The following is a 55,240-nucleotide window of genomic DNA, read 5'->3' on the forward strand; positions in this document are numbered from 1 at the left end:
GTGGTTCCGGTACCAAAAAGTTCATGTTTTTCGAGAATATCACGGTTATAATCGGCCCAGTCAATGAGATCGCGCTTGCGATAGTCATGTGCAACCAGACCAATTCGTTTTTTCTCACCCATTGGGGTTGTATGGGATGCTATGCTGGGGTGGGGTTTGGCAACTTCATCTTCTTTACTCATAAAAGATCTGTCATTTTATATTCATGAAAACGTTTTAATCTTTTATAAATATATCATTTGTCAGGCAAGTATGGAGCGTAAACTTCAGGAATCGTCAAAAAGGAAGGCTTAATGACGGCTTTAATTAAACAACAAGCCGGAGAGGGCTTTCTTTGTGCGACATCTGCAGGATTTCAAATGACTCGTTTTCAAATCCTTTAAATGTCACTTCACGGAAGTGTTTTTTGAGTGAATGCTCTCTGGTTTGTACATAATCTTTCAGTTCTCTGCAGCTGTACGCTTCAGATGAAATAACAACCTCAGATCCACCCGCAAAACCGACCAGCCTTGAAGCCACGTTCACGGTATTACCGAAATAGTCAATTCTGTTATTTAAAGTAACAGCCATACAGTCGCCCGTATGAACTCCGCCTTTTAGCTCAATAGGAGGAACGTGATCGGTGTTCTCTTTAAATATCTGATCTGCTTTATAAAAGGCTCTTACGGCATTGGCAGGTTTTGGGAAAATAGCCATCACGGAATCGCCGATGGTTTTTACAACGGCCCCGCGCTCCTCAATAACGGCCTGTTCAAGCACATCAAAATGATTCATTACTACACCGATTGCAGATTCATCCCCGTCTTTTCGGTACAGGTCGGAAGAGTTATAAAGGTCTGTAAACAGGATAGTCAGATTTTCAGCGTTTAATTTCTTTTTATCCCGAATAAGTTCTTCCGGGAAAAGATTTCTGAAAAGCTGCCAGGAGCTCACTTCAGCAGCAGAAACGGTGAATTTCTCTTTGTTTACGTTTTCACACCGTATGATCATCACTTCATCTGTCTGGTTGTGAATAATCAGATTGGGGGCAGTGGAAAGATGGACCTTATCCGTCATCGATCGACCTTTCCTGAAGTGAATAGTGGCGTTACTGAGGCCATTTTCATCAACCTCAGCCTGAATAACTTCTTCACTTTTATCTGAGTAGATTCTGTATCGGCCTTCAATCAGATTGATCTTTACAAACCTTTTTTGGCCCGGGTTGAGGGTTATGTTCAGGTCCAAGTGATATTGCTCTGCCGGATTGCCAAAACAATAAGTTTTATTAGGAATTTTCCGGATTAACGGATGTGGCTGGAACGTTAGCTCCAATCCCTGGTGGAAATCGACGTTGAAATCTTCTTCGCACTGAGAGCAGTAAACCGGGTCGGTAATCTCTTTCAGCTTCTTTATGTTCTTTACATTAGTTCTGCAGTGCTGGCAGAGGATATTCCAACTAAAATTCAGTATGCCCATTTTTGATGCAAAGAGCATGACTCGCAGAACAGAGGAGAGTGGCTTATTCCAAAGGGTGGCTAACTTCTGTGGATTCATCTGCTTAAGATCTGATTCATTACCTGTTTGAATCATTTTAATCAGCAGTGTTGAAATTTCCCGTTCCCTGCTTATTTCACTCAGTTGATCAATAAAATGATCCCATCGCCTCGGTTTTGACAGCGCGAAGCGTTGCTTTTTTCTTGTAGATATAAAATTCTCTGAAATGGATTGATCATATGATTGTACAAGCTTGCGGAGACGGAATTTAAACCGGCTGTTAAATCTCCACTTAATGTACATGTATCCGGTAAGGCGTCGGGTTTCTCCACGAAATCGATAGATAACAACACTTCCCTGCTCAATCGGGCTGATGTCTACCGAGATAAGCAGATCTTTCAAGTAACCCGACTTATAGTTTCGTTTCACGCTCAGGTGATACGGTTTTTCCCATTGGTACGGCTCCTCTTCCCACATATCTGTCCTGTGAAGAGGTTCGTACGTGAGTTCGCGATACCCTTTTCTGTTATTTTGGGTGAGGTTGGTTTGCTCTACAGGTAACTCTCCCAAATCTCTGAACAGCCGATTGGTATCGGATAGAATCGGCCAAAGTTGCTCAGGAGTTGAGCTGCTTTCTACTTGCCAGCTATAAGAGAAATTGTAGTCGATCATTGGTTAGTTAGTACCCTCAGAATTAATCGTGATTTTTATAAGTATCCCGTATCTTTGCGTGTAGTAAAAGGAGAACTAAAACCGACAATTGTTACAAAAAAGATCAAAATAATGGCTGTAGAAAGAACTTTGACAATCCTGAAACCCGATTGTGTACGCAAGAATCTGATAGGCGAAGTTACACGTCGTATTCAGGAAGCAGGATTTAAAATCGTTGCAATGAAAATGACCCGGCTAACTAAAGAGACAGCAGGCGGATTTTATGCGGTTCACAAAGAGCGCCCGTTTTTTGGTGAGCTTGTTGACTTCATGAGCAGCGGTGCTTGTGTACCGATGATTCTTGAAAAAGAGAACGCAATAGAAGATTTCAGAAAATTTATCGGTGCTACAAATCCCGAAGAAGCTGAAGAGGGAACCATCCGTGCAGATTTTGCCGACAGTTTGGGCGAAAACATCGTACACGGCTCAGACTCAGTTGAAAACGGAAAAATTGAAGCAGCTTACTTTTTTGCCGAATCAGAGGTTGTGGCAAATCAGGCCTAATTAGCTATAGACAGTAATAAGAAAGGGTGAAGTGGAAGCTTCGCCCTTTTTTGTTTCGGAAAGAAAATCTGTAAAATAGCGGCAGGATTTTCTTTTTTTACTAAAATCCTAAGTTCGATTTTACATTTGATAATGGAAGCCATCCTTGTATGTGAGTGGGATAGAGGGATGTTCATCAGACTACTGCGAAATTCAGTGGACACCCTCTAAATTTCGTTTCACGTGTCGCTAACGCTCGAAGCCCCTTGTTAGGGGAGACTTTTTCACTAATTAAACTCAGGGTCATAAAATAATCTAATTCTATATAAGTATAATGCTCAGACTGATCTACACACTATTAACAGTTACTCTCTTATTGTCTCTGGTTTCTTTCACTTCTTGTGTTACGGAAGAACCTGTCGAACAAGAAATTGTTCAAACAGGAGCGGAAACGCTGATTGCAAACCATTTGGACGAACTGGATGGAAAACGAGTTGGTTTGGTGATGAATCCAACTGCCAGAATCGGAGAGACCCATATGCTGGATACACTGATGGCAAGAGGAGTGAATGTTCAGGCGCTTTATGCTCCGGAACACGGTTTCAGGGGTGAGGCCGGTGCAGGCGAAATTATCGAAGATGGGATTGATCAGGAAACCGGACTGCCGGTTTTTTCTCTATACGGTTCAACCCGAAAACCTACCGCTGAGATGCTCGAAGCGGTGGATATCCTGATTTTTGATATGCAGGATGTGGGAGCCCGATTTTACACATACATCTCTACACTGGGGTTGGTGATGGAAGCGGCTTCAGAGTCGGAGGTTCCGGTTTGGGTACTCGATCGGCCCAATCCGCTGGGTGGAGAACATGTTAGCGGCTGGATGCTGGAAGAAGAGTTTAAGTCATTTGTAGGACCCTATCCGATACCTATCGTTCACGGTTTAACAATGGGTGAGATGGCCCAAATGATTGCCGGGGAAGAGTGGTTGGAGTTTGTTAATGCTCCTGATCTAAAAATAATAGAAATGGATGGGTGGAGCCGTGATATGTTATGGCCAGATACCGGTCTGAACTGGATCGCACCCTCACCCAATCTGGCTATGTTTGAACAGGCTTATCTCTATCCCGGCACCGTCTTTTTTGAAGGGACGAGTATGAGTGAAGGACGAGGTACCGATCAGCCATTTCTGATTTTGGGAGATCCAGAGACAGAACTGCAAGCCGACTCCATTCGAGCATTAAATGAGATTACGGATCAGCTTCAGATTAATTCGCTGACCTTTACCCCACGATCTATACCCGGGGCAGCTGCTACACCAAAACATATGGATTTAGAAAGTTTTGGCATTCAGGTGAAGGTGAATGGCTACGATTTTGATCCGGTCAGAATCGGCCTTAAGCTATTTACAACCTTGGTTAATGCAACTCCTGATGCAGAGATTAATAACTTTCTGTACAACCTTGCCGGTACACGGGAGATCGACAAGGTGATTTCAGGAGAGCTGGATCCTTTAACTTTGGATTTTAACACAGAAGAGTTTAAAACAAAGAGGCTGCCGTATTTGCTGTATGATTGATGAACATAGACAAATGAGTCTGATATTCTATCAAAATTTAGTATTATCTCTGATAGTGGTATAGCGTTGTTTGATTTACATCTACAGGTAATATAAAACCATTAATAGGGGAGTTATGATTTCAAAAATTAATATTTATGGAATGGCATTTACTTTAGTCATTCTGCTCGTCATATCTGTTCCAATGTCTGTTCAGGCTCAGGAAGATAATCCGAAAAAAGTCAGTTTTACTTTAAATTCAGGAGTTACCTACGGGTCCGGAGGAGATGGAATGATTGGCCAGCTAGCCGGTAATTTTAACGTACCATCTTTTCGCCAGTCGTTTTATGGGGGAAGTTTCCAATACGCATTCAATCCGACTTGGTCCATTGATACAGGTATTCAGTTTGGCCAGTTTTCTAACCAATATGATTTTGACCCGGCTTTTGAAAACGACTTCTTTTACGCAACCGTAAAAGGAGTAACCAACATGAACGGGCTGTTTAATCTGAACTCTCGATTTTTGAATCCATACATCTCTTTTGGTTTAGGAATGATACACAGCCAGATTCAAACTGCTGACCTCGATTCCGACGATCTCTCACTACTGGGTACAGTTGGAGCCGGAATGAACTTTTATCTTTTCCCCGGTGCAGATCTATTTATTCAGTACGACTATAACGCTGCAGGAGGCGATCTGCTGGACGGTTTTTCAGGACAGGGTAGTTCCGATCAGTTTGCAGCAGTTAGTGCTGGACTTAGAATTAATTTTGGACCATCCGGTACCAAGCTGGCATCGTGGCCGCCACCTCGTGATACAAGGTTCGAAATTTCAACCACAGCTGATATGGGTGTAGAGGAAGAACGGGATGTTGAGGAGGAAGTGATTAGGGAAGAGGCACCGGAGCCTGAAAATTTGCAGGAAAAAGAGGAGAGAGAACAGAATCTGCAGCAAATGGTTGATGAGGCATTTCGTGACATGATGCAGAAAAAGGACGAAAACCGGGAATTTGCTGAACAGTGGAGAGCCGAGCAGCGGCAAAAGCAGATGGAGGCCCAGGCAGAAGCAGAACGACAAAGTCTTATCACGGATCAGCCTGATCCGGGGCACTACGTTCAGGTTTTTTCATTTTCAAATCGTGAGACCGCTGAAGAGATGCGAGCCATGCTGGCTGAAGAGCTTAGCGACCGGTTGGAGCGTGAAGACCTTAGAGTAATTATTCACCAATATGATGGTTTAAATCGTGTACTGTTAGGCTCATTTCAAAGCTATCGCAACGCGAATAGTATGCTGCAGAATCTTGATTCGGATTACGGTGCTTTCATTATCACCTATCCGCGATCAGAATAAAGGTAGGATTCGGGAAGCGTTAGAAATTTACTTTTCAGACTCTATTTTCTGGCGCTTCCACTCATAGCAAACCAGTGCGGCGCTTACGGAAGCATTTAAAGATTCAACGTTATTCATCATTGGCAGGGAGAGCAGAAAGTCGCAGTGCTCTCCTGTTTTTTTTCTCATTCCGCGTCCTTCATTTCCGATTACAAACGCCATGGGTACATCGTAAGTTTGATCCCATATCATGGTGTCACTATTCTGATCAAGTCCGGCAATCCAAAACGAATGTTCTTTCAGCGAAAGGATAGCCTGATTTAGGTTTACAGCTCTCACTATGGGAATACGACCGGCAGTTCCGGCGCTTGTTTTAAATACGGCAGCATTTACCGGAGCCTGCCTGTGTTTTGGAACGATGACTGCGGAGATACCCGCTGCTGCGGCCGTTCTTAATATTGCTCCAAAATTGTGCGGGTCTTCAATTTCATCCAGAAGCAGTACAGCTGAATTTACATCCGGGTTGAAATTTTCGAGCCACTCTTCAAATTCCTGATATTCAGCTTGTGAGATCGAAGCTACAATACCTTGATCGTTTACACCTCCCACAAGATCGTAGAGTTTATTACCGGGAACTTCAGCAACAGGAATGCGGTTTTTAGATGCAAGATCACGTATTTTTGCAACCTGAGAATGTTGCATTCCTTTTCTAAGATAAATTTTATCTACATTTTCGGCACTCTGCTGGAGTTGTTCTTCTACAGGGTTTCTTCCGTAAATGAAATGATTAGAATTCTGCACGTATACGGTGAAATATTTTGTTAATTAGTTACAGTTTGTATAATGGTAATGTGTTCTCAATTAAATAGACAATAAAATGATCGACAATTCAAATAAATCAGAAGGGGTAGAAGGTTCTAAATTTGTAACAGATAGCTCAAACAGTTCATTTTCTGATAAATCACAGCTTTTGGTAGGCAGTGTTGAAGCATTTGTATCGTATGTTGCTGCAACGTTACAAATCATAACTGGAGTGACAATTATTGTAATTTCCATTTTGGGTATGATCTCTCCCATGTGGTTTTCTGCAATTTTAAGTATTCTTGGAAGCGTTTCCTGTATGACCGGCGTATTTCTGTTCTACTTTACCTCCGCCAATGAAGGGTCTATCGATGGTCTGATAAATCAGGCAATTCGCAGGGTAATTAATTCTCAAAATTAAGTATTTCTGAATCCGGCTTAGCTAAAATCATAATAAAAGTGGTTAGAATTGTTAGCTAGAAAGGGCAAGCTTTATGTGACAGAAGAGCTTTTTTATACTTTTTCAAAATTTTCGGGTTCTTTTTCCTTTTTTGTTTGAATGGCATGTGGAAGCCTCCTATTTTCTGTTTTCCCACAACAAGCTCCCATCATACATGTCTACAAAATATATTTTCGTAACAGGCGGCGTAACGTCATCTTTAGGTAAAGGTATTATTTGCGCTTCACTTGGCAGGCTTTTGGTTGCCAGGGGATTGCGGGTAACCATTCAAAAGCTGGACCCTTACATTAATGTTGATCCCGGAACAATGAACCCATACGAGCACGGGGAAGTCTATGTTACGGACGACGGAGCTGAAACGGATCTCGACCTGGGACACTACGAACGTTTCCTGGATGTAAAAACCTCACAGGATAATAACGTTACCACCGGTCGTGTTTATTACGATGTAATCACCAAAGAGAGAAAGGGTGAATATCTTGGGAAAACGGTTCAGGTTATTCCGCATATCACAGATGAAATTAAGTCTCACGTTCTTCGGCTTGGCCAGAGTGATAACTACGATGTAGTAATTACAGAGGTAGGTGGCACAGTTGGTGATATTGAAAGTTTGCCCTACATAGAAGCCATGCGCCAATTGAGATACGACGTAGGCAGAAAAAATACTCTCTCCATTCACTTAACTCTGGTGCCATACTTAGCTGCCGCAGGAGAGTTGAAAACAAAACCAACGCAGCATTCCGTAAGGACCTTATCGGAAAGTGGACTGAGTCCCGATATTTTGGTTTGCCGATCTGAATATGATCTGGACAACTCTATTCGGAGCAAAATTGCTCAATTCTGTAATGTAGATAACGAAGATGTTATAGCATCTCTCGATGCTGAGTCTATCTACGAAGTACCGCTTTTGATGCGCGAAGAGGGGTTGGACGAACGAGTGATTGAAAAACTGGGTCTGCCTACAAAAAATCCGGATTTAACGAAGTGGACTGAATTTGTTCAACGAATCAAGCACCCCGAAACGCGAATTCAAATTGCCTTAGTCGGGAAATACGTGGAACATCATGATGCATATAAATCCATCGTTGAAGCTTTGATACACGGTGGGGCGATGAACAATACCGGGGTTGATATTCAATGGGTCCAATCGGATGATTTGACAGAAGAGAATGTTGAAAAAGAGCTTGACGATGCATCTGCTATTTTAGTTGCACCTGGATTTGGGGGACGTGGTATTGAAGGTAAACTTGCAGCTGTAAAACATGCCCGGGAAAATGGGATACCAATGCTGGGGATCTGTTTGGGAATGCAGTGCGCAGTTATAGAATTTGCTCGAAACATAGCAGGAATGTCAGGTGCAAACAGTACAGAGTTTGACGAAATTACGGCATTTCCGGTTATAGATTTTATGCCGGATCAGCGAGACATACAGGAAAAAGGCGGTACAATGCGTCTGGGTAAATATGACTGTAAACTCTCGGAAGGTTCAAAGGCGATGTTGGCCTATGATGAAGAGATGATTGAAGAACGCCATCGTCATCGATTTGAGTTAAATAACGAACTTAGGCAAAAGCTTATTGACGCCGGACTGATTGTTTCGGGTGTAAATCCCGAGCGAAATCTGGTTGAAATTATTGAGCTGGAGAATCATCCTTGGTACGTTGGTGTACAGTTCCATCCTGAGTTGAGAAGTACCGTTTATGATCCCCATCCGCTATTCGTTTCTTTTGTGAAAGCAGCTTTGGAGAATAGTGCCGTATCTACAGGCAGTCATACCGAAAAAACTTCGATTTGAACTCTTCAGATCCGTATTCAAATATGATAAGGGTGAGATCGTGCGGTCTGCTTATTTCTGAAGGCAACGTTTTATTGGTTAAGCAGAATGTACCTACTCGGGAAATTCCTGTGTGGATACCGCCGGGAGGAGGTGTTGAACCCGGAGAATCGGCAGAACAGGCACTCAAAAGAGAATGTGAGGAAGAAACAGGGATTACTCTTTCCGGTTTAAGACTCAGATATATTCATGAATTTATTGATAAACCGTATCACGCTTTGGAGCTCTACTTTTTGGCGGAAAGTTTTACCGGTAAATTAGTAACAGGGAGTGATCCGGAGCACTCTCAAAATGAACAGCTTATTCACGAGGTTTGTTTTAAGCCTGTCGATGATTTATCTACTCTACATGTAGTTCCGGAATTTTTAGTGGATGAGCTTAAAACAGGACGCTATTTAGAGAATGAGATAAGCTACTTCAAAAGCGTTCAGTAACTAACTAATTATTGCATAATCATTTACGCCAACTATACCTAAACAGCTATGATTAATTTAAAACTAACTTTTTTTGCCGTACTGCTCCTGTTTACTGCAGCCTGTTCAACCCAGGAAGACGGATTTATAATGCACAATATTAACGGGTACACCATAGCCGGTGATAACCTGGAACTGGTTACGTTTGATGCGATAGCTGTTCAGGATGGGAAAGTAGTTGCAAAAGGCCCATTGACTGATCTGCAGCAGGATATGAAGGGTTTTAATCTCATTGACGGTGAAGGTAAGACGCTGATTCCGGGACTGATTGACGCTCATACTCATGTGATGGGACTTGGATATCAACAATTGGACGTGGATGTACAGGGAGTAGACACGCTGGAGGAAACACTTGAGATAATCGGGCAATACGCTGAAGATAATCCGGATTTAGAATGGATTCAGGGACGTGGTTGGAACCAGGTATTGTGGGAGGAAAATGAATTTCCAACTGCGGAGGACCTCGATCGGGTTGTTCCTGATCGACCGGTATACCTATCCCGCGTTGATGGACATGCCGCATGGACTAACAGCAGGGCAATGGAGATTGCCGGAATTAGCCGGGATACACCGGATGTTCAGGGCGGAGTAGTTGTCAGGGATGAATTTGGTGATGCCACAGGGATTTTTGTGGATGCAACCATGAACTATATTAGAGAGCACATTCCTTCAAGAACAGAAGATGAAAATAATCAGGCTTTTGAACTTGCGTTGCAGGAAATGGCCAAACACGGCTTAACTTCTGTCCACGATGCAAGAGTTGACGTGGATACGTGGGAGATGTATAAGGATTTTGCGGACGAGGAAAAACTTATCACAAGAATTTATGCCATGGTTGGAGGAACCGGTGATACGTTTGATCAATTGGCGCAGAATGGTCCGATAGAGAGCTATGCGGATGATATGCTGGCACTACGAAGTGTGAAAATTTCTTCAGACGGGGCATTGGGGAGTCGAGGTGCAGCTATGTTGGATCACTACCATGACGATCCGGGAAACGCCGGATTGCTCTTCTACAATCAGGAAGAGCTGAATGAGATGGTATTTAAAGGTGCATCAAATGGTTTTCAAATGAATATCCATGCAATTGGGGATGCAGCCAATCGACAGGTATTGAATGCGTTTCAAAATGCAAAAGAGGAGTTGGGAGATCAGTCACATTTAAGACATCGGGTTGAGCATGCCCAAATTGTTCACCCGGACGACATCCCCCGATTTGTTGAATTGGACATCGTAGCATCTATGCAGCCAACACACGCCACCAGTGATATGAATATGGCAGAAGATCGGGTTGGGTCAGAGCGAATGGAGGGCGCCTATGCGTGGCAGACATTTCTGGATCAGGGAACGGTGATTGCAGGCGGTTCAGATTTCCCGGTAGAAGATGTTAATCCGTTCTATGGACTTTATTCATCAATTACCCGTCAGGATCACGGTGGAATGCCTCCGGGAGGCTGGTACAGCGAGCACCGGCTCAGCCGCGAAGAAACTCTGAGAATTTTTACGAGAGATGCAGCCTATGCTGCTCACCAAGAAGAGGTTTTGGGAACTCTTGAGACCGGGAAATGGGCGGATTTCATACTGATTGACAGAGATATTTTTGAAGTAGACGCATCTGAAATTTGGCAAACAGAAGTGTTGGAGACCTGGGTTGCCGGTGAAAAAGTATATCAAAAGCAGTAATGAAAATTCGAGTTGAACAGTTAAATCCAACGGTCGGCGACCTTACTGGAAATAAATCTCTCATTATTGAAGCTCTTCAACGGGCAGAAAAAGATGAGACAGACCTTCTGATAATTCCTGAAATGACCGTTACGGGTTATCCGGTAGAAGATTTGCTGGAAGAAGAGGGATTTCGCGACGAGTGCTACAGAGTAAACCGTGAAATAATAGAATCAACTGGAAAAACCGCTCTTCTTTTTGGCTCTATTACTCCAAATGAAAGTAAATATGGCAGAAAGATGTTCAACTCTGCTTTATTGGCTCATAAGGCAAAACTGCTGGGAACGGTTCACAAAACGTTGTTGCCCACGTACGATATTTTCGATGACCTCCGCTATTTTGAACCCAACGAAGAGTTTCAATGCCTGGAGTTTGAGGGTGTTAAACTTGGTGTTACCATTTGTGAAGATATTTGGTACAACGAAAATGAAGTGCAGTACCACACTTATCCGGTGAATCCGGCGCTGGAGTTAAAAGAATTGGGTGCAGATGTAATTATTAATGTTTCAGCTTCTCCTTACACAAATACGAAACATCAAAACCGCGTAAGAATGCTGCAGAATCATGCAAAAAATCTGAATTTGCCTTTGTTGTATAGCAATCAGGTAGGCGCGCATACCGATGTGGTTTTTGATGGTGACTCCATGGCTATAGAACGAACGGGAGAAGTAGTTGCAAAGACAAAACCTTTTCAGCCGGACTATACCGATATACTATTGGATCCTGAAACCGGAGACGTGAAATTGGCTCAAAAAGGTAAAAGTCAGCCAATATATCCCGGTAACAAACAGGAACGTCAGTTTGAGGCCATCATGCTTGGGCTTAGGGACTATATGGAAAAAACGGGTGCAGCAGATCATGTTGTATTTGGCTTGAGCGGCGGAATAGACTCAGCTCTTGGATGTACTCTGGCAGTTGAGGCTTTGTCGGCCGAAAAAGTGAAAGCCATAACTTTACCTACAGAATTTTCGAGTGAAGGGAGTATTACAGACTCTCAAAAGCTGACTGAAAATTTAGGAATTGAGCTCTTTGAAGTTCCGATTCAAACTATATTTGAGGATTACAGGTTGGCACTGAAACCTGTTTTTAAAGACAGCAATTTTGGTGTGGCCGAAGAAAATCTTCAAAGCAGAATTCGTGGAACAATTTTAATGGCTTACGCTAACAAGTTTAACAGTTTTCTGATTGCAACAGGGAATAAATCTGAATATGCAGTCGGTTATGCTACACTCTACGGTGACATGAACGGAGCCTTAAGTCTTATTGGCGATCTCTACAAGACGGAAGTTTATGAGATGGCAAAATGGCTTAATAGTTCTTACTACCGCAAGGAGGTAATTCCTGAGTCTGTCATCACAAAGCCCCCAAGTGCGGAGCTGCGCCCGGATCAAAAAGACAGTGATAGTCTTCCGGATTATGAGATACTGGATTCACTTCTTTATCAATACATAGAGCTCCAGAAAGGAAAGGCGGAGCTCATTGAAGAGGGTTTTGAAGAATCGATGATAGATAAGATATTACGTCTTGTTGATTATAACGAATTTAAAAGGAATCAGGCTGTGCCTGTACTGAAATTAAGTTCTAAATCGTTTGGCAGTGGAAGACGCTGGCCAATAGTACAAAAATGGACAGCAAATAGAAGTTAGCTGTACATATCAATAATTACCTGCTATTTTAATTCTGAAATTCCGAATGAAGGATTAAATCTTTAATTTAGATAATTCTGAAACATCTAAACAAATTTCATGAAGCGATCTGTACTACTGCTACTTACCTTTTTTGTTGTCCAAGCGCTTTACGCACAAGACACCAATCGAGTTGACGATATTGAAATCCCCGTAAAACTTTTGCCGTACTCCAATCCTTTAACAGATACCCGGCAAGATGAACCCAGAGAAGAGGTTGCAGCTGAACAGAGCGAATTGGATAAAGAGATATTACGACGTATATCTGACGTATATCGGATTCAGGTACTGGCAATTGACGCGCAGATACAGGGAGATTTGGTACAGGCAGAAACCTATATCAATCAGGCTTTCGGTTCCATTCAATCTTTGATGGATGACTATCCTGAGGTTCAGAATAATCGACGCTTTGCTGAACTTTATAGAACTGTGATGGCAGAGCACAGTGAATTTTACGGTATCACAGAGGCGAGAAGCGAGGTTGAAGGGGATGTATTTGAAATTCAAGCAGAGCTTTTTTCGGAACAAGACGACTGGATTGCAGAAGGATATGCGCTTCCCGATAATCTTACAATTAATCAAACCGACGTGCCGCTGATTCAAAATCAACACGTGAATCGTCATCTTATGTATTATACGCTTCGTCGTCCCGATGTAATGGAACGCTGGTTGGAGCGTTCGGAGTACTACTTTCCAATGATGAGGGAAATTTTTGAAGAAGAGGGTGTGCCTCAGGAATTAATTCATCTCTCTATGATTGAAAGCGGATTGGTTCCAACGGCAAGAAGCTGGGCCAGTGCAGTTGGTTTATGGCAGTTTATAAGGGCAACAGGAGCTGTTTACGGCTTGGAAGTAAATTGGTGGGTTGATGAAAGAAGAGATCCGGTGAAATCAACGAGGGCTGCCGCCCAGCATCTTAGAGATTTACATGATATTTGGGGAGATTGGTACCTCTCTTTAGCCAACTACAATTTAAGTCCGCGAGGACTGCGACGCGCAATCCGAGCAGCAGGAGGAGTAGAAGACTACTGGGCAGCTTATTCATATCTCCCTCGTGAAACCCGTGGGTATGTTCCCGGGTACATAGCAGCTACTATGATAGCCATGAATCCGGACGAGTTTGGATTTGATACTGATTCTGATGTAACTCCATACAACTTCGATACCGTGGAAGTAGATGGGTTAATGCCTCTCGAAGAGCTGGCCAAAGCAGCAGGAGTCACTCTTCAAGAGATCAAAGATTACAATCCGGAACTCCTTCGCTGGGCTACACCTCCCGGCGGTAAATATCCGCTGAAGATACCTAGCGGTATTAAAGAGCAATTCCTGTTGGCTTATCAGGAAATTCCGCAAGATACCCGTGCTTCTGAGGTTGCAATGCATACTGTGAGCAGTGGAGAAACATTGGGCTATATTGCAAGGAGATACGGAACTTCTGTAAGATCTCTTTTTGAAACGAATGAAGGACTAAGCAGTACAATTCATCCAGGCCAAAGAATCGTAGTTCCTGTAGCACCCGGTTCGCAAGAACAAATAGCTTCAAATAGGCCAACAAATAGCTCATCTTCATCGAGATCGAGCCAGAGGAATTCACGTCAACAGGTACAAGCTCCTGCGAATACCAGTCCGGTAACATATACGGTGAAGAGCGGTGATACAGTTGGTCATGTTGCAGAGTGGTTTGATGTACGCGCCTGGCAGGTGCGTTCGTGGAATGGCGTTGGAAACACAATCAGAGTTGGTCAGAGATTAACCATTCATGTTCCGAACCAACACCGAGATTACTTTAACCAGATTGAAGACTTGACTTACGCCCAAAAAAAGGAACTGGAACGTCGGCAAAGATCCGGAGAAAATATCTATTCAATCCAGTTTGAAGGATCCTCTACCACGCCATCTGATGCTACTCGATATACGGTTCGACGCAATGACACTCTAGGAAGTATAGCCCGCCGACATGGAGTATCAGTTTCTCAAATTCAGAGAGCAAACAACCTTAGCGGATCAACAATTTATGCCGGGCAATCGCTGATAATTAAGCGATAAAATGAAAAAAGGCGACTTATGAAGGCTGTGTATAAAAGACGTTTTCTACTGCTCATTGCAGCTTTCCTTATCATTACTACAGCGTTTACCCAGGTAAATGATCTGTTTTTCCAGATCAAAAAACAGCTTACCATCTTTAGTGACGTCTACAAAGAGATAGCTGTTCGCTATGTTGATGAAGTTGCGCCGGAAACTCTTATGCAAAATGCCATAAAAGGTATGCTTTCAGAGTTGGACCCATATACTGTTTTTGTTAATGAAGGGGAACAGCAACAGATGGAAATTCTAACCTCAGGATCATATGGCGGGATTGGAATTGAAGCAGGTTATCGTGGAGACAGCATTGTGGTCATCGCTCCGATGGATGGATATCCCGCCCAGAAAGCAGGGATACGTCCCGGAGATGCTATTACTAAAATTAACGGAGTTGAGATTGTAGATAGTACTCCCGAGGAAGTGCAGCAATTAACCATTGGTGATGTTGGGTCGGAAATTGAAATTGTTGTAATGCGTAACGGAGTAGACCGGCCGATTACGTTTAATCTTGAAAGAGAACGAATTGAAGTAAAGAATATTAGTTATTCTGGTTATCTGGATTCAGAGAGTGCGATTGGCTACGTACAACTCAATCGATTTGGACATCAAACGGGTGAAGAACTTCGAGCGGCACTTCTCGACCTTGAAAGTGAAAAAGAAATGGAGGGACTCATTTTAGATCTGCGAAACAATCCCGGTGGCCTTTTAAATGAAGCCATAGAGGTTGTGGATAAATTTCTTGAACCGGGAATAACTGTAGTTGAGACAAAAAGTCGTTTTGAAAGCCAAAACTCAGCTTATGCTACCGAGGAGCCTCCACTGTTTGAAGATCTTCCAATGATTGTGCTGATTAATAATGGTAGTGCCAGCGCATCTGAAATTGTAGCGGGAGCTCTCCAGGATCTGGATCGTGCGGTGATACTGGGTGAACAAAGTTTTGGAAAGGGATTAGTGCAAACCGTACGACCGCTGTCTTACAATACATCACTAAAAATGACAGTATCGAAATACTTGATACCCAGCGGCAGAAGTATTCAGTCTGTAGAAAATCAAGCAGATGCGGTTGAAGGTGAAGGGTACCGGATGTTTAGAACGCGTAATGGCCGGGATGTTCGCGGAGGGCTTGGCATAGAACCTGATGTAACTTTGGACGAGAATATTCCAGCGCAGCTGGAACTCGCTCTTGCAAAAGATAATCACATTTTCTTTTACGTAAATGAAACGCTGAATAACTGGAATTCGGATACCAAAAATATGCCGGAAGATTTTTACAGAGATTTCGTTCAGAGATTGATCGAAAGTGGTTTTTCGTTTGATACATCAGCAGATGAGCATCTCGAAGCTTTAGAAAAACACTTTAAGGAGAGTCAAGAACGGACGGGTGCGGATGACAGTATTTCAGAATTGAAAGCTCTGCTGCGGGATAAAAAAATTGCCCAACTTTACGATAGTAAGGAATTTATCGAAAATGAACTTCAGAAAGAGTGGATATCGCAAACCAAAGAAGGTGACGAGCGTGAGCAAGCTCTTCTTCAGTACGAAAATATTGTTCTTCAATCATTGAAGTTAATTCGTGACAGAACGCGATACGACTTAGTCTTAAAACCATAATTTTGGGAAAAGCAGATTTACACACACATACGATTGCATCTGACGGCGCATATTCAGCAGAAGAACTGATGAAAAAGGCAGCAGAGAAAAAACTAAAAATCATCTCTATAACCGATCATGATACCATTAAGGGGTATCTGAATGCGAAAGATAGAGCTCGGGAACTAAATATTGACCTGATACCGGGCGTAGAAGTGAGTGCCGTTTGGAAGAGCAGAGAAGTTCATATTTTGGTCTACTGCTTTGATGAAAGCAATGAAGGGTTCCGTAAAATGCTTTTGAATCAAAAAAGGGCACGTATTCGCCGAATGGAGCGTATCGTGAAAAAGCTTCAAAAACAGGGTTTGGATGTTACTATGGATGAAGTGCGGGCTGAGGCAGGACCCGGAAATCTGGGTCGACCTCACGCAGCAGCAGTACTAATTCATAAAAGATATGTTGCATCTGTAGCCGAAGCCTTTATCCGGTATCTATCCACCGAAAAGCTTGGAAACATCAAAACTGAGTACGTCACAGTAAAAGAGTTGATTGAAATTGCGAAAGAGGCGGGCGGAGTGTTATCATTAGCACATCCCGGGCCACTTTACACACAGGATGAAATTAATGAACTTATGTTGTTGGGATTAGACGGAATTGAGTGTATTCATCCGAGTCACAATTATAGCTTGCAACGAACGTTTTCAAGAATTGCTGCGCGTGATAATTTTTTGGTTACCGGTGGGAGCGACTTTCACGGAAAGGGGAAAAAAGATTATGATCCATATTTTGGGATTGTTACGCTGGGAAGTCAGCATGTAATGTCGCTTAAGAGAATGGCTCGCCGCAGACGCGAAATTATTAAAACAGATCAATAAATTATGCCAAAAATAAAACCTGCATCGGAAAGCAGTTTGAAAGGTAAAAAAGTAGCCGTGGTTGCAGCAAAATGGAATTCTTTTGTAACGGACGAAATGCTTGAAGGAGCTGTTTCTGCACTTAAGGCTAAAGGAATAGAAGAGAAAAACATTATCTCTTTACGATGTCCCGGTTCGTTTGAACTTCCCCTTGCATGTAAATACTGTATTGATCACCTGAACGCAGATGCCGTTGTGGCTATAGGCGCTGTTATTCGCGGCGGTACTCCTCACTTTGATTATGTATGTGATGCCGTTACTAGAGGAATAACGGATCTGAATATGAAATCGGGCGTACCGGTAGCTTTTGGGGTTCTCACAACCGATTCAGTTGAGCAAGCATCTGAAAGAGCCGGAATGGATAAAGGTAACAAAGGTGCGGAGGCGGCTCTCTCAGCTATTGAAATGTTGCTGCTAAAAGAGGCTATTAGGCACGAGGGGAGTTAAATGGCTCTTGAAAATCGCGTCATTAAGCTCTATTTTTTAAAGCTTATAACACTTCATTAAAGAACTGCATTGGAACCACTAACACTTACAGATACTATTCAAGGCGAAGAGGATAAGAAACTCCAGAAGGAGGTTAAATCTTCCGGTTCCATACCTAACCATATCGCTATCATAATGGATGGCAATGGGCGATGGGCCAAGGATAAAGGTAATATTCGCTTATTAGGGCATAAGGAAGGTGTTGAATCTGTTCGGGACATTACGGAAAGCTGTGCTCAACTCGGTGTTAACCACTTAACACTGTATGCATTCTCTACGGAGAACTGGAATCGCCCCTCTGATGAAGTGAACGGTTTGATGAAGTTGTTAGTCAACTCTTTGAAAAAAGAGGCCGACAGACTGCACAAGAATAATATTAAATTGACGTCGATCGGCCAGATCAACCGGTTGCCTAAATCTTGTCAAAGTCAGTTACAGGAAGTCATTGAACTAACAAAAGACAATGATCGTCTTGAACTCTGTTTAGCACTTAGCTATTCGGGTAGGTGGGATATTACAGAAGCTGTTAAAAAAGTGGCTCAGGATGTGGCAGATGGAAAAGTCTCTCCTGATGAAATCAGTGATGAGCTCATTGGCACCTACTTGTCTACAGCAGATATTCCCGATCCGGATTTGATCATCCGAACAAGCGGTGAATACCGCATTAGTAACTTTTTACTTTGGCAACTTGCCTATTCTGAACTTTATATTACAAAAACTTATTGGCCTGATTTTCGAAGAAATGAGCTGTATCAGGCAATATTTTCCTATCAAAAGCGTGATCGTAGGTACGGGAACGTGAAAAACGGATATACTAAAAAGATATCCGCATCCATTATCAATAAAATTATCTCTTAAAGAAGTAATTATCTCTCACGTGGTCATATACAAAAGACTCTTCATTTGCTTTATTTTTTCTTTTATCGGGTTGCTATCCGCCAATCAAGTAATTGCACAGGATACAACATTTACTATTCAGGACCCGACTTCTATCAATTCCCTTGAATACGAAATTCGTGAAATTACGGTTAGCGGCCTGGTAACGGCTCGCGAAAGCTATCTGGTTAGCAGCAGTGGCTTGCGTGTTGGCGATCGTATATCTATACCGGGTGAAGAAATCTCCGAAGCGATTCGCCGGCTTCATCGTACCAGTCTGTTTTCAGATGTTATGATTGAGCACGAGCGAGTATCAGGTGGGGTGCGCATCCACATAAAGGTGCAGGAACAACCTCGTTTGCAAGGTTTTGAACTGGTTGGGGGAAAACGATCACATCGAAGGGATTTACGTGAACGACTTAACTTAATCTCAGGCTTTGCAGTAACCAACTCTGTGCGTTCGCAGGCTTTAAATACAATCTATCGATACTACAGAGAGGAAGGGTACTGGAATACCGATGTAAATGTAGAGGAAGAGACAATTGATGACGAGCGAAATAGAATATCGCTCACGTTTGAGATTGATCCGGGTGAGAGAATCAAGGTTCGTGAAATTAATTTTGCAGGTAATGAAGAGTTCAGTGATCGCAGATTGCGGAAAAGTTTTAACACGATAAAGCAGGATCGCTGGTGGAGAATTTTTAAGCGACACGTATATACTCAGGATGAGTATGAGGAAGGAATACAAAATGTGTTGGAGTTTTTTAGAAATAACGGATACAGGGATGTCCGTGTACTGGAAGACTCCGTTTATGTAGATGACTGGAGAAGAGATAAAGACGGCGTTATTTTTGATATTGAAATTCAGGAAGGTCCACAATACCACGTCAGGAATATTAATTGGGATGGAAACACCGTTTACACCGATCAGGAGCTGACGAATGCTTTTGGATTTCAAAAAGGAGATGTATTTGATGAGTCTAAATTTGACGAGAATCTGGAGTTCAGGCGCGACGATGGGGATATTACAAGTCTTTATCAGAACATCGGTTATCTTTTCTTTGATGTTTATCCGGATTTAGAAATTGTGCAGGGTGATTCTCTGGATCTCAATTTTGAAATCATTGAGGGCGAGATAGCCACGATTCGGGAAGTTGAGTTTTCAGGTAACACAAAAACACATGATGATGTAGTACGGCGCACGCTTCGTACCGTACCGGGTCAGACCTATAGCCGGTCTGCAATTGTACGTTCCATACGTGAGCTGGGGCAACTAGGTTATTTTAATCCGGAGGGTATTCAACCGGATCTTCAGCCCGATCAGGAGAATCAAACTGTCGATATTGACTATCAGCTCGATGAAACACAGGGAACGGATAACTTTGAGTTTTCCGGTGGTTTTGGCGGTCGCCAAATCGGAATTATTCTGGCAGCGCGTGTTAACTTTAATAACTTTTCCGTTCAAAGAATGTTTGAACCGGGTGGATGGAATCCAATCCCATCAGGCGACGGGCAAAAACTCTCCCTTGGTGTACAGGTGACCGGCCGCGGATATCAGAGCTACAACTTCAGTTTTACTGAGCCATGGCTGCGAGGTAAACCCACTTCCTTAGGTGTTAGTTTGTCGTACGACTTTTTGAACTACAGTAACCGAAGTATTGGTGGGATTCAACAACCGGAGCGTAGAAATGAGCTCTTTTCTGCAAGTGTAAGTTTAGGTCGCAGGCTCCAATGGCCGGATGATTATTTCCAGCAGCGTACTGTATTGACTTACAACCATTTTAATGTTGCAGGATTCAGTGGAGTATTTGAAGATGGTCGTGCAGATTTGATGACCGTTAAACATGAAATTGAACGTAACTCTACGGACAATCCAATTTCCCCGCGCACGGGATCCAAGTATAGTCTTTCCGGTGAGATTGCTCTGCCGCTGCCTGAATTCCAGCAGTTCTATAAGATCATATCAAAATACCAGCATCACCACACATTAATCGGAAAACTCGTTTTGAGTGCCGGAGCTGAGTATGGTTATATGGGTTATTTAAGCAGCAGAGGTCAAAGTGATTTTCAACGATTCTTTTTAGGCGGTACACAAATTCAGCAAAGACAAAACTTCCTGAATGATAATGTTGATCTGCGTGGCTTCCCCGGTGGATTTAACGGTGTAATTTCTCCTCTTGATGCAAATCAAAACCTGATTGGCGGCCGCGTATATAATAAATATACCCTTGAGTTACGTTATCCTGCCGTATCATCAGAACAAATACAGCTTATTCCGTATGCGTTTGTGGATGCAGGAAACACATTCAATGATTTAAGTGGTTTTGATCCGTTTGAAGTGAAAAGAGCTGCCGGTTTTGGTGCCAGGATTTTTCTTCCAATTTTGGGTCTGGTTGATCTGAGTTACGGTTACAGACTAGACGGTACTCCCGCTTCCAACGAAGGACAAGGTTTAAGACCAGGTGAATGGGAGTTCTTGTTTAATATTGGCGCACCATTTTAAAAAGTGACGAGATGAAAAAAATTCTCTGTTTCACAATAATTTTGCTTTGGGTTGGTTTTGAAGTGTCGAACGCTCAAAACCAAAAAATCGGCTATGTGGATACGGATGTGATTATGCAGAATATTCCGGAATACAGTGGGGTAGAGCAACAGCTTGATTTGCTGAGTGAAAATTGGCGGCAGGAAATTCGTGAGATGGAAGAGGAGATTGCTCAGCTTCAGGAAGACTTTGAGGCTAGGGAGCTGCTTTTTACTGACGAGGTGCGTGAAGAAAGATTACAAGAAATTAATGCAAAAACCGATGAGCTTGATCAATTCATTGAAAGCAGGTTTGGTCCAGAAGGTGAATATTTTTCAAGACAAAAAGAGTTGCTTGAACCCATTCAAAGGCGGATATTTGAGGCCTTAAACAGTGTGGCTGAACGTGAAAATTTCGATTATGTATTTGATCGTGCACAAGATTCAAAAATTTTATTTGTACGCCAGCAATGGAACCTAACTGACAAAGTGATGTTAGAACTAGGGCTTGAGCCAATGGAAAACTAAAGAATATAAATAATAACATAGGTCGCTTAATCAATAACATAATTTATGAAACAGACAATTCTGACATTACTATTCATATTATTACCTCTTACTGTTTTTGGACAGTTGAAAGTGGGTACTATGAACCCAGACGCTGTGCTTGACGCGCTTCCGGAAACCGAACAGGTTGAATCAGAAATTCAACAGTTTATCCAGCAAAGACAGGCAGAATTCCAGGATCAATACCAAGTCTGGATTGATGATCTGACTGAATTTTCTGAGCTTGCAGAAGCAGGAGAGATTTCAGAGGAAGAACAGAGTCGTCGTGAAGCTGAACTCCAGGAAAGGCAGGAAGAGCTTAGTAATATGGAGAATCGCATGCAGCAACAAATTCAACAGCGGCAAAACGAACTTTTTTCACCACTGCTAAACAGAGTTGATGCAGCAATGAGTGAAGTTGCGGAAGAGCTGGAACTTGAATTTGTTATCAATGAAACGGCCAGCTCAGGTGATCCGATTGTTTACTATTCATCACAGCGCGGTGTGGACATTACAGAACGAGTCATTCAAAAACTTACACAGAACTAATACGAACCCTCTATTATCATGAAAAAAGTATATACACTAGGATTTATATTTCTCATTGCAATTACAACTCTAATGGCTGCTCCTGTGGTGCAAGCTCAGGATATGAAAATTGGGTTTGTTGAGCCTAGAGCGGTTCTGGAACGCATGCCCGAAATGAGAGCTGTTCAGCAACGTCTCCAAAATTTTGCCGAACGTAAGCAGAATGAACTTGTTGAGAAAGAGCGTGAGCTCCAGACTGAGGTTGAACTCTACCAGCAGAAAGTAGGAGTGATTTCAGAGCAAGCTCGGCAAACTGAAGAAGAACGCTTAAACGCAATGGATACCGAGTTTCGACAGATGCAGCAGGAAGCTCAGCAAGAAATGGCAGAGCAGAGATCTGAATTGATGGCTCCACTACTGGAACAAATTCAGGATGCGATTGATGCTGTGGCAGCCAGAAAAGAATTGGATTATGTTCTCAATACAACAACATCTTCCGGTGATGTAATTATCCTTTATGTTTCTCCTGAGGTTCAGGAGGAGTATGACATTACGGATGAAGTGATGTCGGAATTGGATATTTAAACAAATTGATATTCAATTCACTGAATTTGAAAGGCAACTCTAATTTTAGAGTTGCCTTTTTTATTTTACGTTCTTTCTTCTGTTGCGGATGTAATCTTCAAAGATATACCCGCCTAGTTCATTCAGAGAAGAGTAATATGCACGTCCCTGGTTTGCTTCAGTCAGCTCCCTGACAAAATTTTGGAGGTAAGGATCCCGGGCAATCATAAATGTAGTAATGGAGATCTGATCGCGTTTACACTTTACCGCCTCATCTAATACTTTGTTTACAATTTTTCGATCCAGACCGAAGCTGTTTTTGTACAACTTCCCGTTTTCAATCATACAGGAAGGTTTACCGTCTGTAATCATAAAGATCTGTTTATTGGCAAATTTCTTCCGCTGCAGAGTGTGCCGGGCCATCTGCAACCCTTGTAATGTGTTTGTATGATAGGGGCCAACTTTTAGATATGGCAGATCTTTGATCTCAATTTTCCACGCTTCGTTGCCAAAAGCGATAATCTCCAAAGAATCTTTTTCGTAGCTGTTCATGATTAGCTCAGAAAGAGCCATTGCTACTTTTTTTGCAGGTGTTATTCTGTCTTCACCGTAAAGGATCATAGAGTGGCTCAAATCGATTAGCAATACTGTAGCTGCTGATGTGTAATGATCTGTGTTGTAAACTTCAATATCATCCTCCCTCAGACTAAATTGATCGAGGGTCGTATGCTTGAGCGCGTTCATTAGCGTGCCTGTACCGTCTATATGAGCCGTGTCGTCTCCGTGCTGCCATGATCGGGTCTCAGGTTGCCTCTCCAGCCCGCGTCCGCTGTAAACGGTTTTATGACCTCCTTTGGATCCCTTTTTAAGTTGATTGAAAATTTCTTCCAACGCTTTTTTCCGAATACTTCGATCTGTTTTGGAGGTAGGCACCATGATGGACTGTTCATCATCGAATTCGATGTAGCCACGCTCCTTGAGATCATCTATGAAATCACCAAGCCCATAACCGTCTTCAAACTGATCGGTAATTTCATACTCATCATCGAGTTGATTCAGCCAGCGTAATGCCTGTGATACGTCGCCACCTGCTATGGACAGTAACTCTTGAAAAAGGTTTAGGAGTGTATCAAAGGGAGATTTTTTATTTTTATTAAAACGATCAGACCACTCGGAATATTTAAAATGCATAAGTAAAATTGGTTTCTCTTAAGCTCACATTTTTATAAACTCTGAATAAGAATAAATCATTGCACAGATTGACAAATAAATGAAATTTATTAATGTTTGGCATATATAGAAGTTATGAAGATGTACCGTTATGAGGCAGAACTATGGAAGGATGGGTTTAGAAGAGTAATGGGGCTTGATGAAGTTGGGAGAGGTTGCTTGTGTGGCCCGGTTGTGGCAGCCGGCGTTATTATACAACCCGGAACTGAACTCGACCCGGCTATAACCGACAGTAAAAAACTCTCGGATCAAAAACGTCGGTCGCTTGTTCATGAGATAAAAGCGAAATCGATATTTTGGACAGTTCAGCAGTGCTCTCCGGAAAAAATTGATGAGATAAATATTCTTAAAGCATCGATACTCGCAATGATAAAGTGTTCTGAACAGAGAGGAGCCGAACCAGACTTCCTTTTGGTTGACGGTAATCGGTTTTCAAACACTTTAATTCCGCACAAATGTATTATTAAAGGGGATGATAACTCTGCATCGATAGCTGCGGCCTCAATTCTTGCTAAAGTGTACAGAGATGACATCATGGTTCAACTTCATGAGCAGTATCCGTATTATGGCTGGGAGAGTAATGTCGGTTATCCCACAAACAAACATTACGATGGATTACAGCAGTATGGTTATACAAAGCACCACAGAAAATCTTTCAAGTTGAGAACAGAGAAGAAGTTTTTGGAACCGGGCTTATCTGTAAATACTGAATGAGCGTTTGTTGAGGTCTAAGTTCAGGCATACGGCCAGCATTATGGTATTTGCCAGAAATGCGGATCCTCCATAACTAACAAAGGGCAGCGGAACTCCCATAATAGGCAGCACTGCTGTTGCACTTCCAATATTTATAACAAAGTGGGTAAAATACAGAAAGGTTACAGATATGATAACAAGTTGAGCAAACGGGTGTTTATGGTTACTGGCCATTGTCATTAAGCGTAGAAAAAGAAACGTATAGAGCAGAAAGAGTATGCTGGAGCCGATAAATCCAAACTCTTCACCAATAACACAGTAGATAAAATCTGTCCACTGTTCCGGTAAAAACCGAAGCTGTGTTTGTGTACCTTCCATAAATCCTTTTCCTGTAACACCGCCCGAACCAACGGCTGTGGTAGCCTGAAGAACGTTCCAACCGGCTCCCTGAGGATCAAGTGAGGGGTTTACAAATGCTTCGACTCTCGCTCGCTGGTGTGGTTGTAGTACATGCTGCAAGCCAACTTCAGTACCTACTATTACAACCAAGCCTAACACAAGTACAGATAAGCTGTACCATCTGCTCTTTTGTAGAAATAGGACGGCAACCGCAATAATAACCGCTGCAGTAATACCAAAAGGGAGACCAATTACTGTGAAGTACCCAATAATTGCTGGAGAAATCATAATCAGGGATAGTCCGTATGGTAATCCTGACCAGAATAGAACAACTGGAATCAGTGAAAGAATTACCAATGCTGTTCCGGTATCATTTTGTAGAATGACGATAACTGCCGGGAGAAGAATTAAAAATATTGTAGTGAATGCAGTTTTGACATTATTTGCAGTCATGTCTCGTTTATGAGTCAAATAGTTTGCAACGGCTAATATGGTTGCAAGTTTTAAAAACTCACTGACTTGTAAGCGAAGACCAAATATTGAAAGCCAGCTGCGGCTTCCGCTAACTTCAACTCCTGCAAATACAGTTACAATGGCTAATATGATGGTCACTCCATAAAAAAGATAAGCAACTCCCTGAAATGTTCTTGGGGATGTGAATTGTATGGCCACCAAAATGGCAAGAGAGAGTCCAATCCATACACTCTGACGCATAAAATTATTTTGTATATACTCAGGTAAAAATTGTGCTACTTCTCCCTGAGTGGCGCTATATATTGCCACCAATCCAAATGTTGCCAAGCCAGCCCATGCAAAGAGTACCGGCCAGTTAAATTCATTAGAGTTGCGCATCGTCTTCTGCCTCCTCTGCCACTTGTTCAGTTCTGGGTTCAAAATTCAGAACGTATTCGAGTATCCAGTTTCTTTGAGGGCTGATTTCACCGTTGATATATTTTTCAATGATGAGCCCTGCAGCGGGCGCGGCAGAAATTGAACCAAATCCTGAATTTTCTGTTAACACAGCAACAGCTATTTTTGGATCATCTATTGGGGCAAATGCTATAAACCAACCGTGGTCTTCACCGTGTGGGTTCTGAGATGTACCGGTTTTACCGGCAACCTCAATATCAGGTAAGTTGGTATAAAAGCGGCCACTTCCCTCTGTTACAACAGTTCTCATTCCCTGCTTCACAATCTCGAGGTGGTCATCTTCAATCCAGTCAATACGTACTTTTTCAGGATTTGTATAGCGTATATCGTTTTCACCATACTTAATTTGTTTAATTAAATGAGGTTGAACTCTGTATCCGCCATTTGCAATACTTGACACGGCTACAGCCATCTGTAGGGGTGAAGCAGAAATAAGCCCCTGGCCAATTCCAAGGTTAATCAGGTCACCAGTACTCCAACGCCGAACCCCAAATGTTTGATCCATGTAGGAACTATCGGGCACAATACCCGACCGTTCGGACGGAAGGTCAATTCCATTCAAAGGACCGATTCCAAAGTCTTGTATCAAGCCGGACCAATTATTTAAGTGGCCTTCTGTGGCCACTCTGTCCATCATCCAGTAAAAAAAGTAGTTACTTGAAAATGTAATGGCTTTTTCAATATCATAATCACCGGGATCTGCAGTATCACCATAACGGCGGCCACGTGAATAGTATCCGGGACTGGTTAGAACCGTATTTTCGTTGAAAATACCAAGATGTAAACCGACCAGTGCCATGAAAGGTTTAAAAGTGGAACCGGGGGGCTGTCTTGATGAAATGGCACGGTTGAATAGTGGAGTTTTTGGGTCTAAATTAATTGTTCTCCAATAGTCCATATCCATTCGGCCTGCTAATCTGGAAACCTCATACTGTGGTGTACTGACCATACTTAATATTTCACCAGTTTGGGGATCCAAGGCAACCAAAGCACCTGTCATATTACTCATTAATCTCTCAGAAAAACTTTGAAGGTCGGCGTCAATCGATGTTACCAAATCGCCACCTTTTTGAGGTGGGTTATCAAGTTCGCCATTATTAAATGGACCGAGCGATTGTCCGTAAGCATTAACCCTGACATATTCATTTCCAAGCTCACCTCTCAAATGGTCTTCATAAACCAATTCGAGACCGCTTTTGCCAATTTTATCTCCCAGCCGGATATGGTTTGTATCAAGGTATTCCTCCCTGGATGCTTCCCTCAGATACCCAAAAATATGGGATCCTTTGAGTTCTGAGTGATAGTTTCGTTTACTATCCACCTGATGTCCTATACCCGGTAACTGCCAAAGATTTTCCTGAACATTCGAAAAAACCTCAAAAGGAACTTCAGTAAATAATCTTGAGGTGCGTTGCCATGAGTAATCCTGTGCAATCTGAATTCTTTCTAAAAGCTCATTATTTTCAATTGTAAGCAATTCAGCAAGCAATGGTATTTTTCCCATATCAAAATTGGCGGGCGTAATTGTGATAGAATAGATTGGCTGATTATCTACAAGTATATTTTCATTTCGATCCAGGATTAGTCCCCGGGCAGGATTTATCATCTCCATTCGCAAGGAATTCTGCATGCTGAGCGGGGAATACTTTTCATAATCCACAATCTGAAGCTGAAAGACCCGCACAAACAGGATAACCAATCCGATTATAATCACGGCCTGCAGTATGCGAATGGATGCTTTTGTCTGTTCCGGATTTCTTCTCCTAGCCATCTCTACCTATCCGTTCTTACTAAATGCAAGAAACTTCCGATCACTGCTGTCATTAAAGTGCCGGCCAGCATCAAACTCCAGAATATATAACCTGATGCATAGACTTCAGAAAACATTGTGAGCACTAAAAAAATAAGATTATGCAGAAATGCGATAGCCAAAATGATCAAAAATACTTGCCAGAAAATGAACCTGTTCTCTGATATACGATTTAAATAGCTATGTAGTATAAAAACTGTCAGGCTTTTCGAAAACATATGCAATCCCCACAAATCTGTAAAAGCATCCTGAAACAGTGCGAGGATGGCTGTAAGGATTAAACTTTCTGTTTTACTTCGCTTTGTGCTTACCCAAATCAGATAAATAAGTACTAGATCTACCTCCCCATCAAAAATTCTAAGATTTTTGAAAAGCAGTATCTGTACTGCTACAATACCAATACCAATTAAAAGGAATCGTATAGTATCTGATTTTATCAAAACAGTTTTTCTTGTTGTATAATCAGTTGATTAATGGTGGTATCGGGTTCAAATGCTACTACAAATGCTTCAGATAGTGTAAAAAGATCTGCAAATGCCTTAAGGTAGATAGTCTGAGTTTCGACACCTCTCCCCGGCTCAACCGCTGTAATCTCACCAATTGGAATGCCTGCGGGAAATTGATTACTTGCACCGGATGTTTCAACGATCTGCCCAACGTTAACCGGAATAGTTTGAGGTACGTATTGTAAAATCAGTTCATTTTCTGAATTTCCATCCCAGGATACAATACCGTATGCTCGTGAACTTTGAATACGGGCACTCACTCTGAATAGAGAATTCGAGAATGGAAGAACCTGCGAATAGTTTTTTGCTGTAAAATTAATCTGCCCCACCAATCCGTCTGAATTCATTAAGGGCATTCCTCGTTGAATTCCATCGTCGGTTCCAGCACTCACAGTCAATGAATTATTCAAGCCACGAAGGTCTTTAGCAACGATCTGAACTGGAATTAATGGATGCTCGCTCTCGTCTCGCAAATTCAGAAGTTCCCGAAGTATTTGGTTTTGTTGGTCTGCAGACCTTAATCGGGATAATTCATCCTGTAAGAGAATATTCTGTCGCTGAAGATAAGTGTTAGTGGTAAGTGCCTGCCGATAAATACGAATGTTGGATAGAGGTTGCTCGAGATAGCTTAAAACCGTGACAGATATTTTTCTGGCGTTTTGCAGTCCACCGTCATGTCTGCTTACCATCAATGCAGTTGCGAATAGCAGAATGAGCGCAGTTATGATGTAATCTTTGGCATCAGCTAAACGTCGCATTTAATTGTTCAAGGCTTAAGAAATTACGCTTCGGTAGTAATCGATATCTTCCAGAATTGCTCCTGTTCCTCGAACTACAGCTGTGAGGGGATCTTCCGCGATGTGAACAGGAAGATCTGTCGTTTCCATAATCAGTTTATCGAGATTTTTTAACATAGCGCCACCGCCGGTTAGCATAATTCCCCGGTCCAGTATATCTGCAGAAAGTTCCGGTGGTGTTTGCTCCAAAGATTTTGTAATGGCTTCTACAATGGTATTTACTGATTCAGAAATGGCTTCACGTACATCCTTCGACGTTACCTGACGCGTTCTGGGAACACCATTCACCAAATCCCGTCCTTTTGTAATCATTTCAAGCTCTTCATCCAAAGGAGCTGCCGATCCGATTTCACACTTAATTTTTTCAGCTGTTCGTTCACCAATCAATAGATTGTGGTTTCTTCTGAAATAGCTGATAATATCATCGTTTAATTCGTCGCCGCCTAAACGTACAGACTGGGCATAAACGATACCCGAAAGAGCGATGACAGCAATTTCTGTTGTACCGCCACCGATGTCCACAATCATGTTACCCACAGGCTCGTGCACATCCAGACCAATACCGATAGCTGCAGCCATGGGCTCATCTACCAGGTAAACCTCTTTCGCTCCTGCATGCTCCGCACTGTCACGAACAGCCCTCCGCTCAACTTCAGTAATTCCGCTGGGTACACAAACAACCATCTGACGGGTGGTGGAATACCACTTCATCTTCACTTTTTTAATCATACCCCTGATCATCTGCTCGGCTACTTCAAAATCAGCGATAACGCCATCCCTCAGAGGCCGGACCGTCCTAATATTCCGATGAGTTTTTTCATGCATCAGGCGGGCTTCATGACCTGTAGCAACCGGATCATTCTGATTATTTAGTGCGACGATGGAGGGTTCATTTAATACGATACCCTGATCCCTGGCATAGATAAGTGTGTTTGCTGTGCCAAGGTCAATGGCAATATCTGTATAAAGAAAATCAAAAAGACCTTTCTTGGTTTGATTTTTTGAATCTTTCGATTTTGTCTTTGTTGGGGTGTAGGTATCCGACATCGAGATGCGTGGCTTTTTCAGTTAAATTTAAGGGCAATGGATGAAAATACGATTTTGAAGCTCTATTTGCGAATTCAACTTTATAAGATTTTAATATTTCAAAATCAGTGTTTAAAATGCCGTTTGCCTGTGAAAATCATAGTCATCTTATTATTGTCTGCCTCTTTGATTACCTCCTCATCCCGAATACTGCCCCCGGGCTGAATGACGGCCGTTGCGCCTGCTTTTGCTGCAGCTTCAACTCCGTCTGCAAAAGGGAAAAAAGCATCTGATGCGATTGCTGATCCTTTCAGGTCCATCCCTTCTTTTTGCGCTTTATTGACCGCAATTTCTGAACTGTCTACACGGCTTGTCTGGCCGGTACCAATCCCTAATGTCTGACGTTTTTTTGCGTATACAATTGCATTGGACTTTACATGCTTCACAACTTTCCAAGCAAATAACATATCGGCCATTTCTTTGTCTGTTGGCGTTCTCTCTGTCACTGTTTTTAAATCTCCGGTCTGCACTGTTTCAAAATCGGGTTGCTGCACAAGTGCACCGCCAAAAACTGATTTTACAGTCAATGTATCTGCTTCCGGAAACTGTAGTATCTTTACCAATCTTCTGTTTTTCTTCTGAGTTAAAAGCTCGAGTGCTTTGTCAGAAAATGAAGGAGCAAGAATAATTTCTGTGAAAATTTCATCAATAGCCTGTGCGGTCTCCAGATCCAATTTTTTATTCGTTATGACGATTCCACCGAAAGGAGACATCTTATCTGTTTCAAACGCTTTGCGGTAGGCTTTGGTGAGATTGTTATCAGTGGCTACACCGCAAGGAACTGTATGTTTAAAAATAGCGATGGTGGGATCATCATTCTGGAAATCAGACATCAGATTCAATGCACTGTCTATATCAAGATAGTTGTTGTAGCTTAACTCTTTACCGTGGAAGCAATCAATATATTTTTGTTGTTCTCCATAGATACCGGCCTTTTGATGAGGGTTCTCCCCGTAGCGTAAATCAGCTGATTTATTCAGACTTACGTTCAGCTGTTCCGGCAATGCATGTTCATCAATTTGCGTGAAATAATTGGAAATGTTCGTGTCGTAGTCAGCAGTGTGCTCAAAGGCTTTTCGGGCTAATTTCCGTCTTGTTGAGAATGAAATCGCACTCCCTTTGTTCAGCTCCTTTACGAAGCTTTTGTATTGACTTGGGTTAGTGAGAATACAGACATGGGCGAAATTTTTTGCTGCCGCTCGTACCATTGTAGGCCCGCCGATGTCGATATTTTCTGTGGCCTCTGCGGGTGTAATAGCCGCTTTTTTAATGGTCTCTTTGAAAGGATAAAGATTTACAACAACCAGCTCAATTGGCTTGATATCCAGTTTTTGAAGTTCCTTATTGTCGGGTTCATGGCTTGTGCGCGCAAGGATTCCGCTGTGAATTTTGGGGTGGAGAGTTTTCACCCTGCCGTCCAGACACTCGGGAAATTGAGTCACCTCGCTTACATCTTTTACAGGTATTTCTGCTTCACGTATTACATTTGCAGTGCCACCGGTGCTCAGAATTTCGACACCATTCTGGTGAAGCATCTTTGCTAATTCAACAATTCCGCTCTTGTCAGAAACAGAAAGTAAAGCACGTTTAATTTTTAGTGGAGTTTCGGGGAGATGGGAGAGAGGTTTTAAGGCCACAGCAGGGTTTTATTTATTATTTAAGATTTCAGCGATTACGTTTGGCAGTAGTTTGTGTTCTTCTTTTAATACTTTTTGAGCCAGGGTTTCAGGAGTGTCATCATCCGATACTGTAACTCTTTGCTGCCTGATAATATCACCCTTATCGTAGAGTTCATTCACGTAATGGACGGTACAGCCCGATTCAGTTTCACCGGCATCAACAACAGCTTTATGTACTTTTATTCCATAAAATCCTTTTCCTCCATATTTAGGCAGCAGGGAAGGATGAATATTTATGATCTTATTTTGATATGTTTCCGTCACTTCAGCAGGGATTTTTTTTAAAAATCCGGCCAGAACAATCAAGTCCGGGTTCCACGCTTTTAGTTTTGAAATTAAAACTTTGGTAAAACTGGTATCGGAAGGTTCACCCGACAGTACATAGTGAGGAATATTATGAGATTTAGCCCTTTCTATAGCACCGATCCCGGGACGGCTGGCAATCAAACCGCTAATATGTGCCTCTATTTCACCTTTTCCAATCGAGTCGATGATTGCCTGAAAATTACTTCCAGAGCCGGAAGCAAACACTACGATGTTTTTCAAAATTGAATGTTTTCGTGTTGGACGGTTCGGCAAGAAGATAGGCAAAGATGGCTGATAATTCACCCCCGATAGTATGAATCTATTCAGGAATTTTTTCCTGAATTTGAGGCTTTTCAGCAGCTTCCCTGTTAAGCCTGAAAATATGGTAGTTATTAAAGCTCCATACAATCTGGTTGATTGTGATCTTGATAATTGTGGCAATCGGAATTGCTATCAACATCCCAAGAATTCCTGCCGTTTGAGCCCCGATCATGATAATAAAGAGTATTGCAACAGGGTGTATATCGGCGGACTTGGAAAAAATCAATGGCTGAAGAACTACGTTGTCTAAGATTTGAGCAAAGAGCACAGCCAGTATACTTGGCAGTACCAAAGAAAAATCGCCGGTTTCTATAATAGATATGATGATCGATAAAATATATCCAATTAACGGGCCGAAGTATGGAATCGAATTGGAAATACCGATCGCAATACCCACAGAAGCAGCGTTGTTCAATCCGGCAAAAGACAATGCCAGCCATGAAGCAATACCCACCAGCGTACACTGTAGAGCTACGCTTCTGAAGTAATGACCCAGCCGGGTTTCGATTTTATCTATCAGGGTAAGAATTGATTCGAAATATTTATTTGGAACCAATTCAAGCAGGTCGCGACGAATTTTGTATCCGTCTTTAAGAAAAAAGAAAGTTGCAAAGGGAATAATCAGAAAAGCTGCAAACAAGTTTGTGAATATGCCTATAAGGTCACTTAAAATGTCAGAAAACCTGCCTATGTTGAAAAAGTCTTCAGCGAGTACCTCAATGTTTTCCCGTAAATATCCGGGCGGAATAAAATCCAGGTATTCTCTTAGCTGTAATTCAACCTGATTGGCAATAAATATCATGTTGTCTATTGTAAGCTGCCGCGCCAATCCCGCCATTTGATTGGCAACAATTGGAATAACACTGGTAGAAACCCATGCAATTAGTAGAATTACAGAGGAGAGTGTAATTGTGATTGCGAACGTTCGATTCATGCCCGAAGCTTGCATTCGGTTTACCACAGGATCAAGCAGGTAGCTTAGGAGCATTGCAATAATTGCGTAAGCTACAAGATTGATGTAGTTAAAAACGATAAGGGCTACTACAACCAAAGTCGCAAATCCAATAATGGATTTGATGATATTTTCGAATGTCAGATTCTTAAACATCGAAATCGTTTTTAACCGTATCTGTCGCTTTGGTTATTATGGGTGCCGTAAAACCTTTGCCTGCAAGATAGCGATACATTTTCTGTTTTCTTTTTAAAGGATCCGTCTCACGTAAAAAATGACGTTTTCTTTTCGTGAGTAAATCTACACAAATCTGAACTTGGTCCAAATCGTTAGTTATTGTTCGAACGGCTTTATCTGCTACATTTTTACCGACTCCTTTTTTGCGAAGTGCGGCTTTAATTTTTATTGGGCCCCAGTTTTTAAATTCAGCTTTATCTGCAGCAAATTTTTTAGCAAAAGATTCATCATTAAGCAGCCCTTTTTGATCAAATTCATTCAGAACATCATCAATAACATCTGCTGGATATCCTTTTTTAAACGCTTTCTGTTTTAGCTCAAATGAGCCGTGATCCCTGCGGCTCAGATAGTCATAAAATGTATCTTTTATTTTTTGATATTCTTCTGCTTCGAGGATTTTCTGAAATAAAAAAGGCGTCAGTTCAACGCCTTTTTTAAGTGATAGATCGGTTAATGTTTGGGATGAAACCCCTACGAGAAATGTGTCATCATGGAAAAGCGAAAAGCGATCTTTCCGCTTTTTTTGAGTAGAAACAGAGGTAATTTTCAAAGGAAGCTTCTCTGAAATATCTGGTTTCTCCCGAGGGTTACCGTCCCGCTTTTTATACATCAGTTCCTACTTTCCTGCTTTTGCAGTTTCTTTTTCTTTCTTATTGGTTTCGTCCTCTGCTGGTTTATCATCCGGCATTAATTTTATACGTACCGTTTGTTCAATTTTGTTGGCCAGCTCTTCATCCTCTTCGAGGAACTGAATAGCAGCATCGGTTCCCTGTCCGATTGGCTCTCCATCGTAACGATACCAGCTTCCTCGTTTCTCAATAATATCATATTCAACGGCGAGGTCTAGCACTTCATTGATTCTGGATATGCCCTTTCCGTACAGGATATTAAACTCAACCACTTTAAAAGGAGGAGCAACCTTATTTTTTACAATCTTAACCTTGGTTCGGTTACCCAAAACGTCGTCACCCTTTTTGATTGACCCAATTCTGCGTATATCAATTCGCACTGAAGAGTAAAATTTAAGGGCACGTCCACCTGTTGTTGTTTCAGGGTTTCCAAACATCACACCGATTTTTTCCCGTACCTGGTTGATAAAAACACACGCGGTCCGGGTTTTGCTTACAACGCCCGTAATTTTCCGGAGTGCCTGAGACATCAATCGTGCCTGAAGGCCCATGTGAGAATCTCCCATTTCTCCTTCAAGTTCAGCGCGCGGTACCAAAGCGGCAACAGAGTCAACCACAATTACATCCAAAGCGCCTGAACGGATCAGTGTCTCGGTAATTTCCAGCGCCTGTTCACCGCTATCGGGCTGAGACACCAAGAGTTCATCTGTGTTGATTCCGAGGTTCCTTGCATACTTTGGGTCAAATGCGTGTTCGGCATCTATAAATGCTGCATACCCGCCTTTTTTCTGTGCCTGTGCGATTATCTGAAGTGCCAAAGTTGTTTTACCACTTGCTTCAGGGCCGTAAATTTCTGTGACTCTCCCTCTTGGAATTCCGCTTACTCCGAGCGCATAGTCAACCATGATAGATCCTGTGGAAATGGCGTCTACTTCGTTGTAGGGGTTGTCGCCAAGGCGCATCACAGTTCCCTTACCATGCTGCTTTTCTATCTGCCCGATTGCTATATCAATTGCTTTTGCTTTGTCGTTTTCTTTTGCCATGGTAATGTAATTATAGGTTGTTTTATTAATTCTGATACAATCTAAGAAAAACCGGTGTCAACATATTGTCATCCTTCATCAAAAATAATAAGTATATGTTCGATTTATATGTATGATACAAATTCGAGAGGTTCCTTACAGAAATATTTTAATTTTTTTTCGATGATCCGGAATCAGGGGCTTAGACTTTATTTAAAATAAACCGTTTCGGTAATGAGTAATCGAGCGCGCCAATACCAAAAAGTGCGTAATCATATCTTGCAGGATCATCCGGGTTCATCAAAGATAAAGTCTCAGTAAGTTGATTGACGGTTTTCCAGTCGTCCGACCTGCGCGTGATTAAACCATATTTTCGGGCTTGACGTGCAACATGTACGTCGAAGGGTACTAGCAGTTCAGATGGTTCCATGAAATTCCAGATTCCCAAGTCAACCGGACTATTTTTCCGAACGGTCCATCGCAAATACATATATAGCCGTTTGCAGGTGCTGCCTTTTTCTGGATCAGAAACATGTTTGCGAGTACGACCGGCAAGATCACTGCTCATTGAGAAAAAACGCTCGTGAAAAATAGCGAGAAACGGCCGTTTTTGTTTGAAACCCAGATATCTGCATGTTTTCCAAAAAGATTCAAAGTCAGAATACTCTCGGTAAATATTTTGTAGTGCCAGAATCAATCCGTGAATATCTACCGGTTTAAATGTTCGATGCTTAAATCCTTTTAGTGCTATGAAATCTTTTTGTTCATAACTCATCACGAACTCAAATGGCCGGTAATTCATCCTTTTTAGCAGATCATCCACTTTTGTTACAACAATATCCCTTCTTCCCCAAGCCATTGTGGCAGCAAAGAAACCGGCCAGTTCAATATCTTTCTTATCGGTGAACATATGCATGAACTGAACCGGATCATACTGGATGTAGTTCGGTTGTTCTACCTCGTCATTAATCTTGTCCAGAAATGGCTTTAATTCCATTAATGTGCTGTTGGATCTTCTGCGAAGTGGTGGGCGAATATTCATGAAGAGATGAACCTGGTTAAATCAGAATTTTTTATCTGTTTTAACTCATCGATCAACGTCTTGTTCGCTTTGGGAAATGGGTATTGATCAATTTCTGAGAGGGATACCCATCTCAGCTCTTTGCCGCTGATCGGCTTCGGGGTTCCTTTTACTATGGTACACCAATAGGCATGCATGGTAATTTTAAAATGAGAGTAGGCGTGTTTCAGTTGTTTGAATTTATTATAGACATCAACTTCCACACCAAGTTCCTCAGTTAGTTCGCGACTGACAGTTTCAGGTAAAGATTCACCGTTCTCTTTTTTACCACCGGGAAATTCCCACAATCCACCCAGCATTACATCGTTCGGTCTCAACGCAATAAGTAGTTCATTTTTTTGGTTGACAATAATTCCAACCGCAATTTGGTGGTGAGGTACTTTTTTGGCCGGTGATTTATAAGGAATTGAGTCTGTTTTAACAGTTTGGTAAGCAACACAATCCAAAGACAGTGGGCACTGGTCACAGAGAGGGTTTTTGGGTGTGCAGACGGTTGCACCAAGTTCCATGATAGCCTGATTAAAGTCACCTGGTTCATCTTCTGAAATGAGTTCATCAGCAAAAGCCTGAACTCTTTTTTTTGTTTTCCCGGACCGGATATCATCTTCAATTCCATAAAATCTGGCTAATACACGTATCACATTTCCATCAACAACTGCGTGATTTTTTTGGAATGCAATACTTAATACAGCGGCCGCGGTATATGGCCCAATTCCTTTCAGTTGGGTTATGGTTTCGTAATCGGATGGGATATTTCCATTAAAGTGATCCACAACCGTTTTTGCGGCTTGATGCAAATTCCGTCCGCGGCTGTAATAGCCTAAACCTTCCCACTGCTTCAGCACCTTCTGCTGATCTGCATCCGCCAAGTCATAAACAGTAGGAAAGGCTTCTAAAAAACGGTGGTAATAGGGGATAACCGTGTCTACACGAGTCTGCTGAAGCATGATTTCCGAGACCCAGATCTTATACGGAGAGTCTGTTCTTCTCCAGGGAAGATCGCGTTTGTTTTTGTGGTACCAGTCGAGAAGGATTTCCGAAAAGCTGTATGACACTCTATAACTCTTGGTCTGAATTGGATTCTTCAATTTCTACAACCCGGATTTCAAAATCCTGAGACGAAGCAGCTCCAAATTGATCAGTGGCGATAACCTGAAATGTGTGTTCACCTACTTGCCGGATATTTGGAGTCCAGGTAAATCGGCCGCTTTTTTCATTAATTCTGGCCCCGCTTGGCAGATCTACGCCCAGATAACGTATGAGGTCCTGATCCATTCCGTCCGGATCAATAACGTCTATCTGGTATTCAAACGATTCATCTACGGGAACTGTAATGGATCGAGCCGATGAAAATCGTGGTGGTGCGTTGAAAGGCCTTAAGTCTATCATAAATTCCTGACTGGCATTTTGACCTGCCCTGTTCGTTGCGGTAAGTGTTACCCTTTGACGTCCCGTTTGAGTGGCTGAAGGCTGCCAGTAAAAGGTATTTCCGCGAATTTTAGCATTGTTAAAAGATGCATTGTAGCTGAATGTAACTTCACCGGGGTTATATCCGTTTTCTAACTTGATGGGTAAAATCAATGGCCGGGGAAATGGCAGTGTAATATCCTCGATTGGCTGAAGCGTAAATTCGTCGGTATTGTTTTCTTCTGAGTTATTCTCTTCGCCGGAAGTCAGTACAACAGGAGATATTTGATTGAACTCAGACACCCAAAGTTTGTTTTCAGTAACTGTAAAATAGTTTCCGGCGTCGGGATCCGATTTCCACTCCGTTAAAGAATTCCCAAACTCTCCAATCCAAACTTTGTTGTCAGAAGTTCTTACGACCAGATGATTATTCCAGATGCTGATTTTGTCGACGGCACTGTTCACCTGAGCTGTTTTTCTCATTCTGCCGTCGGAATTGATTAAAAAGATATTTCCTGTACGGTCAGCACCAATTAGCTCTTCATCTGTGATAAATATTTTTTCTATGCTACGCTCTGTTTCAACCTGTTCAACATGCTCAAGCTGATCTTCCATGTCTGGATCCGAAGAGAGTGAAAAGATATCTATTTGATTTCCATTACTGAGCACGTAAAGAGTTCTATTTCTTTCAGATGCCAGGCTTTGAACTCGACTATTCTCAAAGATTTCCTCAAATGGAAATTCAACATTTCCGTCGACGGCTTCAGGAGTTTCCAGATTTACCTTTCCAAAGCCATTGTTCCCCAAAGCGACGTAAAGATTATTTAAAATCCTCTCGACCGCTAGTGGGCGGGCCGGTAAAACAGTTGAAGAGTAGACGCCTAAGACAGAAGTAGGTTCAACAACGGTTAATCTTCGGTTATCTCCATAGATGTAGGCAAAGCGGATATCGCTGTGCATGATGTGGCCGCGCTGCTGCATTCCGGTAGATGAGTAGAGCCATTGGGGGGTATCACCGTGAGCTCTGAATACGACTAATCCCTCGCTTTCAGAAAGAACATAAAGATGGGTTTCCGAACTGTGAACATTCAGAATATCCGGTATTTCCATGCGATGTCTGAAATCGTGAGCATATTGGGCAAAAGCTGACGATCTTGCATCAACAATAAATAGAAGTAAGAGTGTGAGGGGTAAATACTTTTTCATCATTCAGTTATAGCCATCCATGTTTTTTGTACCATCTCAAAGTACGGGAAATTCCTTCTTCGAGAGAATATTCCGGTTGATAGTCCAATTCGCGTTTCGCTTTGTCGTGAGTACATGTCCACTCAAGGATCATTTCATTTGCTTTTTCCCGGTTGATAACGGGATATAAACCAAAAAATGATGCAGTAGTTTCCACAGCACCCGCAATTTTTTTAACCCATGCCGGATTTAATTTAACAGGCATGTTTTTCTTATTGAGTACTGTAGTGACAATGTCGCGAATCATGTTCCAGTTGGCAATTTTTTCCCCATCAATAAAATAGGTATGAATACCGGTTTCAGTTTGCTCTGCTGATTTTAGAATAGCCTGAACCACGTCTTTTACGTAGACTATTGACAGCTGGGGATGATTGCCATCTCCCACAATTGGTGCAATGCCATATTTCATCATCTTGAAGAGCGTATAAATTTGATCTTCTCGTGGACCATAAACAGCAGGAGGACGCAAAATGGTTATTGACATGTCGTCCGGTGCTACCTCATGGATCATTTCTTCCATTCTTTTTTTGGACTTCCCGTACATGCTCATTGGCTTTAAGGGATCTTCTTCTGTAAGTGGTGAGCCGTTACTGGGGCCTGCTGCCGCCAAAGATGATAAAATAACCATCTTTTTTATGTTGTTCTTCATGGCCAGTCGAAGAAGGTTCTCAGTAGCTTGAACGTTAGCATGATTGAACTCAGCCTGAGTGGGAGCCTTAACAATTGCGGCTATGTGAAATATTACGTCAACATTGTCAAGGGCTTTATCCATTGACCGGATGGAGTTTAAGTCGCCTTCAACTTTTATAAAATCTTTTCCTTCTAGCCACTTTTCCCGGCTTCTGACCAGACATTTAACATATTTATAGTCTGGATGTTTGATCAGTGCGTCGGCGAGATGGCTTCCGATAAAACCGGTGCCACCGGTAACAAATGCGTTCATTTAATTTGTATATTCAATACTTTAAATTTCTATAAATCCAAACGGTAACGCTTCTAAAATACAAAGTTACCTATTGCATAAAAACTACATGAGCAGGTTCAAAGTAGCGCTATTCACGGGAAATTATAATCATATTCGTGACGGAGTCTCTTTAACACTTAATCGAATGGTTAAGTTTATGTTAGAGAACGACGTTGAGTTTAAAATTTTTGGTCCTACAATAGATAAGCCTGCGTTGGAACATACTGGAGATTTTGTAGCTGTTCCCTCATTTAGCTTACCAGGCAGGCCTGAATATAGGGTGTCTACTGATTTATCTTCTGAGGCGAAGAGGCACTTGAGGGAGTTCGAACCCGATCTGGTACATATAGCAACTCCTGATGTGCTGGGATATAAAGCGTTGCGATGGGCGATGGATCACGAAAAGCCGGTAGTTTCATCATATCACACTCATTTTACAAGCTATCTAAAGTATTATAAACTCTCACTTTTTGAACCGCTGCTTTGGAAGTATCTCAATTGGTTTTATAGCCATTGCGAACAGCTTTACGTACCAACACCTTCTATGGCAGAGTGGCTGAAAGAGATGGGAGTGGTTGCAGATTTGAAAATTTGGGCACGGGGAATCAATACAGACCAGTTTACGCCGGAAAATCGGGACGAAGAATGGAGACAAGAATTGGGTTTTAAGCCGGATGATGTTGTTATAACGTTTATATCCAGGCTGGTTTGGGAAAAAAATTTAAAGCTGTATTCCAATGTATTAAACCGACTGATGCAAAAATATGATCACGTTAAAGCGTTGGTGGTGGGAGACGGCCCGGCGGGCGAAGAGTTGAAACAAATTTTACCGAACGCAGTTTATACAGGATTCCTGACCGGTGATAATTTGTCAAAAGCGTATGCCAACAGTGATATCTTTTTCTTTCCCTCAGACACGGAAACTTTTGGAAATGTCACACTTGAAGCGATGGCGAGTGGACTGCCTTGCGTAGTGGCTGACGCCGTGGGGAGTAAATCATTGGTGGATCATGAGGAGAATGGATATCTTGCCCCGGTCGAAAAAAGTGACCTATTTTACTTGTATATTGATAAATTGGTTCAAAAGCCGGGATTAAGGAAAAAGATGGCTGATTCCTCAAGGCACAAAGCCGGGGGTTACAGTTGGCAAAATATTAATGGAAAACTGCTCAGCTACTACGAGCAAGTGTTAGATCTATAAACAGTAAGAGTGCGAATACTTTATATATCTCATTTACATCCTCCAAAAGATCAGCCTCTCGAAAATGTGGGAGGAATGCAAAATGTAAGCGTTCAAATGATGAACGCTATGGAGCGTCGAGACGATGTGGAGATAGAAACAATCATATTGAATGCTACCTGGAAGTTTATTGGTATAAAAAGTTTTTTCTTTTTGCTTTCGCTCTTGTGGAGAATCCCATCTGTTGAAAAAAAGTTTAATCCTGATGTTATACTTTTTTCATCGATGGTAACGGCAGGAGTTTTACCATTTATGATTCGAAAACCAAAAGTGCCTTGCGTTACAATCAATCATGGGCAAGATGTTACACTTCCATTTTTTGCCTATCAATGGTATATCAAATATGTCTTTCAGAATTTACAGGGAGTCATATCGGTATCTACTGCAACCCGTCAGGCTTGCATCGAACGTGGGATGCCTCCTGAAATTGGGGTTGCTCTTCCAAATGGTTTTGATATGAGTGTTTTGAAAAAACTACCTGAAAAAGAAAATGCTCGCGAAATTTTGAAGGATGAGTTTAATGTTGATTTAACAGGAAAAAAACTACTGCTTACGGTAGGACGTCAGGTAAAGCGAAAAGGCCACCAATGGTTTATTGAAGAAGTTTTTGAAAAGATTGATAAAGATACCATCTATCTAATGATTGGCGATGGCCCTGAAAATGAAAATATCAGAGAAGCAAGAGAAAAGTGCTCTGAAAAAGAGCGAATTATCATAGCCGGTAAACAACCGGATAAGGTTCTCAATGCGGCTTATGCCGGTGCAGATTTATTTTTGATGCCTAACATCCCTGTTGAAGGAGATATGGAGGGATTCGGTATTGTGCTATTAGAAGCCAATCGTGCCGGAGTTCCCGCTGTAGCTTCTGATTTGGAAGGAATTAAAGATGTAATCAAACAGGATGTCAACGGTTATAGAGTACCTCACGGAGACGCGGAAATTTTCTCATCTAAAGTGAACGAAGTACTGAGGAATAATCTTTCGAAACTATCAGTGTCATCAAAAAAATATGTAAGAGAGAACTTCAATTGGGACACGATTGTGGGAAGATATATCGACTTCCTAAAAAGCGTGAATTAAATAGATAACAGTCACGTTACATTAATTTGATAGAAAAGTAATACTCGGTATATTTACCTGATTAATGAAAATGTAATTTTTTAGCATGGCGGATTCCAAAGCCGATACTTCTTATAAGAAAATATTTAAAAAAGCGTACGATTTCACGAAAGCCGATGAGATTAAGGCACAGGGTCTTTATCCTTACTTTAAGCCTCTGCAGGCAACCGATGGTACAACCGTTCAGATAGAAGGACGTGAGGTCATAATGGCTGGTTCTAACAACTATCTGGGTTTGACCAATGATCCCCGGGTGATTAAAGCTGCGCAAGATGTTATTGGAACCTACGGTACAGGCTGTACCGGTTCCAGATATCTAAATGGTACGCTCGACCTTCACCTCGAACTGGAGGAGAAGCTTGCAAAATTTATGAACAAAGAGTCTTGCGTTTTGTTTAGCACAGGGTATCAAACCAATGAAGGCTCTATTCAAACGATAGCAGGGAGGAATGATATCATATTTTCTGATCGTGATAATCACGCCTGTATTGTTGTTGGAACTCAGGTTTCTAATGCAAAGACGGTACGCTATCGCCATAATGATATGGATCACCTGCGAACAATGCTTCAAAAAGCTGATCCAAATGCCGGCAAAATAATTGCTACTGATGGTGTTTTTTCGATGTCAGGAACACTGGCTAAGGTTCCGGATCTTGTGAAGCTTGCGAAAGAATTTGACGCAGTTCTTTATCTTGATGATGCACACGCAGTTGGGGTTGTAGGAGATGGTGGTCGTGGCTCAGCTTCTGTTTTCGGATTGTCGGATGAGGTGGAATTGATTAGTGGAACCTTTTCTAAATCATTTGCATCTCTTGGTGGATTTATTGTCGGAGATAGACCGGTTATTGAGTTTATCAGACACAAATCACCGGCACATATTTTTAGTGCAAGTATGCCACCTGCAAACGTTGCTACTGTATTAAAGTCACTCGAAATATTACAGGAAGAAACCTGGAGACTGAAAAGACTTGAAGATATTTCCGATTACATGAGAAAAGAGTTGCGGAATCTTGGTTTTAACGTATGGTCCAGTCAAACGCCTATTATACCCGTTGTGATTGGTGAAATGTACGACTGTTTCAGATTTTGGAAAGATCTTTTTGAAGCCGGTGTTTATGTGAATGCAGTAGTTCCTCCGGCGGTTCCAACGGGCCAGGCACTTGTGCGTACAAGTTATATGGCCACTCATACCGATGAACACCTTGATAAAATACTCAGTGCGTTCAAAAAGGTAGGCATCAAACACGGCATTATTGATAAAAATGGCCGTTCTCTTATTGAGGTAGGGGCCTGATAAATAAAAGTATAGTGGAAAGTAGTCCAAAAAGTAATTCCGTAACATTTATAACTACTGATGTAGAAAAGAAAGAGTTCATCAATTTTCCTTATTCACACTATGAGGACGATGAATATTGGGTACCTCCACTTTTGATGGAGCAGAAGAAACTGCTCAACCCCCAAAAAAATCCATTCTATAAAAATGCAGAAATTGCTCTTTTTAATGCAGAACATGAGGGAAAACCTGCCGGACGTTTAGCGGCTATCATTGATCACCGGTACAACGATTATCACAATGCTAAAACCGGATTTTTCGGGTTTTTTGAGTGCATTGACCGACAGTCTACTGCCGACTTACTTTTTCGTGTAGCTGAAGACTGGCTTCGTGATAGAGGAATGGCCGATGTTTTGGGTCCGGCAAATCCCAGTATGATGGATGAAATCGGTATTTTGGTTGAAGGTTTTGATAAGTATCCCAGTATTATGATGCCCTATCATAAATCTTACTATGATGAACTTCTGAAAGGTTCGGGCTACGAGAAAGAGATGGATCTGCTTACCTACCTGGTTACGCAAGACAGTGTCGATCGTGATCGAGCAAACCGTGCCATGGAAATTGTTAAAAAACGACTTCCGAGCATTTCGATTAGAAAAATCAAGCTGAAAAAAATTAAGGAGGAAGTAAAAATAATTCGAGAGATCTTTAATTCAGCATGGAAGAACAATTGGGGGTTTATACCGCTCTCTTCAGAGGAGTTCGATGCTCTTGCCAAAGATTTGAAAACGATTGTGGACCCAGATTTTGCGCACATTGCTGAGATTGACGGAAAACCTGTGGCATTTTCTGTAGCACTTCCCGACTACAACCAGATTTTCAGGGATATGAACGGGAAATTACTGCCCTTTGGATGGTTAAAGATATTGATAAAAAAGAATAAAATTGACAAAGTACGCACAGCTCTCATGGGAGTGATTCCAGAATATCAGGGACGTGGTATTGATGTTTTATTGCACCGCGAAGCCATCGAAAACGGTCTAGTAGAGGGCGTGTATTCATCTGAAGTTGGCTGGATCTTGGAGAACAATGTTCAAATGGTGCGGGTAGCTGAAAAGATTGGCGGTACTCTGGATAAGAGATACCGTATGTATAAAAAAACGCTCTGATTTTACTTCTCAAATTCCCGTTCGGTACTTCTGTACATCCTTTAAACTTTCCCAAAATACCGTCTTAGACTGGAAGCGCTTTCCTTCAAATTTAGAGCAAAAAACCTTACCTTAAAAAGTATTATAACCTAACTGATGTTGGTTCGGTTTTTGAAGTCACCAAACTCTCCGGGAGGGGTGTTTTATGCCAATATAGTTTAATGGCAATGATTTATTAAGCTCACTGAGAAACTATTGTTTAATAAAGGAAAAAACTTATTAGATCGAACCACTACTTAAAAAAAAATGACTAAAGATTATGAGTGAATTCCGCATTGAAAGAGACTCTATGGGTGAGATTAAAGTGCCGAAAGATGCATACTACGGGGCTCAGACCCAACGTGCTTTCGACAACTTTCCAATCAGTAAAATTCGATTTAACAGAGATTTTATAGCAGCTCTCGGGCGTGTTAAGCACACCGCTGCAAAGGTAAATACAGATCTTGATCTGTTGGATAAAAATATTTCTAAAGCCATTCAGGCTGCGGCCGAAGAAGTGATGAAAGGAAAATTTGATGAAGACTTTGTGCTCGACATCTTTCAGACCGGTTCCGGAACATCAACGAATATGAACGCGAATGAGATTATCTCTAAACGCGCAAACGAACTAAAGGAAAGCACAGATGTAGCTATCCATCCGAACGATCATGTGAATTACGGGCAAAGCTCAAATGACGTTATTCCTACAACGATACGTGTGGCAGCAGTTCTGGCAGTTCAAAACAATCTGATACCGGCGCTGAAGCACCTTCATAAAACAATTTTAGAGAAAGGTGAGGAGCTAAAAGACGTTGTGAAAACCGGACGAACGCACTTAATGGATGCTATGCCGGTTACTATTCAGCAGGAATTCAGCGGATATGCACGACAGATTGAATTGGGTATCGCACGAATTGAATCTGCACTGGAGAGAATGCTGGAACTGCCACAGGGAGGTACGGCTGTCGGAACCGGTATTAACACGCATAAAGAGTTCGGTAAAAAGTTTGCTGCTGAAGTTGCAAAGGCAACGGGAGAAAAATTTCGTGAAGCTGAAAATCATTTTGAAGCACAGGCCACTGTTGATGCTCCGGTTGAACTTAGTTCACAACTAAAGACTTTAGCCGTTGGTCTGATGAAGATTGGAAACGATTTCCGCTGGATGAACTCAGGACCAAACGGAGGTTTGGGAGAAGTTCAGCTGAAAGCATTGCAGCCGGGCTCTTCCATCATGCCTGGTAAAGTAAATCCTGTGATTGAAGAATCGCTTACCATGGTAAGTGCACAGGTTATCGGAAATGACGCCACCATTACGATAGCCGGTCAATCCGGTAATTTTGAATTGAACGTGATGCTACCGGTTGTAGCTCACAACCTGCTTCAGTCTATTGAAATTCTTGCCAATGCAGCCAGAAACTTTGCTGAAAGATCTGTGAGTGGACTGGAAGCGAGACGAGACGTGATTAGCCAAATGGTTGGAAAAAATCCAATTCTGGTCACTGCGTTGAATCCACTGATCGGGTATGATAAGGCAGCTAAAATTGCCAAAAAAGCTTTTGCTGAAAATCGATCCGTTATGGATGTTTCCAGGGAAATGACAGACCTGTCGGTCGAAGAGCTGGAGAAAGCGCTCGACCCGATCAACATGACGTAAAATTATCACTGAAGGTAATTAGGTCATTCGGAATTAAAGTTTACAGAGACAACCGCGAAGGCACGATAGTCACAAAGCTCTAGGCACTAATATTCTCTATTTGATGAACGTGCCGGCTTTGTGTCCATTGTGGTAAGGGGTAATGGCAGTTAGATATTCCAAAATTAATTTGGCCTGATTTTGACCGATCGCCGGTGAAAAAGTGTTGAAAAGTGACTGATTCTGCAATACATAGAATTGCTTTCAATCTTTTTTGAAATTATATCACAGGGTTGTATTATTCCGCCGCCAGATTTTTGCGTAAGAAACGTTAAGTAAATATTTCCAGACTATGAGCAAGCAAGCGTCCAAAGAAAAGAAGAGTAAAAAGACGGATAACATTCTAAATGACTACAAACTTGTTTGCAAAAGTCGTGAAATGTCACTTCTAGGACGAAAAGAGGTGCTTACGGGCAAAGCTAAGTTTGGAATTTTTGGAGATGGAAAAGAACTTCCTCAGCTGGCACTCTCCAAGCATTTTAAAGATGGAGATTTCCGGTCCGGCTATTACCGGGATCAAACCATTATGATGGCGATTGGTGAGCTGACCGTTGAACAGTTTTTTGCACAGCTCTATGCAAATCCGGATACGGAGAAAGATCCTAACTCGGGCGGGCGCCAGATGAACGCACACTTTGCAACGCGGCTTATTGATGAAGAGGGCAACTGGATTGATCAGACTGCTCAGAAGAATACGTCGGCTGATATGTCACCCACAGCCGGGCAAATGGCTCGTCTACTTGGATTGGCACAGGCATCAAAAGTGTATCGCGAAAATGACCTTTTGAGCAACTGGAAGCAGTTCTCCAAAGACGGAAATGAAGTTGCATGGGGAACCATCGGTGACGCGAGTACATCCGAAGGAATTTTCTGGGAGACGATAAACGCGGCCGGAGTTCTTCAGGTTCCAATGGTAATTTCGGTCTGGGATGACGGCTACGGGATTTCTGTCTCCAAAAAATATCAAACCACAAAAGAGAATATATCTTCTGTGTTACGTGGGTTCAAACGTACCAAAAAACAGAACGGTTTTGAAATATTAAACGTGAAGGCGTGGGACTATCAGGCACTTCTCGATGCTTATGCTAAAGCCTCTAAAATTGCGCGAGACGAGCATGTTCCCGTTTTGGTTCATGTTGAAGAGGTTACACAACCGCAAGGGCACTCTACATCCGGCTCACACGAGCGATACAAGGATGAGGAGCGACTAAATTGGGAAGAGGAGTACTGCTGTATTAATCAGTTCAGAAAGTGGATTGAGAAGGAGAATCTGATCGAAGCTGAAGAGCTCGATCGAATTGAAGAGGAGGCGAAAAAAGAGGTTCGTGAGGCTCAGAAAAAAGCGTGGCAGGAGTATCAGGATCCGATCAGGCAACAGAAAGATGAGATGCTTGCTCTGATTGACAGTCTGATTTCCAATCACGACGATGTTGAAAGATTGGAAGAAATCAAAAAGGTATTGAGCAGGAAGAATAACGTAATCCGGAAGGATGTGATTTCAGCCGGACGACAAGCCCTGTTTGCTCTGAGAGGTAAAGATTCCAGTGCAAAAAGTGATCTTATCAAGTGGCTGGATCATCAACAGGAGGAGAATCAACAGCGTTTTAATTCCAATATGATTAGCGATACGCCAAAATCACCGCTGAATGTAGAAGAGGTTAAGCCAGCCTATTCCGATAAGACAAAAAATGTGGACGGTCGTGTTATTCTTCGTGATAATTTCGACAAGATTTTTGAGAAGTATCCAAATGCGCTCATCTTTGGCGAGGACGTCGGTCAGCTCGGGGATGTTAATCTTGGTTTGGAAGGTATGCAGGAGAAGTATGGTGAGTTGCGTGTGAGCGACACCGGTATTCGGGAAGCTACAATTTTAGGACAGGGTATCGGGATGTCACTTAGAGGTCTTCGACCGATCGCAGAAATTCAGTATCTGGATTATCTGCTCTACTGCTTTCAGGGATTGAGCGATGATGTAGCCACAGTTCGATACAGAACCAGTGGCGGCCAGGCTTATCCGCTGATTGTGCGAACACGCGGACATAGACTGGAAGGTATCTGGCATTCCGGATCACCAATGGGAATGATCATCAACGGAGTTCGTGGTGTTCACGTCTGTGTTCCGAGAAACCTGACACACGCGGCGGGATTTTATAATACCCTGTTTCTGGGAGATGATCCGGCGCTCATCGTTGAGCCACTCAATGCCTATAGACTAAAAGAAAAGCTGCCTAAGAACCTTGGTGATTTCACACTTCCTCTTGGAATACCTGAAGTTGTGCAAGAGGGTGAGGACATTACGGTCGTTTCATACGGATCAACTTTTAATCTTGTCCAATCTGTTCTGCCACAATTTGAAGAGGCAGGTATTTCTGTTCAACTGATTGATGCCAGAACACTTTTACCCTTTGACCGAAACGGGATGATTCTGGATTCACTGAAAAAGACCAACCGGATTCTTTTTGTAGATGAAGATGTTCCCGGTGGGGCAACTGGCTATATGATGCAGCAGGTGATTGACGAGCAGGGAGGCTACCGTTATCTAGATTCAGAAGCGAAGTGCCTGACAGCACAGCCTCACCGTCCGGCATACGCCACCGATGGGGACTACTTCTCAAAGCCTAATGCAGAAGATATTTTTGAAGCGGTCTATGACATTATGCACGAAGCCAATCCAGGTAACTATCCGGCGATTAGATAAGATTTGATGAACGAGACCTGACAGGTTTCCGAAACCTGTCAGGTCTAAGAAATTTTAGATAGGTTCGGTAGGGATGTCGAGCCTTTTTTGTTCGATTAGTATCAGCTTACCCTTAAAGAATCATCCAGTCCAGGAAGACAAAAATCCATACGAGAGGCAGGTATACAAAGGAAGAGAACATTAAGGACTTTGCAGTGGGGATATCCCGTTTAATGGCGAATTTGATGCCGTACCAGAGGAATGTAGCTGTGGTGAGCATGGCTCCGGTTAAAAACAGCCATCCCATCAGCTCCATTACATACAATTTATAAACGGTGGGGATCAAAATAATCAGGGGCACTAGTGCCCAAAGTGTGGCTTTTAAACCTTTTGGATCGTTTTTCGGCAGCATTTTAAATCCGGCGTGATCGTAATCTTTTTCACAAACCCAGGCTATTGCGATTACATGCGGTATCTGCCAGCAGTAGATAATTCCAAACAGAATCCACATGCCGTGTTCAAAAACTGTTCCCGTTGCAGCAGCCCAACCGCCAACTACAGGTAGTGCACCGGGAACAGCTCCTACAAATACGTTAAGTGCTGAAATCCGCTTTAGCGGGGTATACATAAATAGGTAGATCACTGCTGTTGCAAGTGATACTGCTCCGGCCACTGGATTTACAACAAAACTCAGATAAAAAAGTCCTGCAAAAATGAGTGTCATAGAAAAGATTACACCATGCTTTGGAGAAATTCGCGAATCAGGTAACGGACGTTTGCTGGTCCGTTTCATGAGTCCGTCATAGCGGTGTTCCAGAAACATATTGTGTGCAGCCGTACCCGCAGCAACAAAATAGGTACCAATAATAGCGTGGAACATGAGCGTATAATCCATACTTCCGGCCGTTCCCATCAAAAATCCGATCAACATACTGGCCAATACGGTAAAAGTTATCCCCGGCTTGGTCAGCTCATAATAATCGCTGATGGTACCTGTAATTGATTGAAGAGTCCCAGCTTGGGTATCTGTGTTCTGCATTATTGTAATTAGGATTATAGCAGGGCAAAATTAACGAATTTGAAGATGATATGTTACCTTAATATTCACTTCAAAATAAAGACGTACTATAGGAACGATTTTAAATGATAATTGAATTTAATTGCCATAACAACGGCAAATAAACGCATTTTTGTGAATTGAGAATGAAACTAAACCTCTATCAAAAAACGGCTATTACTACGGTTATTGCAACAATCATCCTGATTTTTATAGGTGGATTGGTTCGGGCATCAGGTGCCGGATTGGGATGTCCAGATTGGCCGCAATGCTTTGGAATGTGGATCCCGCCAACCAACGTTGCAGATCTTCCCGCTCAGTACGATGCTTCTCTTTTCAACCCCGTTCATACTTGGCTGGAATATGTGAATCGGTTGGTCGGAGTTCTGATTGGGCTTTTCATCACGGCAACATTTGTGATCTCTTTCAGATACCGTAAAAGCGATCCGGTTGTTACGGTGGCATCCGGAGCTGCATTTGTATTGGTGTTGTTTCAAGGATGGCTTGGCGGTCAGGTTGTACGCTCTGGGTTGAGTGCGGGTATGATTACACTGCACATGATCCTGGCGATGATTATTCTCACTACACTGTTGTATGCATCATTCAGGGCAATGAATTCGCGAATTAAGATACAGTTGTCGGCCAGTCAGCGGAAAACCTTATTGGGAGTTTCCATTGCCGTTTTGGTTCTCACGCTTATTCAAATGGTGATGGGTACTCAGATTCGTGAAGCCGTTGATGTGGCCAAGAACGTCATGGAGTTACCGCGAAGCGAGTGGGTTGACTCAGTGGGTACGCTCTACCCGATTCACAGAAGTTTCTCGTGGCTGGTGGTAGTGCCGGCCGGCTTAATGCTGTATTATAACAGAAAATATAAAGTAGGATCTCTGTTGAGGCGTCTCGGATGGGCTGTAGCATTTCTTATTTTACTCCAAATAGTTGCCGGAGTGATACTTGATCGTTTTGGAATGCCGGGATTTGCTCAGGTAATCCACCTGACGGGAGTAGCTTTGCTCATCTGTGCGGAAATTCTTTATATCCTTGTCGTGCGGTTTTCAAAGAAGGGAAGTGTTTCCTAAAGTTTCTCTTTTAATTTTTCAAGGAACAGTTTTACCTCTTTCAGATCTTTCTGAACATCAGCTGAGAGGGGCTTGGGGGCCTCAGTATTTGGATCAGGTTCTTCTCCCTCAATTATTTTTTTGGCACCTGCTGTGCTGTATTTTTGCTCCTGAATAAGCTTTTTTAGTTTCAGGACAAGGGTTATGTCACCTTCTTTGTATGTTCGGTTTCCCGCCTTGTTTTTTCTGGGAGTTAAATCATCAAAAATGGTTTCCCAGTAACGGAGCACATGAGGTTCTATTTCTGTTATTTCGCTAACCTCTCCGATTGAGTAATACAATTTCTTCATGGCGTGGAAATCTTTTATTTTCTGCGTAAGATAAATTGACGTTCATTGAGTGTGCGTTAAATTAATGAATTTGTAAAGCATTGCAGGAAAAAAAAATAGATTTACCAAAAAAATCCGGAATTACATCACCCGATATCTCCATTGTGGTTCCACTGTTGAATGAGGAAGATTCCTTGGATGAACTGGCTGATCAAATTACGAAGGCCTTGGCCAAGACAAACTACAGTTACGAGATTCTTTTCATTGATGATGGATCGACGGACCGATCATGGGATATCGTTGAACAACTTTCCGGTGATAATGAGTATATAAGCGGCATTCGTCTTAGAAGAAATTATGGGAAGAGTGATGCACTTCAGACAGGATTTGAACGCTCTACCGGGCGATTTGTAGTTACTATGGATGCCGATCTGCAGGATGATCCCAACGAAATTCCTGCAATGATCAAAAAACTTGAGAAGGGTGCAGACTTGGTGAGCGGATGGAAGAAAAAGCGCCATGACCCTATTTCAAAAACTATCCCGTCTCGTTTTTTCAATGCAGTCACTCGCTGGGTAACCGGAATTAAACTACACGATTTTAATTGCGGATTGAAAGCCTATCGAAAAGAAGTAGTGGAGAATATTACGCTATATGGAGAAATGCATAGATATGTCCCGCTGTTGGCTAAATGGGAGGGTTTTGGCAGAATTGAAGAACAGGTGGTTCAGCATCATCCGCGCCAGTATGGGCATACAAAGTTTGGTATTTCCCGTTTTTTGAATGGCTTTCTGGATCTTGTTACTTTGCTTTTTATTAACCGCTATGTTAACCGGCCAATGCACTTTTTTGGGCTGTTTGGCGTACTCTTTCTCTTTGTAGGTATTGCAATTAATCTCTACCTGGCGTATATCAAAATTTTTCTAGGTGAATCGCTTGCAAATCGTCCGCTATTATTTCTGGGACTTTTGCTTGTAATGGTGGGAGTGCAGTTCTTTTCTATTGGATTTCTGGGTGAGCTGTTGAATCGCGGTGATGGGAGAAATCAAAAACCGAACGTAGCTGAAGTGACAGACTCATGAGCAGAATTGCCTATGATCCCGTTAAAGACCGTTTTGCGAATATCATTCGGAGTTCAAAATTCCTGAGACGCATCTTCTACTTTTTACTTGATCTCTTCTTTTTACGCAGCTGGCACATTCGAAAGATACTATGGAGTGTTGGAAAAAAAATAGATCGGAAAGGGGAATGGCAGCTTTTGGATGCCGGATCGGGTTTCGGGCAATACGATCGATTTATTTTGAACGCCTTCGGAAACGTGAAAGTAACGGCTGTTGATGTTAAAGAAGACTATCTCAGAGATGCCGGGCACTATTTTAGCGAACAGATCAAGGATGGCAGGATTCAAATCAAAAAAGCCGATTTGCTTGCATTTAAATCGGATGAGAAGTACGATATAATCATCTGTATTGATGTATTGGAGCATATAGAAGAGGATGTGAAGGTAATGCAAAACCTATCAGCTCTACTTAACCCGGGAGGGTATTTTTTGATGCATTCACCTTCTCACTATTCTGAGGAGGATGCCGGTGATGAAGAGTCTTTTGTGGATGAGCATGCAAGATCGGGATACTCAAAAGAAGAGATTTCAGATAAAATAATTCAGGCCGGATTAACCCCTGAAAAAGTTCATTATACATATGGTTTTTGGGGACATAAGGCTTGGGTGCTTTCTGTAAAGTGGCCGATGCTATGGTTTAACAAACTCGGCATGATTGCAGTTTTACCACTTCTCATCTACTATCCGCTGGTTCTGCCTTTCACCTTATTGATGAATTTGGCTGACTTATATAGTGTAAATCAAAAAGGCAACGGAATTTACGCATTAGCGAAAAAATAGAATTTAAAAAGGTTAATAGCATGGATTCGATCGATTATAAAAAGATTCGAGAAAAGGTTTCAGAACGCAAAGATTGGTTTGTTGACCGATTGAAAAAGTATGTGGAGGCCGAGAGTCCAACCGATGATTTCATACAAAACAGAAAGTTACTACACTCTATTGCAGAAGACTTTAAAGAGCTGGATTATCAAGTTGAGTGGAAAGAATCTGTACTAAGTGCCGGTCAGATTATCTGCAGGCCTGAAAACTCTGAGTTACAAGAAGATCAGCTATTAATCGGTCATGCTGATACAGTATGGCCGGTGGGCACTCTTGATAAGATGCCTTGGAAGATAGATGATAATGTGATTCGTGGTCCTGGAGTATATGATATGAAAGCAGGTATAGTGATGATGCAATTGGCAGTTAAGATAATGAAAGAGCTTGATTTGAAGTCAAAATTTCGACCTGTAGTCATGATCACGTCAGATGAGGAGACCGGAAGCCGGGATTCCTGGAATGAAATTGAAAAGATCGCACAAAGTGTAAATCGCGTATTTGTACCTGAACCGTCTATCGGGTTGGAAGGAAAAATAAAAACCGAAAGAAAAGGATCGGGACGCTATCAAATTAAGGTCACAGGGAAGGAGGCTCATTCGGGTGTTGAACCTGAAAAAGGAGCAAGCGCAATTGTAGAAATGGCGCATATTATTCAAAAAGTAGATGAATTAAATGATTATGAAAATGGAATTTCACTGAATGTCGGATTGATTTCAGGTGGCAAGGCGGTGAATATAGTTCCGGGAGAGTGCATAATACAGGTAGATTTGCGGTACATGAAAAAATCAGATGGAGAAGAGATCGATGATAAAGTCAAAAGTATCAAACCGGTGCTCAGGAAAACTGAAGTTAAAGTAGATGGTGGCTTAAGAAGGCCACCTGTGGTTAAGAACGAGAAAAATCAAAAACTGTGGAAACTAGCTCAGAATTGTGCTCAGGAGCTTGATCTGAAGATTGAAGAGGGATCAAGTGGTGGCGGGTCGGACGGAAGCATTACGAGCCAATTTACGGCTACAATAGACGGCATGGGAGCCGTAGGTGAAGGGGCTCACAGTCCATCAGAGAAAATTCTTATTAATGAAACTCTAGATCGAGCTGCGCTTCTTACAGCAATGGTGGCGTCAGAATAAAACGTTTGTATCGCAGATCAAGTGTCGTATCCAAAATAAAAACTTATCTACGGGGTCGACTATAAATGTTGCAGTATGAAGCCAATTCAGTTTTCGCAACCTAGATCAAGAATAGTATTCAAAACATACCACAATCTGTAGAGTCGGTAGAAACAGAAGGAATCCTGAAAATAAAAAAATCCCAAACTCCGGGTGGAATTTGGGATTAAGTGGTGTGTACCGCGTACGGGATTTGAACCGCGAAAGCACTGCTTTCGCAATATAGATCAAAAGTAGTATCCTAATAATACCACTATATACGGAGTCGGTTTCGTATATAGCGGTATAAAGTCAATACTGCTTTCGCAACCTAGATGAAATGGCTCATCCCAAAACAAAACGGCGATCTTTGGAGTCGACAATAAATGTTGCGTTATGAAGCCAATTCAGCTTTCGCAACCTAGATCAAGAATAGTATTCAAAACATACCACAATCTGTAGAGTCGGTAGAAACAGAAGGAATCCTGAAAATAAAAAAATCCCAAACTCCGGGTGGAATTTGGGATTAAGTGGTGTGTACCGCGTACGGGATTTGAACCCGTGTTACCGCCGTGAAAGGGCGGCGTCCTAAA

47 protein-coding genes and 1 pseudogene are annotated in these 55,240 nt (G+C 42.2%); 28 read left to right on the top strand and 20 right to left on the bottom strand.

The window, feature by feature from the left end:
• Together ACESM0_RS02000 and ACESM0_RS02005 are read right to left on the bottom strand one after the other, a co-directional pair.
• Positions 1 to 182 (bottom strand): annotated as a pseudogene (locus ACESM0_RS02000) (hypothetical protein); the annotation flags it as partial.
• 124 nt (positions 183 to 306) lie between these two features.
• The gene (locus ACESM0_RS02005) at positions 307 to 2,145 is read right to left on the bottom strand and encodes an adenylate/guanylate cyclase domain-containing protein (RefSeq protein WP_372903130.1); all 1,839 of its coding nucleotides are present in this window, start codon (positions 2,143 to 2,145) and stop codon (positions 307 to 309) included.
• A gap of 111 nt (positions 2,146 to 2,256) precedes the next feature.
• On the opposite strand from ACESM0_RS02005, the gene ndk reads away from it, so the two are divergent.
• The 3 genes from ndk to ACESM0_RS02020 all read left to right on the top strand — a co-directional run bounded on the left by ndk (position 2,257) and on the right by ACESM0_RS02020 (position 5,573).
• Positions 2,257 to 2,688, top strand: coding sequence for a nucleoside-diphosphate kinase (gene ndk / locus ACESM0_RS02010; protein WP_372903132.1), 432 nt, complete (start codon positions 2,257 to 2,259; stop codon positions 2,686 to 2,688).
• Between the two features lie 313 nt (positions 2,689 to 3,001).
• Positions 3,002 to 4,243, top strand: a complete 1,242-nt coding sequence (locus ACESM0_RS02015) for an exo-beta-N-acetylmuramidase NamZ domain-containing protein (protein WP_372903134.1) — start codon at positions 3,002 to 3,004, stop codon at positions 4,241 to 4,243.
• 115 nt (positions 4,244 to 4,358) lie between these two features.
• Complete coding sequence (locus tag ACESM0_RS02020) at positions 4,359 to 5,573, top strand: SPOR domain-containing protein (RefSeq protein WP_372903136.1); 1,215 nt, start codon at positions 4,359 to 4,361, stop codon at positions 5,571 to 5,573.
• A gap of 27 nt (positions 5,574 to 5,600) precedes the next feature.
• Here ACESM0_RS02020 and rlmB read toward each other — a convergent pair whose 3' ends face one another.
• Complete coding sequence (rlmB, locus tag ACESM0_RS02025) at positions 5,601 to 6,353, bottom strand: 23S rRNA (guanosine(2251)-2'-O)-methyltransferase RlmB (protein WP_372903138.1); 753 nt, start codon at positions 6,351 to 6,353, stop codon at positions 5,601 to 5,603.
• A 76-nt stretch (positions 6,354 to 6,429) separates the two neighbouring features.
• Between rlmB and ACESM0_RS02030 the strand changes: the two genes are divergently transcribed.
• From ACESM0_RS02030 to ACESM0_RS02095, 14 genes are all read left to right on the top strand, one after another.
• Entirely contained in the window at positions 6,430 to 6,774 is a 345-nt protein-coding gene (locus tag ACESM0_RS02030) for a hypothetical protein (RefSeq protein WP_372903140.1), read from the top strand.
• Between the two features lie 193 nt (positions 6,775 to 6,967).
• Positions 6,968 to 8,608 carry a CTP synthase gene (locus ACESM0_RS02035; RefSeq protein ID WP_372903142.1) on the top strand — a complete coding sequence of 547 codons (1,641 nt, stop codon included), beginning with the start codon at positions 6,968 to 6,970 and terminating at the stop codon, positions 8,606 to 8,608.
• Positions 8,609 to 8,631: 23 nt separating this feature from the next.
• Positions 8,632 to 9,081 carry an NUDIX domain-containing protein gene (locus ACESM0_RS02040; protein WP_372903144.1) on the top strand — a complete coding sequence of 150 codons (450 nt, stop codon included), beginning with the start codon at positions 8,632 to 8,634 and terminating at the stop codon, positions 9,079 to 9,081.
• A 48-nt stretch (positions 9,082 to 9,129) separates the two neighbouring features.
• Entirely contained in the window at positions 9,130 to 10,803 is a 1,674-nt protein-coding gene (locus tag ACESM0_RS02045) for an amidohydrolase (protein WP_372903146.1), read from the top strand.
• Positions 10,803 to 12,488, top strand: a complete 1,686-nt coding sequence (locus ACESM0_RS02050) for an NAD+ synthase (protein ID WP_372903148.1) — start codon at positions 10,803 to 10,805, stop codon at positions 12,486 to 12,488. Before ACESM0_RS02045 ends, ACESM0_RS02050 begins: the two co-directional genes overlap by 1 nt.
• A 99-nt stretch (positions 12,489 to 12,587) precedes the next feature.
• Entirely contained in the window at positions 12,588 to 14,573 is a 1,986-nt protein-coding gene (locus ACESM0_RS02055) for a LysM peptidoglycan-binding domain-containing protein (RefSeq protein ID WP_372903150.1), read from the top strand.
• Between the two features lie 18 nt (positions 14,574 to 14,591).
• On the top strand, positions 14,592 to 16,220 hold the full coding sequence (locus tag ACESM0_RS02060) for a S41 family peptidase (protein WP_372903152.1): 1,629 nt from the start codon (positions 14,592 to 14,594) through the stop codon (positions 16,218 to 16,220).
• Between the two features lie 2 nt (positions 16,221 to 16,222).
• Entirely contained in the window at positions 16,223 to 17,074 is an 852-nt protein-coding gene (locus ACESM0_RS02065; protein ID WP_372903153.1) for a PHP domain-containing protein, read from the top strand.
• Between the two features lie 3 nt (positions 17,075 to 17,077).
• Positions 17,078 to 17,560 carry a 6,7-dimethyl-8-ribityllumazine synthase gene (ribH, locus tag ACESM0_RS02070; protein WP_372903155.1) on the top strand — a complete coding sequence of 161 codons (483 nt, stop codon included), beginning with the start codon at positions 17,078 to 17,080 and terminating at the stop codon, positions 17,558 to 17,560.
• A 69-nt stretch (positions 17,561 to 17,629) separates the two neighbouring features.
• On the top strand, positions 17,630 to 18,457 hold the full coding sequence (locus ACESM0_RS02075) for an isoprenyl transferase (RefSeq protein WP_372903157.1): 828 nt from the start codon (positions 17,630 to 17,632) through the stop codon (positions 18,455 to 18,457).
• A gap of 70 nt (positions 18,458 to 18,527) precedes the next feature.
• Positions 18,528 to 20,978: an outer membrane protein assembly factor BamA gene (bamA, locus tag ACESM0_RS02080; RefSeq protein ID WP_372903159.1), complete on the top strand. Its 2,451-nt coding sequence runs from the start codon at positions 18,528 to 18,530 to the stop codon at positions 20,976 to 20,978.
• An 11-nt stretch (positions 20,979 to 20,989) separates the two neighbouring features.
• The gene (locus tag ACESM0_RS02085; RefSeq protein ID WP_372903161.1) at positions 20,990 to 21,523 is read left to right on the top strand and encodes an OmpH family outer membrane protein; all 534 of its coding nucleotides are present in this window, start codon (positions 20,990 to 20,992) and stop codon (positions 21,521 to 21,523) included.
• A gap of 45 nt (positions 21,524 to 21,568) precedes the next feature.
• A complete protein-coding gene (locus ACESM0_RS02090) occupies positions 21,569 to 22,090 on the top strand; it encodes an OmpH family outer membrane protein (protein ID WP_372903163.1) in 522 nt (173 codons plus the stop codon).
• 18 nt (positions 22,091 to 22,108) lie between these two features.
• Positions 22,109 to 22,654 carry an OmpH family outer membrane protein gene (locus ACESM0_RS02095; RefSeq protein WP_372903165.1) on the top strand — a complete coding sequence of 182 codons (546 nt, stop codon included), beginning with the start codon at positions 22,109 to 22,111 and terminating at the stop codon, positions 22,652 to 22,654.
• Positions 22,655 to 22,714: 60 nt separating this feature from the next.
• Here the strand turns inward: ACESM0_RS02095 and ACESM0_RS02100 are convergent, their stop codons facing one another.
• Positions 22,715 to 23,824 (bottom strand): vWA domain-containing protein, encoded by a 1,110-nt coding sequence (locus ACESM0_RS02100; protein WP_372903166.1) that lies wholly within the window; start codon positions 23,822 to 23,824, stop codon positions 22,715 to 22,717.
• A gap of 120 nt (positions 23,825 to 23,944) precedes the next feature.
• On the opposite strand from ACESM0_RS02100, the gene ACESM0_RS02105 reads away from it, so the two are divergent.
• Positions 23,945 to 24,577: a ribonuclease HII gene (locus tag ACESM0_RS02105; RefSeq protein ID WP_372903213.1), complete on the top strand. Its 633-nt coding sequence runs from the start codon at positions 23,945 to 23,947 to the stop codon at positions 24,575 to 24,577.
• Here the strand turns inward: ACESM0_RS02105 and ACESM0_RS02110 are convergent.
• The 14 genes from ACESM0_RS02110 to ACESM0_RS02175 all read right to left on the bottom strand — a co-directional run bounded on the left by ACESM0_RS02110 (position 24,557) and on the right by ACESM0_RS02175 (position 39,906).
• On the bottom strand, positions 24,557 to 25,807 hold the full coding sequence (locus ACESM0_RS02110; protein ID WP_372903168.1) for an FtsW/RodA/SpoVE family cell cycle protein: 1,251 nt from the start codon (positions 25,805 to 25,807) through the stop codon (positions 24,557 to 24,559). The genes ACESM0_RS02105 and ACESM0_RS02110 overlap by 21 nt on opposite strands.
• Positions 25,794 to 27,656 (bottom strand): penicillin-binding protein 2, encoded by a 1,863-nt coding sequence (gene mrdA, locus ACESM0_RS02115; RefSeq protein WP_372903170.1) that lies wholly within the window; start codon positions 27,654 to 27,656, stop codon positions 25,794 to 25,796. The genes ACESM0_RS02110 and mrdA overlap by 14 nt, the downstream gene beginning before the upstream one ends.
• A 2-nt stretch (positions 27,657 to 27,658) precedes the next feature.
• The gene (mreD, locus tag ACESM0_RS02120) at positions 27,659 to 28,135 is read right to left on the bottom strand and encodes a rod shape-determining protein MreD (protein WP_372903172.1); all 477 of its coding nucleotides are present in this window, start codon (positions 28,133 to 28,135) and stop codon (positions 27,659 to 27,661) included.
• Complete coding sequence (gene mreC, locus ACESM0_RS02125) at positions 28,132 to 28,959, bottom strand: rod shape-determining protein MreC (protein ID WP_372903174.1); 828 nt, start codon at positions 28,957 to 28,959, stop codon at positions 28,132 to 28,134. Before mreC ends, mreD begins: the two co-directional genes overlap by 4 nt.
• 15 nt (positions 28,960 to 28,974) lie before the next feature.
• Positions 28,975 to 30,045, bottom strand: a complete 1,071-nt coding sequence (locus tag ACESM0_RS02130; RefSeq protein WP_372903176.1) for a rod shape-determining protein — start codon at positions 30,043 to 30,045, stop codon at positions 28,975 to 28,977.
• Positions 30,046 to 30,149: 104 nt separating this feature from the next.
• Positions 30,150 to 31,721: a bifunctional phosphoribosylaminoimidazolecarboxamide formyltransferase/IMP cyclohydrolase gene (gene purH / locus ACESM0_RS02135; protein WP_372903177.1), complete on the bottom strand. Its 1,572-nt coding sequence runs from the start codon at positions 31,719 to 31,721 to the stop codon at positions 30,150 to 30,152.
• Positions 31,722 to 31,730: 9 nt separating this feature from the next.
• Positions 31,731 to 32,309: a phosphoribosylglycinamide formyltransferase gene (purN, locus tag ACESM0_RS02140; protein WP_372903179.1), complete on the bottom strand. Its 579-nt coding sequence runs from the start codon at positions 32,307 to 32,309 to the stop codon at positions 31,731 to 31,733.
• Positions 32,310 to 32,388: 79 nt separating this feature from the next.
• A complete protein-coding gene (locus tag ACESM0_RS02145) occupies positions 32,389 to 33,498 on the bottom strand; it encodes an AI-2E family transporter (protein ID WP_372903181.1) in 1,110 nt (369 codons plus the stop codon).
• The gene (locus tag ACESM0_RS02150) at positions 33,491 to 34,189 is read right to left on the bottom strand and encodes a regulatory protein RecX (RefSeq protein ID WP_372903183.1); all 699 of its coding nucleotides are present in this window, start codon (positions 34,187 to 34,189) and stop codon (positions 33,491 to 33,493) included. The genes ACESM0_RS02145 and ACESM0_RS02150 overlap by 8 nt, the downstream gene beginning before the upstream one ends.
• Positions 34,190 to 34,195: 6 nt before the next feature.
• Positions 34,196 to 35,251 carry a recombinase RecA gene (gene recA, locus ACESM0_RS02155; RefSeq protein WP_372903185.1) on the bottom strand — a complete coding sequence of 352 codons (1,056 nt, stop codon included), beginning with the start codon at positions 35,249 to 35,251 and terminating at the stop codon, positions 34,196 to 34,198.
• A gap of 181 nt (positions 35,252 to 35,432) precedes the next feature.
• Positions 35,433 to 36,272 (bottom strand): TIGR02757 family protein, encoded by an 840-nt coding sequence (locus tag ACESM0_RS02160; protein WP_372903186.1) that lies wholly within the window; start codon positions 36,270 to 36,272, stop codon positions 35,433 to 35,435.
• Entirely contained in the window at positions 36,269 to 37,399 is a 1,131-nt protein-coding gene (mutY, locus tag ACESM0_RS02165) for an A/G-specific adenine glycosylase (RefSeq protein WP_372903188.1), read from the bottom strand. Before mutY ends, ACESM0_RS02160 begins: the two co-directional genes overlap by 4 nt.
• Entirely contained in the window at positions 37,368 to 38,924 is a 1,557-nt protein-coding gene (locus ACESM0_RS02170) for an Ig domain-containing protein (RefSeq protein ID WP_372903190.1), read from the bottom strand. The genes mutY and ACESM0_RS02170 overlap by 32 nt, the downstream gene beginning before the upstream one ends.
• Positions 38,925 to 38,931: 7 nt before the next feature.
• Positions 38,932 to 39,906 carry an NAD-dependent epimerase/dehydratase family protein gene (locus tag ACESM0_RS02175; RefSeq protein ID WP_372903192.1) on the bottom strand — a complete coding sequence of 325 codons (975 nt, stop codon included), beginning with the start codon at positions 39,904 to 39,906 and terminating at the stop codon, positions 38,932 to 38,934.
• Positions 39,907 to 39,994: 88 nt separating this feature from the next.
• On the opposite strand from ACESM0_RS02175, the gene ACESM0_RS02180 reads away from it, so the two are divergent.
• The 6 genes from ACESM0_RS02180 (at position 39,995) to ACESM0_RS02205 (ending at position 49,137) form a co-directional block, all read left to right on the top strand.
• The gene (locus ACESM0_RS02180; RefSeq protein ID WP_372903193.1) at positions 39,995 to 41,128 is read left to right on the top strand and encodes a glycosyltransferase family 4 protein; all 1,134 of its coding nucleotides are present in this window, start codon (positions 39,995 to 39,997) and stop codon (positions 41,126 to 41,128) included.
• A 9-nt stretch (positions 41,129 to 41,137) separates the two neighbouring features.
• Positions 41,138 to 42,247 (top strand): glycosyltransferase family 4 protein, encoded by a 1,110-nt coding sequence (locus ACESM0_RS02185; RefSeq protein ID WP_372903194.1) that lies wholly within the window; start codon positions 41,138 to 41,140, stop codon positions 42,245 to 42,247.
• 85 nt (positions 42,248 to 42,332) lie between these two features.
• Positions 42,333 to 43,580, top strand: coding sequence for an aminotransferase class I/II-fold pyridoxal phosphate-dependent enzyme (locus tag ACESM0_RS02190; RefSeq protein ID WP_372903196.1), 1,248 nt, complete (start codon positions 42,333 to 42,335; stop codon positions 43,578 to 43,580).
• A gap of 14 nt (positions 43,581 to 43,594) precedes the next feature.
• Positions 43,595 to 44,728 (top strand): GNAT family N-acetyltransferase, encoded by a 1,134-nt coding sequence (locus ACESM0_RS02195; RefSeq protein WP_372903198.1) that lies wholly within the window; start codon positions 43,595 to 43,597, stop codon positions 44,726 to 44,728.
• Between the two features lie 298 nt (positions 44,729 to 45,026).
• Complete coding sequence (locus ACESM0_RS02200; protein WP_372903200.1) at positions 45,027 to 46,400, top strand: class II fumarate hydratase; 1,374 nt, start codon at positions 45,027 to 45,029, stop codon at positions 46,398 to 46,400.
• Between the two features lie 331 nt (positions 46,401 to 46,731).
• On the top strand, positions 46,732 to 49,137 hold the full coding sequence (locus ACESM0_RS02205; RefSeq protein ID WP_372903202.1) for a thiamine pyrophosphate-dependent enzyme: 2,406 nt from the start codon (positions 46,732 to 46,734) through the stop codon (positions 49,135 to 49,137).
• Positions 49,138 to 49,249: 112 nt separating this feature from the next.
• Here ACESM0_RS02205 and cyoE read toward each other — a convergent pair whose 3' ends face one another.
• The gene (gene cyoE, locus ACESM0_RS02210; protein WP_372903204.1) at positions 49,250 to 50,155 is read right to left on the bottom strand and encodes a heme o synthase; all 906 of its coding nucleotides are present in this window, start codon (positions 50,153 to 50,155) and stop codon (positions 49,250 to 49,252) included.
• A 164-nt stretch (positions 50,156 to 50,319) separates the two neighbouring features.
• On the opposite strand from cyoE, the gene ACESM0_RS02215 reads away from it, so the two are divergent.
• On the top strand, positions 50,320 to 51,252 hold the full coding sequence (locus ACESM0_RS02215) for a COX15/CtaA family protein (RefSeq protein WP_372903215.1): 933 nt from the start codon (positions 50,320 to 50,322) through the stop codon (positions 51,250 to 51,252).
• Here ACESM0_RS02215 and ACESM0_RS02220 read toward each other — a convergent pair.
• The gene (locus ACESM0_RS02220; RefSeq protein ID WP_372903206.1) at positions 51,249 to 51,581 is read right to left on the bottom strand and encodes a MerR family transcriptional regulator; all 333 of its coding nucleotides are present in this window, start codon (positions 51,579 to 51,581) and stop codon (positions 51,249 to 51,251) included. The two genes, ACESM0_RS02215 and ACESM0_RS02220, sit on opposite strands and share 4 nt — an antisense overlap.
• An 80-nt stretch (positions 51,582 to 51,661) precedes the next feature.
• Here ACESM0_RS02220 and ACESM0_RS02225 point away from each other — a divergent pair, with 80 nt between their 5' ends.
• Genes ACESM0_RS02225 through ACESM0_RS02235 form a run of 3 tightly spaced genes read left to right on the top strand, consistent with a single transcriptional unit; the run spans position 51,662 to position 54,629 of the window.
• Positions 51,662 to 52,642, top strand: a complete 981-nt coding sequence (locus ACESM0_RS02225) for a glycosyltransferase family 2 protein (protein ID WP_372903207.1) — start codon at positions 51,662 to 51,664, stop codon at positions 52,640 to 52,642.
• On the top strand, positions 52,639 to 53,460 hold the full coding sequence (locus ACESM0_RS02230; protein WP_372903209.1) for a class I SAM-dependent methyltransferase: 822 nt from the start codon (positions 52,639 to 52,641) through the stop codon (positions 53,458 to 53,460). The genes ACESM0_RS02225 and ACESM0_RS02230 overlap by 4 nt, the downstream gene beginning before the upstream one ends.
• A gap of 20 nt (positions 53,461 to 53,480) precedes the next feature.
• Entirely contained in the window at positions 53,481 to 54,629 is a 1,149-nt protein-coding gene (locus tag ACESM0_RS02235) for a M20/M25/M40 family metallo-hydrolase (protein ID WP_372903211.1), read from the top strand.
• Positions 54,630 to 55,240 lie beyond the last annotated feature (611 nt).

The sequence above is a fragment of the Rhodohalobacter sp. genome (assembly GCF_041686455.1).
Lineage (GTDB): Bacteria > Bacteroidota > Rhodothermia > Balneolales > Balneolaceae > Rhodohalobacter.

Coding starts and splice junctions, on each gene's coding strand:
- ACESM0_RS02085 (WP_372903161.1), top strand. CDS start 20,990: ATGAAAAAAATTCTCTGTTTCACAATAATTTTGCTTTGGGTTGGTTTT.
- ACESM0_RS02235 (WP_372903211.1), top strand. CDS start 53,481: ATGGATTCGATCGATTATAAAAAGATTCGAGAAAAGGTTTCAGAACGC.
- ACESM0_RS02160 (WP_372903186.1), bottom strand. CDS start 36,272: ATGAATATTCGCCCACCACTTCGCAGAAGATCCAACAGCACATTAATG.
- ribH (WP_372903155.1), top strand. CDS start 17,078: ATGCCAAAAATAAAACCTGCATCGGAAAGCAGTTTGAAAGGTAAAAAA.
- recA (WP_372903185.1), bottom strand. CDS start 35,251: ATGGCAAAAGAAAACGACAAAGCAAAAGCAATTGATATAGCAATCGGG.
- mreC (WP_372903174.1), bottom strand. CDS start 28,959: ATGCGACGTTTAGCTGATGCCAAAGATTACATCATAACTGCGCTCATT.
- ACESM0_RS02180 (WP_372903193.1), top strand. CDS start 39,995: ATGAGCAGGTTCAAAGTAGCGCTATTCACGGGAAATTATAATCATATT.
- ACESM0_RS02040 (WP_372903144.1), top strand. CDS start 8,632: ATGATAAGGGTGAGATCGTGCGGTCTGCTTATTTCTGAAGGCAACGTT.
- ACESM0_RS02035 (WP_372903142.1), top strand. CDS start 6,968: ATGTCTACAAAATATATTTTCGTAACAGGCGGCGTAACGTCATCTTTA.
- ACESM0_RS02130 (WP_372903176.1), bottom strand. CDS start 30,045: ATGTCGGATACCTACACCCCAACAAAGACAAAATCGAAAGATTCAAAA.
- ACESM0_RS02095 (WP_372903165.1), top strand. CDS start 22,109: ATGAAAAAAGTATATACACTAGGATTTATATTTCTCATTGCAATTACA.
- ACESM0_RS02030 (WP_372903140.1), top strand. CDS start 6,430: ATGATCGACAATTCAAATAAATCAGAAGGGGTAGAAGGTTCTAAATTT.
- ACESM0_RS02170 (WP_372903190.1), bottom strand. CDS start 38,924: ATGAAAAAGTATTTACCCCTCACACTCTTACTTCTATTTATTGTTGAT.
- ACESM0_RS02220 (WP_372903206.1), bottom strand. CDS start 51,581: ATGAAGAAATTGTATTACTCAATCGGAGAGGTTAGCGAAATAACAGAA.
- ACESM0_RS02145 (WP_372903181.1), bottom strand. CDS start 33,498: ATGTTTAAGAATCTGACATTCGAAAATATCATCAAATCCATTATTGGA.
- ACESM0_RS02060 (WP_372903152.1), top strand. CDS start 14,592: ATGAAGGCTGTGTATAAAAGACGTTTTCTACTGCTCATTGCAGCTTTC.
- ACESM0_RS02105 (WP_372903213.1), top strand. CDS start 23,945: ATGTACCGTTATGAGGCAGAACTATGGAAGGATGGGTTTAGAAGAGTA.
- ACESM0_RS02045 (WP_372903146.1), top strand. CDS start 9,130: ATGATTAATTTAAAACTAACTTTTTTTGCCGTACTGCTCCTGTTTACT.
- ACESM0_RS02005 (WP_372903130.1), bottom strand. CDS start 2,145: ATGATCGACTACAATTTCTCTTATAGCTGGCAAGTAGAAAGCAGCTCA.
- cyoE (WP_372903204.1), bottom strand. CDS start 50,155: ATGCAGAACACAGATACCCAAGCTGGGACTCTTCAATCAATTACAGGT.
- ACESM0_RS02090 (WP_372903163.1), top strand. CDS start 21,569: ATGAAACAGACAATTCTGACATTACTATTCATATTATTACCTCTTACT.
- ACESM0_RS02175 (WP_372903192.1), bottom strand. CDS start 39,906: ATGAACGCATTTGTTACCGGTGGCACCGGTTTTATCGGAAGCCATCTC.
- ACESM0_RS02110 (WP_372903168.1), bottom strand. CDS start 25,807: ATGCGCAACTCTAATGAATTTAACTGGCCGGTACTCTTTGCATGGGCT.
- ACESM0_RS02230 (WP_372903209.1), top strand. CDS start 52,639: ATGAGCAGAATTGCCTATGATCCCGTTAAAGACCGTTTTGCGAATATC.
- ACESM0_RS02200 (WP_372903200.1), top strand. CDS start 45,027: ATGAGTGAATTCCGCATTGAAAGAGACTCTATGGGTGAGATTAAAGTG.
- ACESM0_RS02015 (WP_372903134.1), top strand. CDS start 3,002: ATGCTCAGACTGATCTACACACTATTAACAGTTACTCTCTTATTGTCT.
- mrdA (WP_372903170.1), bottom strand. CDS start 27,656: ATGGCTAGGAGAAGAAATCCGGAACAGACAAAAGCATCCATTCGCATA.
- ACESM0_RS02100 (WP_372903166.1), bottom strand. CDS start 23,824: ATGCATTTTAAATATTCCGAGTGGTCTGATCGTTTTAATAAAAATAAA.
- ACESM0_RS02215 (WP_372903215.1), top strand. CDS start 50,320: ATGAAACTAAACCTCTATCAAAAAACGGCTATTACTACGGTTATTGCA.
- ACESM0_RS02150 (WP_372903183.1), bottom strand. CDS start 34,189: ATGTATAAAAAGCGGGACGGTAACCCTCGGGAGAAACCAGATATTTCA.
- ACESM0_RS02050 (WP_372903148.1), top strand. CDS start 10,803: ATGAAAATTCGAGTTGAACAGTTAAATCCAACGGTCGGCGACCTTACT.
- ACESM0_RS02020 (WP_372903136.1), top strand. CDS start 4,359: ATGATTTCAAAAATTAATATTTATGGAATGGCATTTACTTTAGTCATT.
- ACESM0_RS02190 (WP_372903196.1), top strand. CDS start 42,333: ATGGCGGATTCCAAAGCCGATACTTCTTATAAGAAAATATTTAAAAAA.
- ndk (WP_372903132.1), top strand. CDS start 2,257: ATGGCTGTAGAAAGAACTTTGACAATCCTGAAACCCGATTGTGTACGC.
- ACESM0_RS02055 (WP_372903150.1), top strand. CDS start 12,588: ATGAAGCGATCTGTACTACTGCTACTTACCTTTTTTGTTGTCCAAGCG.
- ACESM0_RS02205 (WP_372903202.1), top strand. CDS start 46,732: ATGAGCAAGCAAGCGTCCAAAGAAAAGAAGAGTAAAAAGACGGATAAC.